Annotated in this window: 52 protein-coding genes (1 of these 52 cut by a window edge); 21 read left to right on the top strand and 31 right to left on the bottom strand. The window is 61.3% G+C overall.

All coding sequences use genetic code 11. From position 1 onward, the window contains the following. Positions 1–505, bottom strand: partial view of an HPP family protein gene (locus HFK74_RS27785; protein ID WP_180206297.1) — the 5' portion only. It extends 209 nt beyond the left edge of the window; only the first 505 of its 714 coding nucleotides appear in the window; the start codon lies at positions 503–505; its stop codon lies off the left edge, out of view. On the opposite strand from HFK74_RS27785, the gene HFK74_RS27780 reads away from it, so the two are divergent. After that, a complete protein-coding gene (locus HFK74_RS27780) occupies positions 504–647 on the top strand; it encodes a hypothetical protein (RefSeq protein ID WP_180206296.1) in 144 nt (47 codons plus the stop codon). The genes HFK74_RS27785 and HFK74_RS27780 overlap by 2 nt on opposite strands. 15 nt (positions 648–662) lie before the next feature. Here the strand turns inward: HFK74_RS27780 and HFK74_RS27775 are convergent, their stop codons facing one another. The 9 genes from HFK74_RS27775 to HFK74_RS27735 all read right to left on the bottom strand — a co-directional run bounded on the left by HFK74_RS27775 (position 663) and on the right by HFK74_RS27735 (position 9,553). Beyond that, entirely contained in the window at positions 663–1,841 is a 1,179-nt protein-coding gene (locus tag HFK74_RS27775) for an MFS transporter (RefSeq protein WP_180206295.1), read from the bottom strand. Positions 1,842–1,992: 151 nt separating this feature from the next. Further along, entirely contained in the window at positions 1,993–3,342 is a 1,350-nt protein-coding gene (locus HFK74_RS27770) for an MmgE/PrpD family protein (protein ID WP_180206294.1), read from the bottom strand. Then, positions 3,339–4,226 (bottom strand): polysaccharide deacetylase, encoded by an 888-nt coding sequence (locus HFK74_RS27765; RefSeq protein WP_180206293.1) that lies wholly within the window; start codon positions 4,224–4,226, stop codon positions 3,339–3,341. The genes HFK74_RS27770 and HFK74_RS27765 overlap by 4 nt, the downstream gene beginning before the upstream one ends. Then, on the bottom strand, positions 4,219–5,067 hold the full coding sequence (locus HFK74_RS27760) for a polysaccharide deacetylase (RefSeq protein ID WP_180206292.1): 849 nt from the start codon (positions 5,065–5,067) through the stop codon (positions 4,219–4,221). Before HFK74_RS27760 ends, HFK74_RS27765 begins: the two co-directional genes overlap by 8 nt. Positions 5,068–5,220: 153 nt before the next feature. After that, positions 5,221–6,045, bottom strand: coding sequence for an ABC transporter substrate-binding protein (locus HFK74_RS27755; protein WP_180206291.1), 825 nt, complete (start codon positions 6,043–6,045; stop codon positions 5,221–5,223). A gap of 38 nt (positions 6,046–6,083) precedes the next feature. Further along, positions 6,084–6,848: an amino acid ABC transporter ATP-binding protein gene (locus tag HFK74_RS27750; RefSeq protein WP_095194808.1), complete on the bottom strand. Its 765-nt coding sequence runs from the start codon at positions 6,846–6,848 to the stop codon at positions 6,084–6,086. A 10-nt stretch (positions 6,849–6,858) separates the two neighbouring features. Next, positions 6,859–7,737 carry an amino acid ABC transporter permease gene (locus tag HFK74_RS27745; RefSeq protein ID WP_180206290.1) on the bottom strand — a complete coding sequence of 293 codons (879 nt, stop codon included), beginning with the start codon at positions 7,735–7,737 and terminating at the stop codon, positions 6,859–6,861. Positions 7,738–7,890: 153 nt separating this feature from the next. After that, entirely contained in the window at positions 7,891–9,318 is a 1,428-nt protein-coding gene (gene argH / locus HFK74_RS27740) for an argininosuccinate lyase (RefSeq protein ID WP_180206289.1), read from the bottom strand. A gap of 79 nt (positions 9,319–9,397) precedes the next feature. Then, positions 9,398–9,553 (bottom strand): hypothetical protein, encoded by a 156-nt coding sequence (locus tag HFK74_RS27735; protein WP_180206288.1) that lies wholly within the window; start codon positions 9,551–9,553, stop codon positions 9,398–9,400. A 73-nt stretch (positions 9,554–9,626) separates the two neighbouring features. Between HFK74_RS27735 and HFK74_RS27730 the strand changes: the two genes are divergently transcribed. Next, positions 9,627–10,589: a LysR family transcriptional regulator gene (locus HFK74_RS27730; protein WP_180206287.1), complete on the top strand. Its 963-nt coding sequence runs from the start codon at positions 9,627–9,629 to the stop codon at positions 10,587–10,589. A gap of 16 nt (positions 10,590–10,605) precedes the next feature. On the opposite strand, the gene HFK74_RS27725 is transcribed toward HFK74_RS27730, so the two are convergent. Then, positions 10,606–11,985, bottom strand: a complete 1,380-nt coding sequence (locus tag HFK74_RS27725; RefSeq protein ID WP_180206286.1) for a UDP-glucose/GDP-mannose dehydrogenase family protein — start codon at positions 11,983–11,985, stop codon at positions 10,606–10,608. Between the two features lie 189 nt (positions 11,986–12,174). On the opposite strand from HFK74_RS27725, the gene xerC reads away from it, so the two are divergent. Continuing rightward, complete coding sequence (xerC, locus tag HFK74_RS27720) at positions 12,175–13,113, top strand: tyrosine recombinase XerC (RefSeq protein ID WP_306669925.1); 939 nt, start codon at positions 12,175–12,177, stop codon at positions 13,111–13,113. Between the two features lie 10 nt (positions 13,114–13,123). Here xerC and HFK74_RS27715 read toward each other — a convergent pair whose 3' ends face one another. The 11 genes from HFK74_RS27715 to HFK74_RS27665 all read right to left on the bottom strand — a co-directional run bounded on the left by HFK74_RS27715 (position 13,124) and on the right by HFK74_RS27665 (position 26,550). Beyond that, entirely contained in the window at positions 13,124–14,194 is a 1,071-nt protein-coding gene (locus HFK74_RS27715; RefSeq protein ID WP_180206285.1) for an ABC transporter ATP-binding protein, read from the bottom strand. Continuing rightward, on the bottom strand, positions 14,191–15,789 hold the full coding sequence (locus tag HFK74_RS27710; protein WP_180206284.1) for an iron ABC transporter permease: 1,599 nt from the start codon (positions 15,787–15,789) through the stop codon (positions 14,191–14,193). The genes HFK74_RS27715 and HFK74_RS27710 overlap by 4 nt, the downstream gene beginning before the upstream one ends. Before the next feature lie 3 nt (positions 15,790–15,792). Next, entirely contained in the window at positions 15,793–16,806 is a 1,014-nt protein-coding gene (locus HFK74_RS27705) for an iron ABC transporter substrate-binding protein (RefSeq protein WP_180206283.1), read from the bottom strand. A gap of 336 nt (positions 16,807–17,142) precedes the next feature. After that, a complete protein-coding gene (locus HFK74_RS27700) occupies positions 17,143–17,709 on the bottom strand; it encodes a membrane integrity-associated transporter subunit PqiC (RefSeq protein WP_180206282.1) in 567 nt (188 codons plus the stop codon). Between the two features lie 17 nt (positions 17,710–17,726). Beyond that, positions 17,727–19,403: an intermembrane transport protein PqiB gene (locus tag HFK74_RS27695; protein WP_180206281.1), complete on the bottom strand. Its 1,677-nt coding sequence runs from the start codon at positions 19,401–19,403 to the stop codon at positions 17,727–17,729. Then, positions 19,384–20,040, bottom strand: a complete 657-nt coding sequence (locus tag HFK74_RS27690) for a paraquat-inducible protein A (RefSeq protein WP_180206280.1) — start codon at positions 20,038–20,040, stop codon at positions 19,384–19,386. Before HFK74_RS27690 ends, HFK74_RS27695 begins: the two co-directional genes overlap by 20 nt. Continuing rightward, positions 20,037–20,633, bottom strand: coding sequence for a paraquat-inducible protein A (locus tag HFK74_RS27685; RefSeq protein WP_180206279.1), 597 nt, complete (start codon positions 20,631–20,633; stop codon positions 20,037–20,039). The genes HFK74_RS27690 and HFK74_RS27685 overlap by 4 nt, the downstream gene beginning before the upstream one ends. 760 nt (positions 20,634–21,393) lie before the next feature. Continuing rightward, positions 21,394–21,774: a RidA family protein gene (locus tag HFK74_RS27680; RefSeq protein WP_046816407.1), complete on the bottom strand. Its 381-nt coding sequence runs from the start codon at positions 21,772–21,774 to the stop codon at positions 21,394–21,396. Between the two features lie 98 nt (positions 21,775–21,872). After that, a complete protein-coding gene (locus HFK74_RS27675) occupies positions 21,873–24,683 on the bottom strand; it encodes an amino acid adenylation domain-containing protein (RefSeq protein WP_180206278.1) in 2,811 nt (936 codons plus the stop codon). An 87-nt stretch (positions 24,684–24,770) separates the two neighbouring features. Further along, positions 24,771–25,643 (bottom strand): mechanosensitive ion channel family protein, encoded by an 873-nt coding sequence (locus HFK74_RS27670; protein ID WP_180206277.1) that lies wholly within the window; start codon positions 25,641–25,643, stop codon positions 24,771–24,773. Between the two features lie 94 nt (positions 25,644–25,737). After that, entirely contained in the window at positions 25,738–26,550 is an 813-nt protein-coding gene (locus HFK74_RS27665) for an AraC family transcriptional regulator (protein ID WP_180206276.1), read from the bottom strand. A 132-nt stretch (positions 26,551–26,682) separates the two neighbouring features. On the opposite strand from HFK74_RS27665, the gene HFK74_RS27660 reads away from it, so the two are divergent. Next, positions 26,683–27,201, top strand: a complete 519-nt coding sequence (locus HFK74_RS27660) for a carboxymuconolactone decarboxylase family protein (protein WP_180206275.1) — start codon at positions 26,683–26,685, stop codon at positions 27,199–27,201. Between the two features lie 27 nt (positions 27,202–27,228). Then, positions 27,229–27,480 (top strand): glutaredoxin 3, encoded by a 252-nt coding sequence (gene grxC, locus HFK74_RS27655; RefSeq protein WP_180206274.1) that lies wholly within the window; start codon positions 27,229–27,231, stop codon positions 27,478–27,480. A 123-nt stretch (positions 27,481–27,603) separates the two neighbouring features. Here grxC and HFK74_RS27650 read toward each other — a convergent pair whose 3' ends face one another. Together HFK74_RS27650 and HFK74_RS27645 are read right to left on the bottom strand one after the other, a co-directional pair. Then, positions 27,604–28,692, bottom strand: coding sequence for a polyamine ABC transporter substrate-binding protein (locus HFK74_RS27650; RefSeq protein WP_180206273.1), 1,089 nt, complete (start codon positions 28,690–28,692; stop codon positions 27,604–27,606). A gap of 52 nt (positions 28,693–28,744) precedes the next feature. Then, positions 28,745–30,046, bottom strand: a complete 1,302-nt coding sequence (locus HFK74_RS27645; RefSeq protein ID WP_180206272.1) for an FAD-binding oxidoreductase — start codon at positions 30,044–30,046, stop codon at positions 28,745–28,747. Positions 30,047–30,203: 157 nt separating this feature from the next. Between HFK74_RS27645 and HFK74_RS27640 the strand changes: the two genes are divergently transcribed. Then, positions 30,204–31,073, top strand: a complete 870-nt coding sequence (locus HFK74_RS27640) for a LysR family transcriptional regulator (RefSeq protein ID WP_180206271.1) — start codon at positions 30,204–30,206, stop codon at positions 31,071–31,073. A gap of 1 nt (position 31,074) precedes the next feature. Here HFK74_RS27640 and HFK74_RS27635 read toward each other — a convergent pair whose 3' ends face one another. Genes HFK74_RS27635 through HFK74_RS27625 form a run of 3 tightly spaced genes read right to left on the bottom strand, consistent with a single transcriptional unit; the run spans position 31,075 to position 34,051 of the window. Beyond that, positions 31,075–32,583, bottom strand: coding sequence for a tripartite tricarboxylate transporter permease (locus HFK74_RS27635; RefSeq protein WP_180206270.1), 1,509 nt, complete (start codon positions 32,581–32,583; stop codon positions 31,075–31,077). 18 nt (positions 32,584–32,601) lie between these two features. Continuing rightward, the gene (locus tag HFK74_RS27630) at positions 32,602–33,084 is read right to left on the bottom strand and encodes a tripartite tricarboxylate transporter TctB family protein (RefSeq protein WP_180206269.1); all 483 of its coding nucleotides are present in this window, start codon (positions 33,082–33,084) and stop codon (positions 32,602–32,604) included. A 1-nt stretch (position 33,085) separates the two neighbouring features. Further along, positions 33,086–34,051 carry a tripartite tricarboxylate transporter substrate binding protein gene (locus HFK74_RS27625; RefSeq protein ID WP_180206268.1) on the bottom strand — a complete coding sequence of 322 codons (966 nt, stop codon included), beginning with the start codon at positions 34,049–34,051 and terminating at the stop codon, positions 33,086–33,088. 203 nt (positions 34,052–34,254) lie between these two features. Between HFK74_RS27625 and HFK74_RS27620 the strand changes: the two genes are divergently transcribed. From HFK74_RS27620 to HFK74_RS27590, 7 genes are all read left to right on the top strand, one after another. Continuing rightward, the gene (locus HFK74_RS27620) at positions 34,255–34,605 is read left to right on the top strand and encodes a DUF6152 family protein (RefSeq protein ID WP_180206267.1); all 351 of its coding nucleotides are present in this window, start codon (positions 34,255–34,257) and stop codon (positions 34,603–34,605) included. After that, positions 34,605–35,093: a DUF6644 family protein gene (locus HFK74_RS27615; RefSeq protein WP_180206266.1), complete on the top strand. Its 489-nt coding sequence runs from the start codon at positions 34,605–34,607 to the stop codon at positions 35,091–35,093. The genes HFK74_RS27620 and HFK74_RS27615 overlap by 1 nt, the downstream gene beginning before the upstream one ends. A gap of 130 nt (positions 35,094–35,223) precedes the next feature. Continuing rightward, a complete protein-coding gene (locus HFK74_RS27610) occupies positions 35,224–35,997 on the top strand; it encodes an alpha/beta hydrolase (protein WP_180206265.1) in 774 nt (257 codons plus the stop codon). Between the two features lie 126 nt (positions 35,998–36,123). After that, positions 36,124–36,381 (top strand): DUF2790 domain-containing protein, encoded by a 258-nt coding sequence (locus tag HFK74_RS27605; protein ID WP_180206264.1) that lies wholly within the window; start codon positions 36,124–36,126, stop codon positions 36,379–36,381. A 112-nt stretch (positions 36,382–36,493) separates the two neighbouring features. Further along, the gene (locus HFK74_RS27600) at positions 36,494–37,165 is read left to right on the top strand and encodes a heavy metal response regulator transcription factor (RefSeq protein WP_008060619.1); all 672 of its coding nucleotides are present in this window, start codon (positions 36,494–36,496) and stop codon (positions 37,163–37,165) included. Beyond that, positions 37,162–38,574, top strand: a complete 1,413-nt coding sequence (locus HFK74_RS27595) for a heavy metal sensor histidine kinase (protein ID WP_180206263.1) — start codon at positions 37,162–37,164, stop codon at positions 38,572–38,574. The genes HFK74_RS27600 and HFK74_RS27595 overlap by 4 nt, the downstream gene beginning before the upstream one ends. 144 nt (positions 38,575–38,718) lie before the next feature. Further along, positions 38,719–41,100, top strand: a complete 2,382-nt coding sequence (locus HFK74_RS27590; RefSeq protein ID WP_180206262.1) for a DUF3772 domain-containing protein — start codon at positions 38,719–38,721, stop codon at positions 41,098–41,100. A 434-nt stretch (positions 41,101–41,534) separates the two neighbouring features. Here HFK74_RS27590 and HFK74_RS27585 read toward each other — a convergent pair whose 3' ends face one another. Together HFK74_RS27585 and HFK74_RS27580 are read right to left on the bottom strand one after the other, a co-directional pair. Next, a complete protein-coding gene (locus HFK74_RS27585; protein ID WP_180206261.1) occupies positions 41,535–43,025 on the bottom strand; it encodes an aldehyde dehydrogenase family protein in 1,491 nt (496 codons plus the stop codon). Positions 43,026–43,076: 51 nt separating this feature from the next. Beyond that, positions 43,077–43,466 carry a cytochrome c family protein gene (locus HFK74_RS27580; RefSeq protein WP_180206260.1) on the bottom strand — a complete coding sequence of 130 codons (390 nt, stop codon included), beginning with the start codon at positions 43,464–43,466 and terminating at the stop codon, positions 43,077–43,079. A gap of 255 nt (positions 43,467–43,721) precedes the next feature. On the opposite strand from HFK74_RS27580, the gene HFK74_RS27575 reads away from it, so the two are divergent. From HFK74_RS27575 to HFK74_RS27565, 3 genes are all read left to right on the top strand, one after another. Continuing rightward, complete coding sequence (locus HFK74_RS27575) at positions 43,722–44,438, top strand: glycosyltransferase family 25 protein (protein WP_180206259.1); 717 nt, start codon at positions 43,722–43,724, stop codon at positions 44,436–44,438. Positions 44,439–44,643: 205 nt separating this feature from the next. Beyond that, a complete protein-coding gene (locus HFK74_RS27570; RefSeq protein ID WP_180206258.1) occupies positions 44,644–45,966 on the top strand; it encodes a hypothetical protein in 1,323 nt (440 codons plus the stop codon). 53 nt (positions 45,967–46,019) lie between these two features. After that, positions 46,020–48,146 carry a methyl-accepting chemotaxis protein gene (locus HFK74_RS27565; RefSeq protein WP_180206257.1) on the top strand — a complete coding sequence of 709 codons (2,127 nt, stop codon included), beginning with the start codon at positions 46,020–46,022 and terminating at the stop codon, positions 48,144–48,146. A gap of 191 nt (positions 48,147–48,337) precedes the next feature. Here HFK74_RS27565 and HFK74_RS27560 read toward each other — a convergent pair whose 3' ends face one another. Then, positions 48,338–49,486 (bottom strand): hypothetical protein, encoded by a 1,149-nt coding sequence (locus tag HFK74_RS27560; protein WP_180206256.1) that lies wholly within the window; start codon positions 49,484–49,486, stop codon positions 48,338–48,340. Between the two features lie 460 nt (positions 49,487–49,946). On the opposite strand from HFK74_RS27560, the gene HFK74_RS27555 reads away from it, so the two are divergent. The 4 genes from HFK74_RS27555 (at position 49,947) to HFK74_RS27540 (ending at position 54,972) form a co-directional block, all read left to right on the top strand. Continuing rightward, entirely contained in the window at positions 49,947–50,870 is a 924-nt protein-coding gene (locus HFK74_RS27555; RefSeq protein WP_180206255.1) for a hypothetical protein, read from the top strand. A gap of 495 nt (positions 50,871–51,365) precedes the next feature. Continuing rightward, on the top strand, positions 51,366–52,679 hold the full coding sequence (locus HFK74_RS27550; RefSeq protein WP_180206254.1) for an APC family permease: 1,314 nt from the start codon (positions 51,366–51,368) through the stop codon (positions 52,677–52,679). Further along, on the top strand, positions 52,672–53,949 hold the full coding sequence (locus HFK74_RS27545) for an aspartate aminotransferase family protein (RefSeq protein WP_180206253.1): 1,278 nt from the start codon (positions 52,672–52,674) through the stop codon (positions 53,947–53,949). The genes HFK74_RS27550 and HFK74_RS27545 overlap by 8 nt, the downstream gene beginning before the upstream one ends. A 9-nt stretch (positions 53,950–53,958) precedes the next feature. Then, positions 53,959–54,972 (top strand): phosphotransferase enzyme family protein, encoded by a 1,014-nt coding sequence (locus HFK74_RS27540; protein ID WP_180206252.1) that lies wholly within the window; start codon positions 53,959–53,961, stop codon positions 54,970–54,972. A 136-nt stretch (positions 54,973–55,108) separates the two neighbouring features. Here HFK74_RS27540 and hpaC read toward each other — a convergent pair whose 3' ends face one another. Next, positions 55,109–55,621, bottom strand: coding sequence for a 4-hydroxyphenylacetate 3-monooxygenase, reductase component (hpaC, locus tag HFK74_RS27535; RefSeq protein WP_180206251.1), 513 nt, complete (start codon positions 55,619–55,621; stop codon positions 55,109–55,111). A gap of 260 nt (positions 55,622–55,881) precedes the next feature. Between hpaC and HFK74_RS27530 the strand changes: the two genes are divergently transcribed. Next, entirely contained in the window at positions 55,882–56,511 is a 630-nt protein-coding gene (locus HFK74_RS27530) for a response regulator transcription factor (RefSeq protein ID WP_180206250.1), read from the top strand. The last annotated feature ends 16 nt before the right edge of the window (positions 56,512–56,527 follow it).

Here is a 56,527-nt window from a genome sequence, read left to right as displayed (position 1 = left end):
CGCGTTTCGGGTAACGAATGCGCGTCAGATTGTTGTAGGCCAGGGCACTGAACAGCATGGTCAGTGCTGCGAGCATCACCGGGCCCAGGGCTTTCCAGTCCATGGCAATGGTGGCGGGGTCGGCCAGGACCAACAGCAACGCCAGGGCCCCGGCCGGCGGGTGCAGGCAACGCAGCCAGCACATCAGGATCAGCGCCATGCCCGCCGCCAGGCAAGCGCTGCCCAGGGTCCGGCCGAGCACGTGGGCCACCAGCAGTGATACCACCGCGGCGCTCAGGTAGCCGCCAAGTATCGACCAGGGTTGCGCGAGCGCGCCCGAAGACACGGCAAACAGCAACACCGCCGAGGCACCCAGCGGACCGACCAGATGCTGCGCCACCTGCATGCCGAATACCTGAGCGCACAGCCAGACGCTGAACATCGTTCCCAAGGCCATGCCGATGGCGGCACGACTCCATTCCGAAGGGCGGGTGTTGATAGCGGCGGGCAACCAGCGAGCAAGCATGATGAACATCGTTCCATTAAAAACCGGGGAAAAAAAAGGGCTTGCCTGGGAAACCCGGAAAGCCCTTGAAGGTGTTCCAACTGTTGGGGGAGGAACGGTGACAGTGTGCCGCGCCTTTGTGATGCTGACAAATTCATATTAATGAAGCTTCAGTTCATTATTTCTGATGTATCGCCACACGCCGGCCACTCATGAAACACAGGAAACCGCCTATGGCCGTCAGTGCGCTCAAGGCATAGAACATGGTCGGCGCCGGGGTGTGCATCAACAGGAAGCCGCAGATCACCGGGCTCAGCGCGCCACCGAGGGCGGCCAGATTCTGCGCGCCGTAGTAGCTGCCGCGCAGTTCTTCCGGGGCCAGGGTGTCGACAAAGAGGAATTCGGCCGGGTAGATGATCATTTCGCCGAGGGTGAAGATGAACATCGCCACGCACCAGCCCACGAGGCTGTCGGCCAGGCTGAAACCGATCAGCCCGACAATGAACAGGCTGGTGCCGCCAGCGATCCAGTAACGCAGTTGCTCACGGTTGAGGAAGCGGCCGATCTGGTATTGCAGCAGGATCACGCTGATCGCATTGCAGGCGAGCAGGGCGGCCATGGTTTCCAGGGCGCGCTTGGAATCCTCGGTCACCAGCAGGTATTGCGACAGGTACAGGGTGAAGCGCCCGTGTACCACGGTGCTGAGCAGGCAGCCGCAGGTGAACATGATCAGCGTGCGATCGTTTTTCAGGGTGACCAGGGTCTTGAGGAAGCTCTGCGGTTGGCTGACTGTCGGTGTCTGCGCTGAGTCCCTGGGGATACCCAGCATCAGGAAAATGCTGAAGAACGCGATCCCCCCGGCGATCAGGAACGGGGCGATCGGGTAGACCCCGGCAATCACCACGCCAAGCATGGGGCCGGTGGCGTAGCCGATGTTGGTCAGGGTGTAGCGCAGGGAAAATGCCTTGGCGCGTTGGCCCATGGGCAGGTTTTCGCTGAGGATCGCCTTGGAGCCGATGAGGAACAAGGCCGAGGCAGTCTCGGTGATGACCAGCGTCAGGGTGGTCAGGTAGAGGTTTTCGGCAAAAGTCAGCAGCACGAAGCCGATGGCGCTTGAAAGCATCGCCAGGATCAGCAGTCGGCGTTTTTCCAGGCGGTCGATGATGTAGCCGCCGTACAGGGCGAGCAGGGTGGCGATGAACACCGCGATGCCCAGCAGCAAGCCGACGTCCTGTTGGTTGAGGCCCAGTTTGTTGCTCAGGAACAGGGTGAGCAGCGGGCTGGTGATGGCGCGGCTGACGACGATGGTCAGCGACACGATCATCAGCCGGCGAATAACGAGCGAGTAGGTGGCCACGGGGGTGCAAATGTCCTTATTCAGATTTCAGGGTGTTCGACGATGTACCGAGTCGCGGCCAATCGCCAGCAGGCTGGCTCCCACAATTGAAATGCGATCAACTGTGGGAGCCAGCCTGCTGGCGATGAGGCCGGTACTACCAACGACATAATCAAACCAGCCACCGCTCAATCGTGCGCACCGATTCCATCTCTTCCAGCCGCCACAACTGCCCCAGCAATTCCCCAGCCTGCTCGCGCGGCATCACCCGCGTCGCCAAACTGAAAAACTTCTCCTCCAGCGCCGCATCACTCAACGGATTACCCGGCGCCCCCAAGGGCGGGTCGACGCACAGGCTCGCCTGCCGACCGTCCACGGTCCGCACGCTCACCACGGGTTCGCCATCCTCGGACAGTTGCGAGTCCACTTCAAGACGAATGCGCGACATCCACGGGGCAATGCGCGGATCGCCGCGCAAGTCATCGTCGTACGCCTGCAGACGGCAATGACCGTGCACCAGTCGCGCCGCCAGCGCATAGGGCAGGCTCATTTGCGCCGCCGCAAGGCTCGCGATGTCATGGCCGCCGCACATGTCCTGGAGAAAACCGCACAACGAAACCTGTATGTCTTCAACCTGATCGACGCTCACTTCGAGCTGCTCAAGCAACAGGCCCAGGGCGTCGATGGCCGAATGGGTACCCCGGCAGGAGGCGTAGGGCTTGATCGAGCAACGGGCGAGTTTCCACACGACGCCCAGCCCGGCATCCAGTGCCTCGGGGTGGGAAGTGGCGGCGGCGAGGGTCTTGAGAAATCCACCCCACACATCCTCAAACAGCCGGGTCGGCCCGCTGATGCCTTGCCGGGCAAAGCGCGCAGCGAGCAAACCGCCTTCGGCGGCTCGGCCGCTGTGCAGTTTCTTGCTTTGCGAACCATCGTGGATGAAGGCCCACAAGCCGCCGCTGAAACTGCCTGCGATGCCCAGGGCCGACAAGGTCTGCCAAGCGTCCAGGCGCAGGATCCGCGCGCAGGCCGCCGCCGCGCCGAACACCCCGCAGGTGGCGGTGGAATGCCAGCCGGCGCCGTTATGGGCCGAGTAACCGCCGCAGGCTTCGAGCACCCGGCGACCGACTTCGTAGCCGATCACCACGGCGGTGATGAATTCGCGTCCCGTCACCGGTTGATCGGACAGCGACACCGCGGCCATCACCGCCGGTATCACCACTGCGCCGGAATGATCGCAGCCGCCGGTGTCGTCCAGTTCCAGGGCGTGGGCGGCGATGCCATTGAGCATTGCTGCCTGTGCCGCGCCGACCCGTTGCTGGGTGCCCCAGATCAAGCAACTGCCAGCTTCGCCTTCGAAAACTTCGCGCGCCGTCAGCGCCACATCGCTCCCTGCCCCGGCCAAGGTCGCGCCGAAGGTATCGAGGATGTGTCGCTTGGCTTGCTCGACCAGCGCCGGTTGCAGGTCTTCGAATCGCGCATCGGTGCAGAACCGCGCCAGTCGCTGCATGCGCCCGCTCATGACAGGTAATCCCGATAATGCCGTTCAAACACGCTCGCCGGATGATCCCCGGTCACCGGTGCGGCGGTTTGCGCCCACCACCGGGCAACTTCGGCACCGGTGGCGATCCACACGTCATCGTGCTGCAAAATCCCCTCGAGCAATTCGCGCAACACCCCGATACGCCCGGGCGTGGCAATGATTTCCGGGTGCAGGCGCAGCACGTAGCACAAGCCAAAACGGTGGAAACCGGCGAAGTCCATTTGCAGGTTGCCCAGGGTGTGACTGTAGGAGGCGATCCGCGATTGCGCTGGCGGCACGGCCGGGCTGAGGTTGAACGCGAAGTAGGGTTCGTCCTCCAGTTCGTAGTGCAACGGCAACTCGATCACCTGCGGCGCTGTCGGGTGCGCGAACGGTAGATCATCGCCGCGCCATGACGACGACCAGTCAATGCCCTGATCCTGTAGCGCCTCGATGAAGCCCGGTGCCGCGTTGCCGGCGGGAATGCGAAAGCCGCTGGGGCGCTGGCCGGTCAGCGCTTTCAATGCGGCGCAACCCTTGGCCACTTCGGCGCTTTGCGCGCTGAGGTCGAGCGTGTCGTAGTTCTGGTGGCGATACCCGGCGCAGGCGATTTCATGCCCGCCGGCCTGGATTGCGTGAATGTGGCCGGGGTTCTCTTCGGCGACGATGCCGGGGACGAACCAGCTGCTGCAGACACCGAGTTCCTTGAACAGACCGAGCAAGCGTTCCACCCCGCGCTGGGTGCCGTAACGCCAGACCGACAGGGTCTTGTCGCGTCCGGCCACTTCCGGGGCCTGGGTGAGAATGCCGTGGATGTCGTTGTAATCGACGGTCAGTACCACGGCGCAGCGATAGCCTTTGGGCCAGGCGGTGGACTCAGCCATGGTGATGCTCCTTGAGCCACCAGCGGGCGACATCACGGCAGGTGGCGAACCAGACGTCGTCGCGTTGGCGCATGTGTTCGAAGAGTTTTTCCAGCAACAGGATGCGCCCCGGTTTGCCGGTGATCTTGGGATGGAACAGGGTGGTCAGGCACAACCCTTCGTTCATCGCGCCGTCATACTCGCGGCACCAGTTGTCCAGGGTCAGCGCGTAGCTGGCGGTGCGGTCCAGCCCGGACGGGAAGTCCGGGGCCCGGGTGTAGGCGATAGAGGCGTAGTCGTCCATTTCCCAGCGCCCGGGGATTTCCACCAGCGGCGTGGCGTGGCCCGGCACATTGACCAGGTACGGCCGGTCATCGCCGCGCATGCTGCTGGAGTAGGTCACGCCGGCCTCCACCAGCATGGCCGGGGTTTCGGCGCGCCAGTCGCCGGAGGGCGTGCGGAAACCCTCGGCGCGGATGTTCAAATGCTTCCAGAACACCTCGCGGGACAGTTTCATGACGTCCTTTTGCTGTTCCAGCGTCAGAGCGTAGAAGGATTCGTGTTTGTAGCCGTGATAAGCCACCTCATGCCCGCGCTCGACAATCGCCTGGCACTGTTTCGGCCAGTTCTCCACGACCCAGGCCGGGACGAAGAACGTCGTCGGAATGCGGAACTCATCGAGCAAGTCGAGAATCCGCGGCAATGCCCGGTAGGGGCCGTAGCCACCGAAGCCGAAGTACTCGGGCTTGCGCCAGATCGAACCGTTGAGCATGGCATCGCCGGTCGGGCCATCGAGGTCGAAGGCCAGGGCCAGGCAGGCCTTGTGCTGGTCGGGCCAGGTGGGTTGGGGTGAGGAGGACATCGTTGGTACTCCAGCTATCTATAAATACACACCAAACCCTTGTAGGAGTGAGCCTGCTCGCGATGACGGTGGCACATTCAACATCTTCATCGACTGGCATGCCGCCATCGCGAGCAGGCTCGCTCCTACAGTGGAATGGGGTTGCCTGTGCGGTTATTTCCCGGCGTTGATGGTCACGGTCTTGATCGCACCCAGTTCCAGGTCCCACTTCTTCAGGATCGCCTGGTAGCTGCCATCGTCGATCATGCTTTGCAGCGCAACCTTCACCGCTTCGCTCAACTCAGGCTTTTTCTTGCTCACGCCAAGGCCGGTGAACTGCGAGGAGATCGGCAGGCCCACGGTCTTGTACATGTCCTTTTCCTGGGTCTTGAGGTACGGCAGGGTTTCGCTGCCCTGCATGGCCGCATCGATACGGCTCTGGCGCAGTTGCGCACGGGCGTCGGCCGAGCCTTCGGTGCCGATCACGTTGATCGCAGGCTTGCCCGCGGCTTCACAGTTGGCCTTGCTCCACTCGGCGATTTCCGCCGGGAAGGTGGTACGGCGGCTGGTGCCGACCTTCTTGCCGCACAGGTCGATGATTTCGTTGGTGGCCGCGTTTTTCTGCAGGGTGTAGAACTGCGGGCCGCTGGTGAAGTAGTCGACGAAGGTCACGCTGGCCTGGCGCTCCTTGGTATCGGTCATGCCCGACAACACCATGTCCACGCGGTCGGTGGTCAGGGCATTGATCATTTGCTCGAAGCCGGTTTCCTGCCATTTGATCTTCACCCCCAAGCGCTCGGCCAGGGCGTTGCCCAGGTCAACGTCGACGCCTGTGAGGGTGTTGGTGGCCGGGTCCTTGAAATCCATTGGCGGGTAGTTGGGCATGATCGCGACGACGATCTCGCCTTTTTCCTTGATGCTGGCCGGCAACTCGGCAGCAAAGGTGAAACCGGATGCCATAACGCCTGCGAGTACTGCTGGAATAACGAAGTTCTTCATGGTCGTTCTCTTATGAGTGTTTTGAGCGCTAAAGGGCACTAGGTTCGAACGGCAGAAATGAAGCTTTGGGTGCGTGGGTTTTGCGGACTTATTAGTATTTCTTCGGGGCTTCCTGCCTCCACGATCTGCCCGCCGTCCATGAACACCATGCGGTTGGAGACTTCGCGAGCGAAGCCCAGTTCATGGGTGACGACGATCATGGTCATGCCGGTTTGCGCCAGATCGCGCATCACCGACAGCACCTCACCGACCAGTTCCGGGTCGAGTGCCGAAGTGGGTTCATCGAACAGCATCAGCTTGGGGCGCATGGCCAGGGCGCGTGCAATCGCCACCCGCTGTTGCTGGCCACCCGAGAGTTCGATCGGGTAGCTGTTGCGCTTGTCGGCCAGGCCGACCCGGGCCAACAGCTCCACGGCTTCTTCGTGCGCCTCCTTGGGCGAACGCTTGAGCACCTGGCAGGGCCCTTCGATGATGTTTTGCAGCACGGTCATGTGCGGGAACAGGTTGAAGCGCTGGAACACCATGCCGGTGGACAGGCGCTGGCGGGCGATCTGCGTCTCGTTGAGTTCGTGCAGTTTGTTGCCGACGATGCGGTAACCCACCAACTCGCCATCGACCCAGAGGCCGCCCTTGTCAATCTTTTCCAGCTGGTTCACGCAGCGCAGCAAGGTGCTCTTGCCCGAGCCCGACGGGCCGATGATGCATAGCACTTCGCCTTGCTCGACTTCGATATTGATGTCCTTGAGGGCGTGGAAATGGTCGTAGTACTTGTTCAGGCTCACGGCCTTGACGATGCTTCTCATGTCGGATTCCTCAAGAACGCTTGCCGGCGCCGCGGGCGAAACGACGCTCCAGGCGGCTTTGACCAAAGGACAAAACGGTGACGGTGGCCAGGTACCAGATACCGGCGACGATCAGCAGCTCCATCACGCGGGCGTTGGCGTAGTAGATGTTCTGGGCGTTGTAGAGCAGTTCCGAGTACTGGATCACGCTCGCCAGGGAGGTCATTTTCACCATGCCGATGAACTCGTTGCCTACCGGCGGAATGATGATCCGCATGGCCTGGGGCAGGATGATCCGGCGCAAGGCCTGCAGGCGCGGCATGCCGATCGACTTGGCGGCTTCATACTGTCCGGTGTCCACCGAGAGCAGGCCGGCACGCACCACTTCGGCGGTGTAGGCGCCCTGGTTGATGCTCAAGCCGAGCAGGGCGGCGACGAAGGGCGTCATCAGGCTCACGGTGTCCAGTTCGAACAGGCCGGGGATGCCGATGGTGGGGAAGATCAGCGCCAGGTTGAACCACAACAGCAGTTGCAGGATCAGCGGCGTGCCGCGAAACAGCCAGGTGTAGGTCACCGCCACATAGCGCAGGATCGGGTTGGCGGACATACGCATGATCGCCGTGATCACCCCGAACACGATGCCCAGCGCCATCGCCAGCACCGCCATGACGATGGTGTTGAGCAAGCCCCACATGATCGCCTGGGAGGTAAGGAACTGGCCGATGTAGGACCATTCGATCTTGCCTTCGGCAAACGCCCGCACCAGGCCGATGATGGCGATGACGATCACCGTGGCGAAGAAGATCCGCCCGTAGTAACGCCGTGGCACATGATCGTACTGGGTAATGTCGAACTGGTTTTCCGCCAGTTTGCGCTCCGCCTGGAGTCGTTCTGCTTGTGTCTGGCTCATGGTTGTTTCTCCGTACACGGTATTTCATGTCAAACACCAATCCCTTGTAGGAGCTGGCTTGCCAGCGAAGACGGCGGCACAGTCAACATCGATGTTGATTGAAAATCCGCTTTCGCTGGCAAGCCAGCTCCTACACAGGTTTTGCGTCTTGGCTCAGAGGCGGAAGCCCTGATAGTCCTCGGTCCAGGCGTGCTGGGCGGCGAGGGCGGTTTTCAGGCGGGCGATCTGTTCGCGTACCTGTTGCGGCGCGGTGCCGCCCCAACCACTGCGTGCAGCGATGGCGGCCTCCAGGGTCAGGCTGTCGCGGACCTGCGGCGTCAGGCGCGGGTCGATCTCGGCCAGCAGCGCAGGCGACGCTTCCCACAGTTCGATGTCGTGTTTCTCGCAGGCCTGGACCAGCGCCCCGGTGATTTCGTGGGCCTCCTTGAACGGCACGCCGCGCACCGCCAGCCAGTCGGCGACTTCGGTGGCGAGGGTGAACCCCAGTGGCGCCTGGCGCCGCAACTCTTCGACGTTGACCTTCATGGTCGCCACCATCCCGGCCATGGCCGGCAGCACCAGCAGCAGGGTGTCGACGCTGTCGAGCACGCCATGCTTGTCTTCGCTCAAGTCGCGGTTGTAGGACAGCGGCAGGGATTTGAGGGTGGACAGCAGACCAGTCAGGTTGCCGATCAGGCGGCCGGCCTTGCCCCGGGCCAGCTCGGCGATATCCGGGTTTTTCTTCTGCGGCATGATCGAACTGCCGGTGGCGTAGGCGTCGTCCAGGGCGACCCAGCGGAACTGGCGCGAGGACCACAGGCAGAACTCCTCGGCGAGCCGGGAAATGTTGACCCCGAGCATGCTGGCGATGAACAGGAACTCGGCGACGTGATCGCGGCTGGCGACGGCGTCGATGGAGTTTTCACACACGCCGCGGTAACCCATTTCCTGCGCCGACTGCTGAGGCAGGCGCGCAATGGCCGACCCCGCCATCGCGGCTGCGCCCAGTGGCGACAGTGAGGTGCGCACATCCCAGTCCACCAGGCGCTGGACGTCGCGCAGCATCGATTGGGCGTGGGCCAACAGGTGATGGGCAAACACGATCGGCTGGGCTTGTTGCAGGTGGGTGAAGCCGGGGCAGATGCTTTCGATGTGTTGCTCGGCCTGGTCCACCAGCGCCTGCTGCAAGGCCAGCACTTCAACGGCCAGGGTGCGCACATGGTCACGCAGGAACAGCCGCAGATCGTTGGCGGTCTGGTCGTTGCGCGAACGGCCGGCGCGCAGCTTGCCGCCCAACGCGCCAAGGCGCTCGGTCAACAGGCGTTCGATGAAAGTGTGGACGTCTTCGTCGTCGAGGGTCGGGGCAATGCTGCCGGCGCGAAAATCAGCACCGATGCCCTCCAGGGCGTCGAGCATGGACCGGGTTTCCTGTTCGCTCAGCAGCCCTGCGCGCTGCAGTTCCCGGGCATGGGCCTTGGAGCCGGCGAGGTCATACGGGGTCAGGCGAAAGTAGCGTTCCGGGCAACGGGACAGGGCGGCCAGGGCTTCGGACGGACCGCTTTTGAAGCGAGCTCCCCAGAGACGGTCGGTGGTTTGGGACATTGTTGTTTTCCTCGTCGATAAGCGGATTGAAATCGCAGTGCCGGACTTGCCGTGAGTGCCGAAGAGCATTCGGGCGCAATCAGGCCAGATCAGGTTTCAAGGGCAGGGGAAAAATAAAGTTGCCGGGGAGGCGGAAGCTGATCGTAGTGTCAGCTTTTATTGTTTCGAGAACAGTCAGTTGGCACTGATGTTCGGCAATTTTTGGCGGTTGCCAAGCCTGGTTTTCTGTGTTCATTATTATTAGGCCAGCTATGTTTTTGTTGTTGGACACAGGTTGTTGAATAAGGCGCCAGAGGTAAATAAGCATTATGGAAACCCCACTTTCCAATTCCGGAAACCCGCCGCCGAAAACGCTGCAACGGGCACCGCTGGCCCTCAGTGGGCTGGATTTCAAGCTGCTCAAGGTGTTCAAGGCGGTGGTCGAGGCCGGCGGTTTCAGTGCGGCGCAAAACGAGTTGAATGTGGGGTTGGCGGCGATCAGCAAACAGATCTCCGACCTTGAGATCCGCATCGGTATGCGCCTGTGCACCCGAGGTCGCGAGGGCTTCCACCTGACCGAAGAAGGGCGCCTGGTGTATCAGGCATCGATTGATTTATTTGCCTCGGTCGACAACTTTCGTGATCGTCTTAGTTCAGCTCAGAACGAACTGGTTGGCGACCTTGGAGTGGGTGTAATTGATAGCACTATATCTGACGATAATTCGCCATTAGTTGCTGCGCTTAGAAGCATTAATGAGCACTCGCCGAAAGTTCGCTTGCAACTTCAAGCGGCGCAGTTGGATGAGGTGGAACGGGGTGTCGTAGAGGGCCGCTTAGTTGCCGGGATTGTTCCGGTTTATCAAAGGCGCGAAGAGTTTGATTACTTCGCGCTGTATGAGGAGCGTTCGCAGGTTTATTGCGCTGCAGGCCACCCGTTGTTCACCCAGGCAGACGCGCAAACAGGTGCCGATGTGCTCAAGGACTACGCGTGCATCAACCACCGTTACGCGATTCATCGCGACAAACTGAACTTCACCCACTACGACAGCTTTTCCGCCTCGGCGACCCAGGTCGAAGCCGTGGCGCTGCTGATCAAGACCGGCCGTTTCGTGGGTTTCCTGCCGCAGCATTACGCGGCGCCCATGGTCGATCGCGGAGAGTTTCGCGCGATACGTCCGGACCTGATCAGCATCGTCACGCCGTTCAATCTGATCCTGCGTCACAACACGGTGCGCAGCCCGTTGGTCAAGGCGTTTGCCCAGGCGTTGGGCGTGGACTTGAAGAGCAACTAACGGGCAACGCTTATTGTCATGCGACCACTTGGGCGGCAGGCCATTGCTGATAAGGAATCGGCAACTTGCGCGACTCGCCGCGGCCCATCGGGAAGTACAGGAAACCATTGCGCGCCAGGCGCTCGGCATCGTACAGGTTGCGGCCGTCGAAGATCACCGGTGCAGTAAGGCGCTGGCGGATCAGGTCGAAATCCGGCGCCTTGAACTGTTGCCATTCGGTGCAAATGATCAGCGCATCCGCACCGTTGAGTACCGATTCCGGTGTACCCATAAGCATCAGCCGGGTTTCATCGGGGTACAGTTTCTGGGTCTCTTGCATGGCTTCCGGGTCGAACGCACGCACGTTGGCACCCGCGGCCCACAACGCTTCGAGCAGCACCCGACTAGGCGCATCGCGCATGTCGTCGGTGTTGGGTTTGAACGCCAGGCCCCACAGGGCAAAGGTCTTGCCGCGTAAATCGCCCTGGTAGAAAGCCTTGATGCGTTCGAACAATTTGTGCTTCTGTCGCTGGTTGATGGCTTCCACCGCTTGCAGCAGGTCGCTGGTGCAGTTGGCCTCTGCGGCACTGTGGATCAGGGCGCGCATGTCCTTGGGGAAGCAGGAGCCGCCGTAACCGCAGCCGGGGTAGATGAAGTGGTAGCCGATGCGCGAATCGGCGCCGATGCCCAGGCGTACCGATTCGATGTCGGCACCCAGGTGTTCAGCCAGTTCGGCGATCTGGTTGATGAAGCTGATCTTGGTCGCCAGCATGCAGTTGGCGGCGTATTTGGTCAGCTCGGCGCTGCGCAGGTCCATGAACATGATGCGTTCATGATTGCGGTTGAACGGTGCGTACAGGTCACGCATCACCTCGCGCACGTCTTCGCGTTCACAGCCAATGACGATCCGGTCCGGACGCCGGCAATCGGCCACCGCCGAGCCTTCCTTGAGGAACTCGGGATTGGAGACGATATCGAACTGCAACAGACGCCCGACCTTGATCAGGCACTTGTCGATATGCGCGCGCAGGGCGTCGCCTGTCCCCACCGGCACCGTGGATTTTTCCACCAGGATCAACGGTTGTTCACGGTGCCGCGCCACCGCCTCGCCCACCGCCATCACCTGGCTCAGGTCTGCCGAGCCATCGTCGCGCGATGGTGTACCGACCGCGATGAACAGCACCTGGCCATGTTGCACCGCGAGTTTCTCATCGCTGGTGAACTGCAGCCGACGGGCATCCAGGCCTTCGCGCACCAGGCTGGCCAGCCCTGGTTCGAAAATGCTCACGTGGCCTTGTCGTAGCGACTCGACTTTTTTCTCGTCGACGTCCATGCAGACCACGTCGTGGCCGACTTCAGCCAGGACGGCCGCTTGTACGAGGCCAACGTAGCCGCTACCCAACACACTGATTCTCATGGCTTGCTCCTGCCCCGATCGAGTCCGATCAAGATTTAGCATTGCCATGTTTCAGTTCTTCGATCGCTTCGTCGGCTAAAGCGGCCGTTGCCGGCAGAGCATTTGACTTTCAAGGCCACGACCGGCAGCGTAGCGGCCATCGCTGTCCTACACCGTTTTCTGCTTCCTCTTTCTTCAAGGCCGTTTCGTTTGACTGACTTACCTGCTGCTGATCCACAAGCCGCCAAACCCAATCCCCTGACCCTGTATCTGGCACGGCTGGCGCCTTCCAGCCAGCTGACCATGCGTTATGTCCTGCAGGACGCCGCCGACCGCCTGGGCTTCGAAGAGGTGAATCTCGAGGAGATCGCCTGGCACGACCTGCAGCCCGAAGACGTCATTGCCCTGGTCGCCACGTTGCGCACCGACGGTTATGCGCCCAACACGTCGTCGTTGTACGTCAACGCGGTGCGCGGCGTGATGAACGAAGCCTGGCGCATGAGCCTGATCAGCCAGGAACACTTGTTGAAAATGCGCTCGGTCAAGGGTATCTCCGGCACGCGCCTGTCCCAAGGGCGCAACCTGCGGCGCTCATTGATCCAGGAATTGATGGAAGTCTGCGCCGCCGACCCTCGTCCACAAGGCCTGCGGGACGCCGCCATCATCGCGATCCTGTACGGTTCGGGCATGCGCAAATCGGAGTCGGTGAACCTCGACCTCAATCAGGTCGACTTCAATGAGCGCAGCCTGCGCGTCACGGCCAAGGGCAACAAACAGTTGATCAAGTACGCCCCGGCCTGGGCGTTCGCCAAGCTCGATGCCTGGCTGGAACTGCGTCGCTCGATGCTCAAGGAAGGCGAAGAGGACGACCCGTTCCTGTTCAACCGTATTCGTCGTGGCAGTCACATCACCCGCGAGCGCATCACCAAACACGCGATCTATTACATCGCCCGGCAGCGGGGCACGCAGGTGGGGGTGAAAATCATGCCCCATGATTTTCGCCGCTCGTTCATCACCCGGGTGATTGAAGAACACGACCTGTCCATCGCGCAAAAACTGGCGCATCACAGCAATATCCAAACCACGGCCAACTACGATGTGCGCGACGACAACGAGCGGCGTCGGGCGGTGGACCGCTTCGATCTTTGATGGCCTTGGTTCAGGATTCGCTCAGTACATGAGCATGGCCGATGGTCGAGACCTGTACGGCGCTGCCAGCAGGCGGCGCATACATGCCGGAGCTGCGTACCAGCAATGATCGGCCGATCGGCTGGTCGGGGGCGCGAGGCTGCAACTCCACGGTCAGGGTGCAGGTGTTGCCGCTGAAATCCCGGTCGACCACCCTGGCCCGGCAGCCAGCGGCACCTGTGTCGTCGGGTAGCACGCTGGCGAGTTGAAGCTGTTCTGGCCTTAGCATGATCTGTGCGCTGTGGTTGTTGCGATGATTGTTGACTGGTATCCGGCCCAGGTCGCAGTGCGCCCAGCCAGCCTCGATCCGGGCCGGCATGACCACGGCGTCGCCGAGAAACAGCGCGGTCTGTTCGTCTTCGGGGTAGCGATAAAGGTCCAGCGGATGGCCTGACTGCACCAGCCGGCCATGGCGCATCACCGCCAGTTGATCGGCGAAGGACAAGGCTTCGCTCTGATCATGGGTGACCAGGATGGTGGTGACCCCCGCATCTGCCAGCAGGCGGGCGACCATCTTGCGCATGACGGCGCGCAAGCCGGTGTCGAGTGCCGAAAACGGCTCGTCCAGCAGCATCAGCCGAGGCTGCTGCGCCAGCGCCCGAGCCAGCGCCACTCGCTGCTGCTGGCCGCCGGACAGCTCGTGGGGCCAGCGCCCGGCCATGTTCGAGTCGAGGGCCACGCTGTCCATCAACTCAGCGACTCGCTCATGCTTATCGTTGCCTTTGATCGACAAGCCGAAGCCGATGTTGGCGGCCACGGTCATGTGCGGGAACAAGGCGCCGTCCTGCGGCACATAGCCGATCAGGCGTTGGTGCGCCGGTACTTCATGGGTGCTGTCGACCAGGGTTTGACCGTTGAGCGACAAGCGCCCGGAGTCAGGGAACTCGAAGCCGGCAATCATGCGCAGCAAGGTGGTCTTGCCCGAGCCCGAGGGACCGACAATGACCGTGCGGCTACCGCTGGGCACCGAAAGGCTGACGTTATCCAGGGCTCTATGGGTGCCGTAGGATTTGTTCAGTGAATGCAGTTCAAGAGTGTTCATCGGCCAGCCGTTTTTTTCGATTGGTGATAAAGGAGCCCGGTCAGCGGCAGCGACAACAGGATCATCAGCAGGGCATAGGGCGCCGCCGCGACATAGTCGATTTCACTGGTCATGGCCCAGAACCCGGTCGCCAGGGTCCGCGTGCCATTGGGTGCGAGCAACAGGGTGGCGGTCAGTTCATTGGTGATCGCCAGGAACACCAGTGCAGCGCCAGCCGCAGCCCCCGGCGCGGCCAGGCGCAGGGTGATCAGCCAAAGCGCGCGGGCAGGGGAGCGGCCCAGGCTGCGGGCCATGTTTTCCAGCTCCACCGGGGCCTGGGCGATGCCGGCGCGCAAGCTCACCAGGGCCCGGGGCAGGAACATCAGCAGATACGCCAAGAGCACGGTGATGGTGGTCTGGTAGATCGGCCGGGCAAAATGAATGGTCACGGTCACCAAGGCCAACGCCACGACGATGCCCGGCAATGAACTGGTGATGTAGTTGCAGCTTTCCAGTACACGTTGCAGGCGACCCGGGTGGCGGATCGACAGCCAGGCAATAGGAATGGCGGCGCAGGTGGTCAGGGCCGCGCCCGCGACGCCCAGCAGCAGGGTCTGTTGCAGCGCCGGCAGCAGCTCGCCCAAGTCCCAGGCTTGCACGCCACCAGCGATCAACCACCGGCCCAGGGTGATCAAGGGCACACCCAGCGCCAGGACGCAGGTGACGCCCTGCAACGCCAGCGCGAGCACCCTGGCCGGGGTTTTCAAGCACACCACCCGTTGCTCACGGGCGCTACCGGAGCCTACGCGGGCGTAGCGCGCATGGCCCCGAGCGGCGGACTCCACGGTCAGCATCACCAGGCAACACAGGGCAAGCACACTGGCCAGCATGTGGGCGGCAGGCCCGTTGAAGGTGGATTTGAACTGATCGAAGATCGCGGTGGTGAAGGTGTCGAAGCGGATCATCGCGTACAGGCCATACTCGGCCAGCAGATGCAGGCCGACCAGCAACGCGCCACCGCAAATGGCCAGGCGCAACTGCGGCAGCACCACGCGAAAAAACACCGCCCACGGCTTGAGTCCAAGCGATTCGGCGACGTCCTCGATGGCCGGGTCGAGGCGACGCAGCGTCGCGGCGATCGGCAGGTACAGGAACGGGAAGTAGGCAATGACCGACACCAGCACCCCGGCAAACAACCCGTGGATCGGCGGCACCAGGCTGACCCAGGCATAGCTGTGGACAAAGGCCGGCACCGCCAGGGGCGCCGTCGCCAGTAACGACCACCAACGCCGCCCCGGCAAGTCCGTGCGCTCCGTGAGCCAGGCCAGTGTCACGCCCAGCGCCACGCAGAGGGGAATCGTCAGCACCACCAGCAACACGGTGTTGGTCAACAATTCGCCCACCCGTGGCCGGAACACCAGTGTCACCACCGTGGACCAGCCGGTCTGCAAGGACACGCCGATGACGTAGGCAATCGGCAGCAGCGCCAGCAACGACACCAGCACCGACAAACCGACCACCCACGCGCCACCGCGGCTCGCGAACACGCCGCGTGACCGTTTACGCAAATTGGCGGGTAACGCTTGGGCGGTATCCGCTGGCAGGATTTCAGGCATCAATTAAAGCAGTCCTGCCTGAGTCATCAGCTCCACGGCTTTTTTACTGTCGAGTTTCGAGGCGTCGACGATGGGTGCATCGAGCTGCTGCAAAGGCACCAGTTTAGGGTTGGATTCGGCGTTCTTGCCCACGGCGTATTCAAACGATTTGCCGTCCTTGAGGATGGCCTGGCCGTCCTTGCCGGTGATCCACTTGAGGAACGCCTGGGCTTGTTCCTTGTGTTTGCTGGAGGCCAGGACGCCACCCCCGGAAATGCTCACGAACGCCCCCGGGTCCTTGTGCTTGAAGTAGTGCAAAGCGGTGTTCTTGCTGTTCTCGCCGGTCTTGGCCTGATCGACGTAGCTGTAATAGTGGTAGATCACGCCGCTGTCGATCTGCCCGGCGTTCACCGCCTTGAGCACCGAACTGTTGCCGCGGTATGCAGTGAAGTTGGTTTTCATCGCCTTGAGCCAGTCCAGGGTGGCGGCTTCGCCTTTTTGTTCCAGCATGGCGGCAACGATCGCCTGGAAGTCGGCGCCACCGGGGGATGCGCCCCAGCGACCTTTCCAGCTTGGCGCAGCAAGGTCCATGATCGATTTCGGCAACTGCGCTTGGGGCAGCTTGCTTGGGTTGTAGACGAACACCGTGGAACGTGCAGCGATCCCCACCCATTTGCCGTGGGCCGGACGGTAGGCTGAGTCGACCTGCTCCAAAGTGGTTTTTTCCACGGGCGCAAACAGGCCTGCGTTGTCGACCAGGACCATCGCCGGGGAGTTTTCGGTGAGGAACACATCGGCTGGAGAGTCGGCGCCTTCCTGTACGATCTGGTTGCCCATTTCGGTATCATCGCCGTTGCGCAAGGTCACCGGAATACCGGTTTCCTGGGTAAAACCTTCGACCCAGGCTTTGGTCAGGCTTTCATGCTGTGCGTTGTAGACCACGATGCCGACGGCATCGGCGGCATACACGTGACTTGCGCCCAGCAGAGCGGTGGCCAGCAAGGCCTTTTTGAGGAACGAAGGGATAGGGGACTTCATGCGGCGCCAGCTCCTGTTATTTTTGGTCTTGCAGGCTGATTCGAGTGAATCGAACAAAGAAGGACGTCAATTATTCTAGATCAATACGAATCATTTGCAGATTTAAGGCGCGCTAATGTAGAGCCTTGAATGAGAAAAAATCGTTAAATTCTCTGCTAAAGAAACCTGTGGGAGCCCTTGTGGCGAGGGGATTTATCCCCGTTGGGTCGCGTAGCGGCCCCAAAACCTGCAAATCGGTGGATCAGATACACCGCGTGCACTAGCTTTGCGACTGCTTCGCAGTCGGACGGGGATAAATCCCCTCGCCACAAAGGCTCGTACTCATAAAGGATTGTGTCACGGCCCGGCATTCGCGGATGGGCAACCTTTCTGCGTGCCAGCCGCTGCCTGGCTGATCAGCGCGGCCAGGCGCCTGACGTTATTTTGCTGCGCGGCTACCAGTTCATCGATCGATGGCCCTGATGGCGTCTGCAGGGTGCTGCGGCAATTTCCTATGACGTCTTCGTGGCCATTGATGCTGCGAAGGCGCCACTTCACGTCGAGCAATCCATACTGGCCGGGAATCGAATCGAAGCGCTGTACCTCCACGCGCACCGACAATTTGCGCTGCGGATTGTTGTTGACAATCTGGTCGGCCAAGGCACTGCGCAATTCATCCACCAGGCTGGCCCCCCACCAGTCGGTTTCCAGGATCGCCATGCCGGTATTACCCTGGCGCACGACGATCTGCGGGCGATCGACCTGCGGCGGGACAGTGAGCAATTCAATCTGGATGTCCGCGGCACTGCGTGAACCTCCTGCCATTTGGGCCGGGGTCAACGTGTGAAACTGGATCGGATCGCTGCGGCAGGCAGCGAGCAACGACAACGCGGCAACCAACGTGATTTTCAACGGAAAAGCCATGAATGTTGCTCCTGTGGTCATTTGCTCGGCGGCCCTTGCAGATCCATCGGCGCGGCGTTGTTCGGACGCCCGCGAATCAACGACTCCGGATGCCGGCCCAGGTAGTCGGCCAGGTCACGCAAGGCGCGCGACGTACGTCCGAGTTCGTCCATGGTCTGGCCGAGTTTTTCCCGTTGCGGCGAATCTTCGGCAAGCGTCGAATTGGCCGATTGCAGGGTCGTACTGGCCGATTGCAGGGTTTTGCTGACGTCGCCCAGGGTGCTTTGCACGCTCGGCAGGGTCTTGGCATTGAATTGCGACAGACTCTTGCGCATTTCGACGAGGTTGCTGTCCAGGTTGCCGGCGATCCGTTCGATGGGCAGCTGATTGATCTTGGTCACCATGGCCTCGAGCTTTTCCTGCAACTGCTCGAGGCTGCCAGGCACGGTGGGCAGGACGACCGGTCGCAAGGTTGGATCGAAGGCGACTTTCTCCGCTTTGGGGTAGAAGTCCAGGGAAATGTACAGCTGGCCGGTCAGCAGGTTACCGGTGCGGGCCTGGGCGCGCAGGCCATTCTCGACGAAGGTGCCGATCACGCGCACGCCAGCGGCTTCGTCGTTCGGGTCATGATTGAGCACCTTGATCATTTTGGTGTGCGCCTGGCCCAGGCGCTGCGGATAGATCACGATCCCTACGTTGACCGGGAAGGTGCGTTTTTTCTCGTCGAAATCCAGGTTGACCGAGACCACCTTGCCGATTTCCATACCCAGGAACTCCACCGGCGCATCAACTTTCAGTCCGCGCAGGGCCTGGTCAAAGCGCAACACCATGAACTGCGGCTTGCCATTGGGCGGGGCGAGGGCGGTTTGCTGGTCCTCGAACAGTTCGTAGGCATAGTCTTCCGCGGCCGGCTTGTCGTTGGGACTGTATTCCGGAGCGCGAAAGGCGATGCCGCCGACCAACAGGGACGACAAGGACTCGGTCTTGACCGCAAAACCGTTGGCGCCAACGCTCACGTCGACACCGCTGGCGTTCCAGAAGCGGGTGTTCTCGGTGACATAGGCATCATTGGGTGCATGGATGAACAATTCGATGTTCACCCCTTTGCCGTCAGGGTTCAGGGCGTAGGCCACCACTTGGCCGACCGGTATCTTGCGGTAGTAGACCGGAGAACCGATATCCAGCGATCCCAGGTCCTGGGTGTGCAGGGTGAAACGCTTGCCCGGTTCGCCGTAGGTGATCGGCGGCGGGTTTTCCAGGCCCTTGAAGTTTTTCGCCCGCGCATCGTCCTGGCCGATATCGGCGCCGATGTAGTCCCCGGATAACAGCGTATCGATACCCGACACGCCGCCCGCGCCGATCCGCGGCCGTACCACCCAGTACTGCGAGTCTTTACGGGTAAAGCTTTCGGCCTGTTTAGACAGTTTGATGGTGGCGTTCACGCTCTTCTGGTCGCTGCTCAGCTCCACGTCCGAGACATGGCCGATGACCACGTTGCGGTATTTGACCTCGGTCTTGTTGGCGGTCAGGCCGTCACCGGTCTTGAACGTGACCGTGATGGTCGGCCCCTCCTGCAAGATGCTGTGTACCACCAGCGATAATCCCACCAGCACTGCCACGATCGGCACGATCCACACCAGCGAAAAGCTGAAGCGGCGGGTCTTGATCGGCGCCTGCCCGGGGGCCAGTGGCCCGTCAGTGGCTTGTGACTTCATCCGTGACCTCCTCATTTTGTGGTTTTTGCCGCTCTTTATCCCAAATCAGTCGCGGATCGAAACTCATCGCCGAGAGCATGGTGAACACCACCACCAGACCAAAGAACAGGATGCCCGCCCGCGGTTCGATATCGGCCAGGGCCTGGAATTTCACCAGGGAGGCCACCAGGGCCACCACGATGACGTCAAGCATCGACCAATAACCGATGAGCTCGACAAAACGGTACATTTGCGAGCGCTCGCGCAGTGCCCACTGGCTGTCGCGCTGAACAGTCACCAGCAGCAGCGTCAAGGCGACGAACTTGACGCCCGGCACGGCGATGCTGGCGATGAAAATGATCAGGGCAATATCCCAGGCACCGTGCTGCCAGAACTCGATCACACCGCTCATGATCGTGCTGTCGGCACCATCGCCGACCATCTTGGTGTTCATCACCGGCAACAGGTTGGCCGGGATGTAAAACACCAGGGCGGTGAACATGTAGGCCCAGGTCCGGGTCAGCGAGTTGGTTTTACGTCGATGCAGAGGGGCGCCACAGCGCTCGCATTCGTGGGGGTCGAGGGTCATGTCACAGGCCAGGCCGCAGGTGTGGCACAGGCACAGGTTGAGATCGCTGGCGACGGGAGGTGTTGTCATACGATGTCCCACAGTTCACGGATATCGCGGCCGGCAATGCGGATCATCATCAGGCTGAGGACCGCCAGGGCAAACAGGCCGATACCGGGCAGCACATCCAGCAACCCGGCGAGCTTGATCACCGCGACCATCGCCCCCAGCAGGCAGACTTCCAGCATGCTCCAGGGCCTGAGGGTTTCCAGCCAGCGCATGCAGAACCTGAAACCGGGTGAACGCCGATTGGCAAGGGCGAAACCCAGCACCCAGATCAACAGCACCAACTGGAAAATCGGCGCGATGATCATGGCGATCGCCGCCACCATGGCGATGAAGGTGATGGGGCCCAGGCTCAGTGCCAGCACCGAATCCCAGAGCGTTGCGCTGTTTTTCAGGCCTTTGAGGCTGATGCTCATGACCGGATAGAAGTTGGCAAAGATCCACAGCACCAATGCGGTGAAGGTCAACGCCAGGCGCTGTTCTACCGTCAGGCCGTTATAGCGCTGAAGCACACCGCCGCAGCGCGTACACAGGGTTTTCTGATGTTTGGCGAGCGTGACTTTTTCATACACGCAGTCGCAGTGCTCGCAGATGATCAGCTGATCAGTAGTTGCCATGGGCCAGGCTCAACAGGAGGCAGGAAGTTCAGAGCACCCCCTCAATATAGAAGTGACTCGCGATTGAGCAAATCGAAATAAGGGTTGTCGGGTTGCCGCATCGCAGCGAAGGCGGCCAGACAGCCGACCAATCTCTCGCGGATGCACCCGATTTGAAGGCGGCCTTAAAGCCGACCTGATCGGGAGCCGTACGCGTTCCCCCTGTTGTGATCGTTCCCACGCTCTGCGTGGGAATGCCGCCAGGGACGCTCCGCGTTCCGCTGTCGACGCATGACATGAGCCTTGCGCAACGGTGACGCGGAGCGTCACAGGATGCATTCCCACGCAGAGCGTGGGAACGATCAGGTTGGGGGTAACCGGAAAAGTCAGGTCGGCTTTAAGGCCGCCTCGCTTTTGTTTTTGATCTGGGTGCCCCGTTAACCACGCTGGCCGAACGCAGGCATTGCGCAGTGGGTAAACCGGCAGGACGCCGGTTTAGCCGCGCTGGGCCATGGATGGCCCATCGCGGCGCCCCACGGAGCAATGCCGGAGTGAGGGCATGCCGAGCCCTAGCGAGGCACCGAGTGGTGGGGTGAAGCCTTTTGCTTACTTTTTGCTGGGCCGGCACTCCGGCGTTTGAAAAAGTGAGTCGCCGTAAGGGCGAAACCATAGGTGGCCGTTACCGAAGGAATGGATATGTACGCCTGAAAGACAATCACCAGCTGTCAGGCCGCCTTCGCCGGCAAGCCTGGCTCCTACAGTGCGCGCGCAGGGTATCAGGTCAGGCCTTGGCAGCCATCGCAGTAACTTCCACCCGCATGCCCTCGACCGCCAGCGACGCCACGCCCACAGCCGCACGCACGGGCCACGGCTTGGCGAAGAAACGCTTATAGACCTCGTTGAAAGCGGCACGGTCGGCCATGTCGGTGAGGTAGATGGTCAAGTGCAGCACCCGGTCCATGGAACTGCCGGCGCGTTCCAGCGCCACTTTCAGCGCCTGCAGGGTGCACTCGCTTTGCAGGGTGATATCGCCCAGTTCAAGGCTGCCATCGGCACGGGTCGGGATCTGGGTGGAGACCAGCATGCCGCCGAAACCGGCGACGTCGGAAGAGATGGAGTCCGCATCGGGATCGGGAACGAAGGTCAGGTCTTGGTTTGCCATGGGGGTCTCTTGCTTGAGGTGGTAAGGCGGCGTCGCACGCATGTCGGCCGAGGCCGTCATGCCGCAACGCCTGTTGCACCCACCAGTTTACGGAACCGTCACGCCACCCGCTCGATTTTATCCGCGCTAGGCTTCTTGCCATCACTGTTTGCGCGCAGCAGTACCCAGCGCACGACCTTGTTCCAGGCATAAGCCACCACAACGCCACCGACCACGGCGAAAACCACCCCGAGCAGCGGATAATCGCCAATGCGCCGGGCCACCGAATGGAACTGGAAGTGCGTCAGGTAGATATACAGCGTCGAGGCGGCAATCAATGCCATGCCCCGCGCCAGCAAGCCGGGGACGGGAATCGACCGGACCCAGATCACCAGGAGCGTGGCCGGCACGGCGACATCGATGTGGCTCCAGATGTCGGTGGCGAGCGGCCCGAATCCCAGCATCGCCTGAAGGTCCTGCCAACCCACCACCAGGAGGGCAACGAGCGTGACGATCCACTTCTGCCTGGTTGAACTGGCACTGTGAATGGCCATGCCGAGCACCATGATCGCCAGGTAATGCTGTGGCACCCGATTGAACAGCGCGCTCGCATCGAACACATAGTGACTGATCAGCACATCAACCACCGCCAACACGCATGACGCAATGACAAAACAACGGAACGGGTCTGCACTGATGATGTTCCTGACCCGCTCGAACGACAGGACGAACCCGATGAACAGCAGCATCTGCACCAGGACTTCTATGTACCAGTAGACGAAGTTGCCGATCTGGTTCGGTGGATACCAATTGGAAATCAGCAACAATGATTGCCAATGCACCGTGTCGAACACCACCTGGACCAACACCGTGTACAGGATCGTGGGCACCGCGATAGTGGCTACGGACTTGACCAGCGTGCGCACGCTACCGGACTCATTGATGGCCTTGAATTGAAACCTTGCCAGGCTGATCCCGGAAACCAGGAACAGGGCCATTGTTTCACCGAACACCGGCCAATGTTCCACCACCTGAAAATGCCCCATCACAATCAACACGATGGAGACCACACGTAAAAACACCGGCACTTCCATTGCCCGGAGCGAAAACCTCGAGGCCTTGGTGTCGCTGGCCAGTTCACACAGCTCGAGTACCGGGATCATTTCCCATTGATCGGGCAGATGACCGATCAGCTCTTCCAGCACCATCGAAGCCTGGACGAACGAGAGTGAATCCCCGCCCAGCTCCACGAACGTCAAGTTCGGATCGATGCGCGGCACTTCCAGGATTTCGGCCCAGGCCTGCGTCAACTTGAGCGCCAGCGGCGACAGGTCCTGGCTGGCAGTGACCGGTGCCGCCTGCTTGTCGACAAGCGCCTGCAACGCCCGCTTGTCGATTTTGCCGTTCGGCGTCAATGGAATCGTCTCCACGAACACGAACAACGCCGGCACCATGTAGTCGGGCAACTGCTGCCCCACTTGCTCCCGCAGTTCACCCGGTGAAACAGGATTGGCGGAAACGCAACAGGCCACCAGTTTCACGTTCGATCGTTCGTTGTTGGCCAGCACCACGCACTGTTTGATCCGCGGATGCCTTGAGATCGAGGCTTCGATTTCAGCCAGCTCGATGCGATGGCCGCGAATCTTCACCTGGCTATCGCCGCGCCCACGGAACATGACACTGCCATCGGCAAGATAAGTGCCCAGGTCGCCGGTCCGATAGCAGATATCACCCTCGGCACGGGTGAAGGGATTGACCACGAATTTTTCCCGGGTCATTGCCGGGTCACCGTAGTACCCCAGGGACAGAAACGGGCTGCGGATCAGGATTTCCCCGACTTCGCCTTCGCCCACCAGCTGATTGGCCTCATTGACCAGCAACAGTTGCGCGCCCTCGATCCCCTTCCCCAGCGGGATTTTGGCGTTGTCGCGCGCGGGATCGACTTGATGGTAAGCCATTGCCTGCGGCGTTTCGGTGGTGCCGTAGAAGTTGACGCTGATGGCGTTGGGGGCGATGGCGCGTATTTGCTCGTAAAGGGTGCTGCTCAAGGCATCTCCACCCCAGAACAGGTAGCGCAGCTCATCGAACTGCAATCCACTGATTTTCGCCCCGGTTTCAATGAGTTTGCCCAGGGGCGGCGTGAGGTGAATGATCGAGATCCCGTGCTGGTGTATCCACCTCGCCAGGGCGGCTGGATCGATCACGGTCGACTGGGCCGGGATGATGACTTTGGCGCCAATGGAGAGCGGCGTGAACACGTCCCTGTAGACCGGGTCGTGGCCCAGCCCCGACAGCAGGGAAAAGCAACTGTCCCGGGTCAACGAGTGACGCTGGCTATGCCATTCGATGAAATGCACCAAGGGCGCGTGATGGGTGACAATCCCCTTCGGCTCGCCGGTACTGCCCGAGGTGAAAGTGATATAGGCCGGGTGCGCGGGGTTGACCTCGGGCAAGGCCCTTGGCTCGACGGCGAACGCTTTCAGCGCATCGCCGGGCAACTCCGGTACCTTGACCACGCGTACGGCGGACGAACGCTGCGAATCGGGCTCGAAGGCGGCCTCACCGCATACCAGGACAAAGGTCGGCTTGAGCACCTGGATGATCTGTTCGATGCGCGCACGGGGATAGGCCATGTCGGCCACGGTGAACGTCAGGCCGGCGCGCGAGGCACCGAGCATGGCGTAGACCAGGCCGGCACAGCGACTGGAGACGATCACGACCCGGTCGGAGGCGCTCGCGCCCTGCTCCAGCAGATAGCTGGCAAGTCGCTGGCTGATCGTTTCAAGTTCACCGTAGCTGCACGTGGCCTCTTGCGAAACCACGGCCACGGCATCGGGGGTACGTCCAGCGTGCTGCAGGAAGTCCGTGAATATCGGACGTTCGACACAATACGCCAGATCCAGCGTCGGGTTTGGGCGCGCATCCTGCATGTTATTGGTTGACTCCCCATTGCCTGTAAGAAACAACGGCAGGCCCATGGCGGCCTGTCTCAGAAGACCGCCACGGGCCCGACTACCTCATTGTTTTGTCAACGCCTCTGGCAACGCGGCGCCTTGTTGGAAGATCACTGTCTGCGCTGGCATCGGGGCCGGGAAGCCGGCTTCGCCGAGGGCGTCCTTGATGGTGCGGTTGGTATCGAAATACACCTGCCAGTAATGCTCATTGTGGCAATAAGGTCGCACCGCCAGCACCGGGCCGACCAGGTTGAACTCGAGAATCTCCACATCCACGGCAGGCTCGGCCAGCACATTGGGGATGGCCGCGATGCGCTCCTTGAGCAAGGCCGCCGCGGCTTTCCAGTCGGCCGCACCAGACAGCTGCGCCTTGAGCTCGACGCGGCGGAACGTATTGTGGGAGAAGTTCTGGATGTTATCGCTGAAGATCTTGTTGTTGCCGACCAGGGTCAGCACGTTGTCCGGGGTGTTGATCGCCGTCGCGAACAGGCCGATCTCGGTGACGGTACCGACCACCCCGCCCGCACTGATGAAGTCGCCGACCTTGAACGGACGCAAGACAATGATGAAGGCACCGGCCGCCAGGTTGGCCAGCAGCCCGGACCAGGCCATGCCGATCGCCAGGCCGACCGCGGCCAGCAGCGCCGCGAACGTGGTGGTCTGCATGCCGAGGTAGCCGAGGATGCCGATCACCAGGATGATATTCAGGGTCACGGTGATCGCCGAACCCACATAGCGCAGTACGGTCGGGTCGACCTTCTGCTTGCCCAAGGCCTTCTGCACCATGCCGACGGCAAAGCCGATCAGCCAGCGCCCGACGATCCAGAAGGCGATGGCGGTCAGCAGCTTGACCGCGAACGCAGCGCCATAGGCCTGGACCACGGCAATCAGGGCGTTGAACTTCTGGGTGGTGACGTTAACGATTGTCTCGTCCATGGCAGAGGCTCGCAAATGAGAGATTCACCCCAAGACGCTAGCACAGCTCTCGTAGCCCGCCAGTCCGCCGGCTAACAGGCGCAGTCGTGTGCCTTTATCCTCGCCATTGCCGCGGGCTGACCCCGGTCTTGCGACGAAAAGCCCGGGCCAGTGCCGAAGGGCTTTCATAACCGACCTCTTCGGCGATCAAGGCAATGGGCTTGCCTTCACGCAGGCGTTTTTGCGCCAGGCTGATCCGCCAGCTCACCAGATAATCCCCCGGGGCCTGCCCGACCACCCGCTTGAAGTGCTCGGCGAAACTGGCCCGGGACATGTTGGCCGCCACCGACAGTTCGGCCACGCTCCAGGCCTTGCCGGGCGCTTCGTGCATGAGGTTCAAGGGGCGCGCCAGGCGAGGATCGGCCAGGCCCGCCAGCATGCCCGGCGATTGATTGCGACTGCTCAGCATGTGCCGCAACAACAGGATCACCACCAGCTCGAACAGCCGGTCCATCACCGCCTCCCGACCACAGGTACCGTCGAAGGCTTCGTTGAACAACCATTGCAACGTGTTGGCCAGGGCCGGGATTTCATCCAGTTTCAGCACGAGGTAATCCGGCAGCGCCGTGGCGAGGGCGTTGCCCGCGCCGCCGTCGAAGTCCAGGGTCGCGCACACCAGTTGCGTATCGCTGTCCTGCGGGGCAAGCAGGCGGTGGCGATATGGCCGGGGAAAAAAGATCAGCGTTGGTTCGGTGATGTGCAACTCACGGTCGTCCGCAAGCCTGAGGGACAACTCGCCCGCCTGGAGCAGATGCAAATGACCGCAGGCCTGGCTGCCGTCGAACGCCGTCGTGCCGCAAAACATACCGCTGTGAAAGGTCCCGGCATTGACGCCGAAATGCGCAAGCAAGGTGGACAGGCGATCCATGAAGGGCCTCCGGCAGCAGTTTTGGACGATCTGTCGCATATCGTCGACGATTTGCATCCAATAGACCAGCCCGAATCAATAGCATCCTCTCCGTACCCAGCGCATGTCGCGCATCAACCACGGAGAATCACCATGCCACGCATCAACCCTGTCAGCCTCGAACACGCCGCCGAGACCACCCGCCCGTTGCTCGACGGCGTACAGAAGAAAATCGGCTTCCTGCCCAACGTGTTCCGGGTCCTGGCCCACGCCCCCGCGGTACTGGCCTCCTACCTGCAGAACTCGGCGGCCTTGGCCAAGACCTCCTTGAGCGCCAGGCAGAAGGAAGCGATTTCCCTCGCCACCTCCCAGGTCAACGGCTGCGACTACTGCCTGGCGGCGCACACGTTGTTTGCCGGCAAGGCGGGGCTTTCCAGCGAGGAAATCCTCAGCGCACGCCAGGGCCAACTCGATGCGTACGCCTTGCTCGCCCGGCAAATCACCGAAAGTCGTGGCCACCTGGGCAGCGAGCAAATTGCCGCGGCCCGCGCCGCTGGCATCGATGACGCGAAAATCATCGAAGTGATCGCCCATGTCGCGTCGCAAACGCTGACCAACTACCTGAACAACGCCGCACTGACCGAGATCGACTTTCCGGCAATCGGCGCCTGACCCACCCTGTTGCAGAGGATCGAATTCATGAAGACGGTAACCCTGTACACCACCGACACCTGTCCTTACTGCCGCAGCGCCAAGGCGCTGCTGGCCGGCAAAGGCGTGACGCCCCGGGAGATCAACGTTCAGCACACGCCCGGCAAGCTTGAAGAGATGCTCAGCCGCAGCGGCCGGCGCAGCGTGCCGCAGATTTTCATCGGCGACACGCACATCGGCGGCTTCGACGACCTGGCCAGACTGGATCGCCAGGGTGGCTTGATGTCGATGCTGGCCTGATCCCCTGTAGGAGCGAGCATGCTCGCGATGGTCGTCAACGAAGACGCGGGAAGTCTGGTACCCCGCGGCGCTCTCAGGTCCATCGCGAGCAGGCTCGCTCCTACAGATGCTCGCTCCTACCTCCTACGTATTGGTTTTCAACTTGGTCCACAGGCGCGTGGTCAAGCGGGCGATGGAAGCCGGCAAGTCCTCCACCGTGAACAGCTTGTCCATCACCGCTTTGGGCGGGTAGATCGCCAGGTCCTGCTTCACCGCCGGCACCACATCGGCATCCGCTGCGCTGTTGGGATTGGCGTAGTGGATGCTGTTGCTGATGTTGGCAATCACCTGCGGTTGCAGCAGGTAGTTCATGTAGGTGTAGCCATTTTTCGGGTGCGGTGCGCTCTTGGGCATGACCACCATGTCGAACCACAACGTGGAGCCCTCCTGCGGGATTGCATAGGCGATGTCGATGCCGTTTTTCGCTTCCCTGGCGCTGGCGGCCGCCTGCACGATGTCGCCGTTGAAGCCGATCACCGCGCAGACGTTGCCGTTGGCCAGGTCGCTGATGTACTTGGAGGCGTGGAAGTACTGCACGTAAGGCCGGATCTTCAGCAGCGCCTGTTCGGCTTTCTTGTAATCGGCCGGCTCATGGCTGTGGGGTGGCAACCCCAGGTAATTGAGGGTGATGGGCAGCACTTGCGTCGGGTTGTCGATGATCGCCACGCCACATTCGCTGAGCTTCTTGATATTGGCCTCATCGAAAAACAGGCTCCATGAACGGGTGACGTCGGTGTTGCCGAAGATCGCCTTGATCTTCTCGACGTTATAGCCAATGCCCGCGGTGCCCCACATGTAGGGATAACCGTACTGGTTGCCGGGGTCGTTGACCTCGAGTTTTTTCATCAGCACCGGGTCAAGGTTGCTCCAGCCCGGCAGCTGGCTCCTGTCGAGCTTCTGGATGGCCCCGGCCTTGATCAGGCGCGACAGGAAATGGTTCGACGGGCTGACCACGTCATACCCGGTATTGCCCGTCATCAACTTCGATTCCAGCACTTCGTTGCTGTCATGGATGTCGTAGGTGGCCTTGATCCCGGTTTCCCGGGTGAACGTGGCCAGGGTGTCATCGGCGATGTAGCCGTTCCAGTTGGAGATGTTCACGGTTTCATCGGCGTGGGCGGCGGCGCAAAACGTAGAGAGCAGGGCCACCAGGGAAACGGTATTGACGCGCATGTTCGATCACCTTCGTGTTGAAGTGTTTTTGTCGTGAGTGAAAGGCGGTGTTCTAGATTTCGCTTCTGGCCCGGGCCGTCTCTACGCGCATACGCAGCATGGCACCGATATCCAGCAAGGGCTTGGGCGGCAGCCAGCCGGGCTGGGCGCGCTCAATGACCGATTGCAATACCGGTGAATCGATACCCGAGGCCAGCTCCGCCAGCAGCCGCCCCCACAGCGTGCCGCGCGCCACACCGGAGCCGTTGCACCCGGCCACGGCGAACACGCCCTCCTCGACCTTGGCAAAATACGGTTGCCCGGAGCGCGAAGCGCTGAGGTGGCCGGTCCAGGTGTATTGAATGTCCTGCGCGCCCAACAGCGGGAAACGCCGCTGCAGGCCCAGTACATGGTGCTGGCGCCGGTTCGCCAGCTCGTCGGGTGACAAATCGTGGGCGCGGTATTCGGCGGTGTTGCGAATCATCACCCGGCGATCCGGGGTCAGGCGCACCGTGGCTCCAAGGGGCCGGGTCGACAACACGCCCCAGGGCTCGACGGCGCCAAGGGCGTGGAATTCTTCATCGCTCAGGGGCCGGGTGAGGCTGGCGCTGAGCTCCATGGCGAAGGTGCCGCTGTCACTGATCCCGGAACGGGGAATGAAGGCATTGAGGCACACCAGCACGTTGCTGGCCTCGATGCAGCCATGCACGCCGCCGGCGCGGATGCGCCCATTGGCCAGGCGCTGCAGGCCGCTGATTTCGGTGTTTTCGAACAGGGTGACCTGCGGCGGTAGTGCGTCTAGCAGCCCTTTGACGTACTTCGCCGGTTGCAGCAGCGCATTGCCATTGCCGCACCAGATCGCCGCCTGGTAGTGCCGGGTTCCCAACTTTCGACTCAACGCCTCGCCTTGCAGAAACTGCGCGGAGGCGCCCACCGCGCGCAATGTCTGCAACTTGGCCTCGACCTCGGTCAACTTGCGCGGATCGCTGACCGCAAAGAAATAGCCCGATTCACGGAAATCACAGTCGATGCCGTGCCGGGCAATGCGCTGGCGCACCTCGTCGCTGGCGGCACGGGAAATCGAGGTGTCGACCTGGAAGCCGGCGAAGCCCGGGCGGCCTTGCAACTCGGCATGGGTGGGGTTTTCGTGGGCGACCACGAACCCCGAATTGCGCGCCGATGCCCCTTGCGCGGCGCGCTGGCGGTCAACCACCACAATGCGTGCCCGGGGATGCAGTTGCGCCAGTGAGTGAGCAGCGCACAGCCCCGTGATGCCGGCGCCGATCACCAGCCAATCGGCCTGCTGCGTGCCCTTGAGCGGATCGCGCAACGGGCTGTCCCCGGCTTGTGCAATCCAGCCACATACGTTTTCCATGCGTCACCTCGTTGACTGTCGTGGTGCAGTCCCTCTCTCAACCGATCATGCAGTATTTGCATGGGTGCTTGGAGATGATGACCGCCATGACTAGAATCTAAAGGGACAGTGCAACGACAACCAACGTTATTAAATCATCCAGGTATTCTGAAAACGCATGGATAACATTCGCCACGTTCCCTCGCTCCAGGGCCTGCAGGCCCTGGTCGAGGTGGCTGATTCGGGCAGCTTCACCCAGGCGGCGCAAACGCTGTGCCTGACCCAGAGCGCCGTGAGCCGCAAAATCCAGCAATTGGAGAATCACTACGGCACAGCGCTGTTCCTCAGGACCAGCCGCAGCCTGCACCTGACAGCGGAGGGCGAACAGGTGCTCGCCAGTGCGCGGCACATCCTTGAACACCTCAAGGCCCTGGAGGACCGGATCGCCCCGCAAAAACGCCCGTTCCGCATCCGCATGCACGTGTCACTGGCCGTGCGCTGGCTGCTGCCCAGGCTGAGTGACTTCTACCGGCATCATCCGCAGGTATCCCTGGCGATCGAGACCGTCGCCACCGAAGTGGTGGAACCGGCCAGCGACAGTGACGCCTACATCCTCTACCTGCCCGAACCGTCCGGTGCCGCGGATTGCCTGACCTTGTTCGAAGAAGCGCTGGTGCCGGTATGCGCGCCCGGGCTGGCACTGGCATCGCTTGCGGAACTGCCGGGCTTCGCCCTGCTGCATCGCTCGGCCGACAGGAATGACTGGAAGCATTGGCTGGGCGCCAATGGCGGCAAGGCGCTGGAGGATTTTCGCCATATCCCCTTCAACCTCGACGAACTGGCCCTCGATGCCGCCGCGCGGGGGTTGGGCGTGGCCATGACCGACATGACCCTGGCGGGCGAGTCGATCGAGCGCGGCGTGCTGGTCATCCCGTTTGGCGAGCCGTTGAAAACCCGCGGGATTTACTCGCTGTGCCTGCAACCTTCGGCCGCCGCGCATCCGGCCTGTGCACCGCTCATGCAGTGGTTCGCCCAGCAGGCCGGCTGAATCAATCGTCTTCGTGCAACTTGATACCCCGGGCATGCAGCAGAGGCGGCACCACCAGCACCAACAGCGTCAGGGCCATGAACACTGCCGAGATCGGCTGGGTCAAAAACACCGTCCAGTCGCCCTCACTGATGGACAGGGCATTGCGCAGCTGTTTCTCGGCCATCGGGCCGAGCAGCATGCCGACGATTACCGGCGCCACCGGGAAGTCAAAGCGCCGCATCAGCACCCCCGCCCAGCCGATGCCCAGCATCAGCAGCAGGTCGAAGGATGAATGGCGCATGCCGTAGACCCCGATGGTGGCGAACACCAGGATCCCGGCGTTGAGGTACGGCCGGGGGATCTGCAGCAGCTTGACCCACAGGCCCACCAACGGCAGGTTCAACACCAGCAAGATGACGTTGCCGATATACAGCGAGGCCACCAGAGTCCAGACCAGGTCGGCGGAGGTTTCGAAGAGCATCGGCCCCGGTTGCAGGTTGTAGTTCTGGAACGCCGCCAACAGGATCGCCGCCGTGGCGGACGTCGGTATGCCCAGGGTCAGCAGCGGCACCAGAGAACCCGTGGCGCTGGCGTTGTTGGCCGCTTCCGGGCCGGCCACCCCTTCGATGGCACCCTGACCTTTGTTGGCAGAGAACTCTTTCGGGTACTTGCTCAGCTTGCGTTCGGTGGAATAGGACAGAAAGGTCGGGATCTCGGCGCCGCCAGCCGGAATCGAACCGAACGGGAAACCGATCAACGTGCCGCGCAACCAGGCCGGCACCGAGCGCTTCCAGTCGGCGCGAGTCATCCACAACGACGTCAGGCGATGCCGGCCCTCCGCTTGCTCGGTTTGATACAACAGGCTGTACAAGGCTTCGCCGACCGCGAACAAACCGACCGCCACCAGCACCACCTCGATGCCATCCACCATCTCCGGCACGCCCAGGGTGTAACGGGCAATGCCCGACGTCGAGTCGAGGCCGATCAGGCCGATGGTCAAGCCGATCCCCAGTGAAGCAAAGCCACGCAGCATCGAGGCGCCGAGTACCGCCGACACCGTGGTGAAGGACAGCACCAGGATCGCGAAATACTCCGCTGGCCCGAAATTCAGCGCCAGCCTGGCCACCACCGGCGCGAACAGCGTCAGCAGAATGGTCGCAATGGTGCCGGCGACGAAGGAGCCGATCGCCGCCGTGGCCAGCGCCGGCCCGGCCCGGCCATTGCGCGCCATGAGGTTGCCCTCCAGGGCCGTGACCATGGAGGACGACTCACCGGGGGTATTGAGCAGGATCGAGGTGGTGGAACCGCCAAACTGCGCGCCGTAGTAGATCCCGGCGAACATGATCAGGGCGCCCGTGGGATCGACCTTGGCGGTGATCGGCAGCAGCAAGGCCACCGTCAGCGCCGGCCCGATCCCCGGCAATACGCCAATGGCGGTGCCCAGCAGGCAGCCGATGAAGCCCCACAGCAGATTGATCGGCGTCAGCGCCGCGGAAAAACCCATCGCCAGGCTGGCGAGAATGTCCATGCAGTCGATCTCCTTGGATCAGATCCAGGCGTTGACCAGCGGCGGCAGGGAAACCCCCAGCCCGGCATTGAACAACCAGTAGATCGGCAGTGTCAGGGCCATGCCGATGGCCAGGTCGCGCAGCGGATGACGACTGCCAAAACCCCGCGCCGCACAGGCAAACAGCAACCCGGCCGCCAGCACGAAGCCGATGAGGTTGATGAGCACCGCCACGCCGATCAAACCTGCGGTAACCCAGGCCGCGCCGGCCTTGCCGCCCGCCACGGCGGCTGGTTGGTCCTCCAGCTCGCGAAAACCACCACTCACCGCCTGATAGCTCAACAACAGGCCCACCGCCCCCAGAAACCCCGCGACCAGGAAGGGGTAGACATAGGCCGGCAGAATGACGAAGCCCATCTCCGGCGGAAAGCGCCAGGCGCCCACCGCCAGCACGATGCTGAGGACAACCAGGCCAACGCCGATGGCCAATTGGGTCGGCACGACAGTGCGCGATCCGGTCATTTCAAAGCAACCCGACCTTGACCAGCATCGCGCGCAACCGCACGTGTTCTTCGTCGACAAACTTGCCGAATTCGTCACCGGTCAGCACGCTCTCCGTCCAGGCATTGATTTGCAGGTTGTCTTGCCAGACTTTGCTTTTGCTGGCGGCCAGCACGGCGTCGGTGACTTCCTTGCGCTGCTCGGGCGTGAGGCCCGCCGCGCCATAGACACCGCGCCAGTTGCCGATGATCACGTCGTAGCCGCTTTCCTTGAGGGTGGGCGCATCGATCCCGGGCACGCGCTCGGGCGCGCCGATGGCGAGCACGCGGATCTGGCCATTCTTGATGTATTGGCCCAGTTCGGCATATCCACCGGTCAGCACTTTGATCTGACCGCCCAGGGTCTGGGCGACGATTTCACCCCCACCGCCGGTGGCGATGTAATTGACCTTGTTGACCGGAACATCCAGCTTGCCGGCCAGTTCGGCGATGCCGATATGGTCGATCGAACCCTTGGAACCACCGCCCCAGGTAACGCTGGTGGGCTTGGCCTTGAAGTCCTTGATCAGGTCATCGAGGGTCTTGTACGGCGAATCCTTGCGCACCGCGAGCACGTTGTATTCGGTGAACAGCCGGGCGATCGGCGTCACGTCCTTCAAGCTGATCTGCGGTTTGTTCTGTTCGATGCCCGCGACCATGATCGCACCGACTACCAGCAGCGCGTTCGGGTCGCCCTTGGTGCTGTTGGCAAATTGCGCCAGGCCTAGCGTACCGCCCGCGCCGCCCTTGTTCTCAAAGGTGACGGCCTTGGCAGCGTTGGCCTCGATCAGGGCTTTGCCGAGCACCCGGGCTGTCTGGTCATAGCCGCCGCCCACGGAGCCGGGGGCCATGAACTTGACGGTTTCCAGCGCCAGCGCCGACGTCGTGAGTGTGGCGGCGACAAGGCCCAAAGCCAGGCGATGACTCAGGCTACGAAGCAAAGCGGACATGGTGTCTCTCCCTTTTACATTGTTTTTATGGGTGCCAACTGCGGGTAAGCGTAGAACATGGTTCCGTTGAAGGCCTGCCGAGCCTTGCGAGTCCTGCGTCACAGTCTGAAACATTCTTTTGGTCGGGGTGTTCCGGCCGCCGAAATGCGCCAACTATCCTGAAAAACATCGACCCGCAACCTCTGCAACAGGAGAACCCTGTCATGCACATCATGCTCAAGGGCTTTGGCGTGTCACTGCTGTTGGTGGCTACGGCGGCATTCGCCCATCACGGTTGGAGCGAGTACGACTCCAGCAAACCCTTGCAACTGAACGGCACCATCGAAGCGTCCGGTTACTCCCACCCCCACGGCTTCATAAACCTCAAGACGGCTGACAAGACCTGGAACGTGGTGCTCGCACCGCCCTCGCGCATGGAGAACCGTGGGCTGTCCAGGGACATGCTGGCGGTCGGCACCCAAGCCAGCGTAGTCGGCTATCAGAACCGCAACAAACCCGATGAGTTGCGTGCAGAACGCATCACGATCGGCGACAAAACCACCGAGCTGCGCTGATGGAACGCAACCTGGGCTGGATGGACTGGCTGAGTGACTCGTCGCTCGGGTCAGCCATGCGCGGTGATCTGTGGCTCTACCCGTTGGTTGAGGTGGTGCACATCCTCGGCTTCGCGATACTGGTAGGCTCGGTGCTGATGTTCGATCTGCGGGTACTGGGCGTATCGCGCAATATTCAGGTAACGGCCCTCGCCCGCCATCTTTTGCCTTGGTCTGTTGCGGCTTTGCTGTTGATCGTTCCGGCCGGGCTGATGATGTTTAGCGCCCACCCCCACGACTTCGCCTCCAATGACATATTCATCCTCAAGCTGTGCCTGATCGCCACCGCGGGGCTCAATGCCGTGCTGTTCCATGTCGGCGTGTACCGTTCCGTCATGGCGTGGGATACCGGCCGCCCGGCCCCGGGCGTGGCCAGGTTGCAGGCCTTGTTTTCAATCGCGCTTTGGGTCAGCGTGATCCTCTGCGGCCGATTGCTGGCCTATACCTGAACGATCCGTTGCATTACAGACTTGTCATTGAGTTGTCAGCGTAGCCAGCACCCTCGCTTCATACAGTGAAGTCGTCAGTCACCCGCACCGGGTGACACGCCTTCCACTGATGATGACCAGGGTCGATACCATGAATCCATTGAGCAAAGTCTGCCTGATCGCCGCCAGCCTGTTCGTGCTGGGCAGCGGCTGCGCCATGGCTGCCACCACGACCGCACCGGTCAAGGCCAACAACGTCGTGCTGGTGCACGGTTCTTGGGCCGATGGCTCCAGTTGGGCGGACGTGATCAGCCGCTTGCAGGCCGCCGGCCTGCACGTGACGGCCGTGCAAAACCCGCTGACGTCGGTGGCCGACGACGTCGCCGCGACCCAGCGCGTGCTCGATCAGCAAGACGGCCCGACCGTGTTGGTCGGCCATTCCTACGCCGGCACGGTGGTCAGCGAGGCCGGGATCAATCCGAAGGTCAGTTCGCTGGTGTACGTCGCCGCGCGTGCGCCGGATGCCGGGGAAGATTTTGTCGCTCTCTCGGCCAAATACCCGACCATGCCTGTACGTGCCGGAACCGAAGAACACGACGGCTTCGTCAGTCTCAAGCAAGACGCCTTCCTCAACTACTTCGCCAGCGACGTGCCCCGCGACAAAGCCATGCAGCTGTTCGCCGTGCAACAACCGATTGCCAAGACCCTGTTCAGCGAACGCACCACCGCGGCGGCCTGGCACACCAAACCGTCTTGGTACGCCGTATCCAGCCAGGACCAGACGATCAACCCGGACCTTGAGCGCTTCCTGGCCAGGCGCATGGGTGCCACCACCATCGAATTACCGTCGAGCCACTTGTCGCTGGTGTCCCACTCCAGGGAAATCGCCGACCTGATCCTGGCTGCCGCCGGTCGCCAGCCATAACCGGCGGCGATTCATTACAACTTTGTCATCGAGCTGTTGGTGGGCTGTTCGAATCGCCTGGTTAACCTGGACTCACTGCCAGGCCAACCCGCCGACAGCCCACTCAAACCTGAAAAGAGAACCGTCATGAAAATCCATATCCTCGCTTTCGCCGCCCTTCTCGCCAGCGCCTCGGTATTTGCCGACACCCAGGGCACCGCGCCAGTGATCCACGACAAGGACGCGGCCTTCGTTCACCTCGATGTCGCCAAAGTGCTGGGTGAAACGGACATTTCGCAACAATGCGGCATCATCCCTGCCCAACTGAACTACCTCGACCATCAGGGTCGCCAGCATGAGCTGGATTACCTGGTCCAAGGCAGCGGTTGCACCAATGATCATTGATCGTCATCCCTGCGTACCGGCGGTTGGCCGGGCTACACTGGCGGCACCGGCATGCCGCCGTAGCCCGCCTGCGCGGCGCGCAACCCTGCTGACCCCGAACCAGGCAGACCCCATGAACATTCTCGTCGTCGAAGATGAACCCAAGGCCGGCAATTACCTGCTCAACGGCTTGCAGGAACTCGGTTACACCGTGAGCCTGGCCCGCGACGGCGTCGATGGCCTGCACCTGGCCCTGGAACACGATTTCGATGTGATCGTGCTGGACGTGATGATGCCGAAAATGGATGGCTGGGAAGTCCTGCGCCGCCTGCGCAAGGAAGCCGATACCCCGGTGCTGTTCCTAACCGCCCGCGATGACATCGCCGACCGCATCAAGGGCCTGGAACTGGGCGCCGACGATTACCTGATCAAGCCGTTTTCCTTCGCCGAACTGGTTGCCCGCCTGCGTACCCTGACCCGCCGCGGCCCCACCCGCGAAGAAGAACAGTTGCACATCGAAGATTTGGCGATCGACGTGCTCAAGCGCCGCGTTACCCGCGCCGGCACGCGCATTACGCTGACCAACAAGGAGTTCGCCCTGCTGCACCTGTTCGCCACGCATCAGGGGGAAGTGCTGTCGCGCTCGATGATCGCCTCACGGGTCTGGGACATGAATTTCGACAGCGACACCAACGTGGTGGACGTCGCTGTGCGGCGATTGCGGCTGAAGATCGACGATCCATTCCAGCTGAAGTTGATCCACAGTGTGCGCGGTATCGGCTACCGCTTCGACACGCAGCCATGAACAGCCTGTCGCATCTGCGCCACTCCTTGACGCTGCGCCTGGCGCTGGTGTTCGCGTTCCTGGCGTTTGTCTCCCTGACGTCCCTGGGCGTGGCGTTGTACCGTGACCTGGAGCGCGAATTGGTCCGTCGTGATGACGCGGCCCTGATCACCCGCATCGATCAACTGCGCACGTTCCTCAACGACAGCAATACCCTGGAGCTGATCCGCACCAAACCCGCGCTGTTTCAGAACATGCTCGGTAACCGCGAAGCCTTGCTGAGTATCGGCGCCCCCGGGCAATCGCCGTTGCTGCTGGTCAATCCAGGCAATCTGGACATGCCCGCGTTGACCCCCATGGCCATTGACCATCCGCTGACCCTGCGCGACGTGCAGCACCTGCCCAACGTTAACGGCGTACCTTTTTCAGCACTGGCGGCGACGCTCCACTCCGGCGATCAGGGCACGCTGCAAGTGGTGACCGGGCGCCTGATGACCGAACGCACGGCGGTGCTCGCCAGTTACCGGATCAACGTCTACCTGTTCGCCAGCGTGGCGGCCATCTTGCTGGCACTTTCCGGCTACGTGCTGGTGCAACGCGGCCTGCTGCCGGTGCGGCGCGTGGCCCGGCATGCGCAGGGCATCGGCGTCGGCAACCTCGGCGAACGCCTTGACAGCCAGGGCGCGCCGCTGGAGTTGCTACCGATGATCGAGGCCTTCAATGCCATGCTCGACCGCCTCGGCAGAGGCTTCGTGCAACTGGGCCAGGTGTCCACCGACATGGCCCATGAGCTGCGCACACCGATCAATAACCTGCTCGGTGAAACCCAGGTCGCCTTGCAGCAACACCGCAGCATCGAAGCCTATCAACAGTTGCTTGCCTCCAATGTCGAGGAACTCGAGCGCCTGGCGCGCATGCTCGACAACATGCTGTTCCTGGCCCGCACCGACCCCGCCAGTGCCCTGCGCCAACGCCAGGAACTGGGCGCCCTTGATGAAATGGAACGCATGGCCGACTATTTCGAAGGGCTCGCGGCGGATGTCGGGATCAGCATCAACCCCCAGGGCAGCGGCGTGATCTGGGCCGAGCCGATGCTGCTGCGCCGCGCCCTGGCCAACCTGTGCGCCAATGCCATCAAATACGGCGCGCCGAACTCCGAGCTATCGCTCTGCGCCACGCCATCTGCCGATGGCATCCACCTGCAAGTGCGCAACCACGGCCAGACGATTCCCGCCGAACACCTTCCCAAACTGTTCGAACGCTTTTACCGCGTCGACGAATCCCGCGAACGCTCGGCGCAATCCAACGGCCTGGGGCTGTCGATCGTGGCGACGATCATGCAGTTGCACAATGGCAAGTACAGCGTCACGAGTGCTGACGGCGTGACCTGTTTCGAACTGTTTTTCCCGGCACGGCGAGAGGGCGAATAAACGAAGGATCAAAAGATCGTCCGAACACGGCCCGAACCTTCGACAGGTTCTGCACCGTTGCACATCCGTCCAAAAAAGCCTCGACAACCTGAGTCATGACCTAACCTCATAGGCTGAGTGGCACACAACCAGTCGAGCACTCCGATGCGCCATGCCTTGAGCTTCGTGATTCTCATCGCTTTTCTGTTCGGTCCGAACGTCGGGATGCTCTCGGCGGCGCCACCGCTCGCCCCCCCTTCCGCACCTGCTACGCCTGCATCCGCCAGCGTTTCCGAAAGTGACCTGGACGCCCTGATGGGCCAACTCGGCAACCTCAAACAGCAGGTGTCCCTGGCCACCAACTACAGTCAACTGGAAGGCCCGCAGGATCTGGTGCAGGCCCTTAGTCGCGAAGTTGACCGGCTCACGGCGCTGTTACTGCCCGAACAGGCTCAGTTGCAGGCACAGCTGGGGGTACTGGGACCGACGCCATTGGCCGATGCCGGGCCCGAAAAAACCGAAATTGCCAGCCAGAGGACCGCCCTCACCGAGCAAAAGAGCCGTGTCGACTCCAGGCTGACCACGCTGGCAACCCTCAAGGCCAGCGCCACCGAACTGCTGACCCAGATTGCCGCCATCCGCCGCACCTTGCTGGAAACCGAAGTGACCCAGCAGACCCGCAGCGTGCTCAATCCCTGGTTCTGGACACCGTTGTTGAACCCGCCAGTGGATGACCGGCTGAAATTCAACGCATTCATCGAACAGGTCCACACCACGCTTGCCGCCACCTGGCGGCCGGGTGAGCGCCTGTTGACCACCTTGTTACTCGCCATGGCCCTGGTTTTTTGGGTCTTCGGTCGTCGGGTGGCCGAACGCGGGCTGACCTGGTTGTGCATTCACCGAGTGCCGGAAGGACGCCTGCGACGCAGCGCGTTGGCGCTGGCCTCGGTGGTGGCCACGATCCTGTCTGCCTGGATCGCCCTGCAGTTGCTGTTTTTTACCATCACCCGAGAGCTGCCCCTGACACCGCAACTCATCGGGTTTTCCCAGGACTTCGAAAAGATCGTCTACACCTGCGTGCTGATCACCGGCCTGAGTCGCGCACTGCTGTCCACGCAGCACCCTTCATGGCGCCTGCCGGCCCTTGCCGATCCCCTCGCCCTGGCGATCAAGCCCTACCCCACACGCCTGGCCTGGGCATTGCTGGTGCTGGTGTCGCTGGCGCAGATCACCAATGTCACCGGCATGAGCCCGGGGCTGGTGATCTCCGTCCGCGGCCTGGTCGCCCTGATCGTCTCGGCAATGATTGCCATGCTGCTCTTGCGCGTAAACAAAAACCGCCGGGACATGGTCACGGCGGGCATCGCCCCCGAAGCCGGGCGCACGCTGGCCGGGGTGATTTATGCGTTCGCCAGCATCGCGGTGGTGTTTTCCCTCCTGGCCTTGCTCACCGGCTACATATCGCTGTCGCGCTTCATCACTTACGAACTGGTCTGGTTTTTCATCATATTTTCCGGCTTCTACTTGCTGACCCAGCTGTTCAAGGACGGCTGCGAACACCTGTTTTCCCCCCGCCACACCACCGGCAAGACCCTCAAACAGTTGCTGGGCATCGGCGATACACGACTGGAACAGATTTCGGTCATCCTGTCCGGTGCCGGCCGCGCCGCGTTGCTGCTGATCGCGCTGATCACCTTGATGGTCGGCGGGATCGGCTCGACGCTCGGACAACTGGCCACCAACATCCTCGCCATGCTCGGCGGCGACGGCCTGCGCAAACTGAACATCGTCCCGGCCAACCTGCTGCATGCCGTGCTCGCCGTGGTCATCGGCCTCTACCTGATCCGTTCGCTGCGGCGCTGGCTGGACAACGAGTTCCTGCCGAAAACCGAAATGGACCCCGGCATGTGCGCCTCGCTGAGCACGCTGTTCTCCAACATCGGCTATGCCTTGGTGCTCCTGTTGATGCTGTCATCGCTGGGGGTGCAGTGGACCAACCTGGCCTGGATCGTCAGCGCCCTGTCGGTGGGCATCGGCTTTGGCCTGCAGGAAATCGTCAAGAACTTCGTCTCCGGCATCATCCTGTTGACCGAACGCCCGGTGAAAGTCGGCGACCTGATCAGCATCAGCGGGGTCGAGGGCGACATCCGCCGGATCAACGTGCGAGCCACCGAAATACAGCTGGCCGACCGCTCGATCGTGATCGTGCCCAACTCGCAATTGATCTCGCAGAACCTGCGCAACGTCACCCTCGGCGGCAGCGCCCAGGGAGTGGCGACTCTTGAACTGATGTTCCCGCTGGACATCGACCCCGAACAAGTACGCAGCCTGCTCTACGACACTTTCAGCGAGCACGAGACCATTCTGGAAAAGCCGGCGCCGGTGGTGCGCTTCAGCCAACTCAAGCCCGAAGGCATTACCCTGACCGTGACCGGTTACGTCAACAGCCCGCGCACGGTCACCGCGATCAAGAGCGAGCTGCTGTTCGAGATTCTCAAGCGGCTGGGTGCTGCGGGGATAGAACTGGCGAAACCGCCTGTGGCGTGATCATTGTGGGAGCGAGTCTGCTAGCGAAAAACGTCCAGACAACGCGTTCATCCAGACAGGGTGCGTTATCGTCGACGTCCATCGCCAGCAGGCTGGCTCCCACAGGGGATGAGTTAACACCGTAAAAGTCAGGTCGGCTTTAAGGCCGCCTCGCTTTGGCTTTTGATCTGGGTGCCCCGTTAACCACGATGGCCGAACGCAGGCATTGCGCAGTGGGGAAACCGGCAGGACGCCGGTTTAGCCGCGCTGGGCCAGGGATGGCCCAGCGCGGCGACCCCTGTAGGAGCGAGCCTGCTCGCGATGGACGTCAACGATGACGCTGGGGACCTGAGACCCCTCGGCGCTCTCAGGTTCATCGCGAGCAGGCTCGCTCCTACAGTAAGGGCGAAACCATAAGCCGCCGTTACCGCAGCAACGGATATGTACCAGGTTCATCAATGGGCGATACACACCGACTTAAGCTCGGTGTAAGCCTCAATCACCGCACGACCAAACTCACGCCCCATACCCGACTGCTTGACCCCACCAAACGGCATCGCCGGGTCGAGCAGCACGTGGGCGTTGACCCAAACCGTACCCGCTTCGATGCGCGGCACCAGGTTCATGGCCTTGCCCAGATCGTTGGTCCACAGGCTGGCAGCCAACCCGTAACGGTTGTCGTTGGCCAACGCGATAACCGCGTCTTCATCGTCAAACGGCATCACACCCAGCACCGGACCGAACACCTCTTCGCGCGCAATGGCCATGCTGTGGTCGATGTCGGCGAGGATGGTCGGCTGGACAAAGAAGCCCTCGCCTTCCAGCAACTCGCCACCCGCCACCACCCGCGCACCTTCCTGGCGGGCCAGTTCGATGTGCTTGAGCACGCTCTGCTGTTGCTTGCGCGACACCAGCGGGTTGATCGCCGCCTCGCAGTTCATGCCCGCGCCGATCGGCATCGCCGAGACCGCCGCCGCCAAGGCCTCGACAAATTTGTCGTGGATCGAGCGATGCACGTAGAAGCGCGAAGCCGCCGCGCACACCTGGCCATTGTTCAGCAGGCCGCCGAGGATCGCGCCCTGCACGGCTTTTTCGATGTCGGCATCGGCGAGCACGATCATCGGGTTCTTGCCGCCCAGTTCCAGGGAGAAGCGTGTCATGTTTTCCATGCATGCCACGCCCACGCTCTTGCCCACGGCCGTGGAGCCGGTGAACGACACTTTGCTCACCAACGGGTGCGCGGTCAGCACGCCGCCGACCGAAGCACCGCCGCCGGTTACCACGTTGAACACACCGGCCGGAATGCCCGCTTCAAGGGCGAGTTCCGCCAGGCGCATGGCGGTCAATGGGGTTTCCATCGCCGGCTTGATGATCACCGTGCAACCGGTGGCCAGCGCCGGCATCAGTTTCCAGGCGGCGATCAGCAGCGGGAAGTTCCACGGCACGATGCCGACCACGACGCCCACCGGCTCACGCTTGGTGAACGCCGTGAACTTGGCGCCCGGCGGCAACGGGATCGACACATCGAAGGTCTGCCCTTCGATCTTGGTCGCCCAGCCGGACATGTAGCGCATGAACTCCACCGTGGCGTTCAGGTCCAGGGCGCGTGCCATGTTGATCGACTTGCCCTGGCTCAGGGTTTCCAGCTGTGCCAGCTCTTCGGCATGCTCTTCCACCAGGCGGGTGAAGTTCAGCAGGATGCGCTCACGGTCCGCTGGGCGCAGGCCCGACCACACGCCGGACTTGAAAGCCTGGTGCGACGATTGCACGGCGCGCTCGACGATTTCCAGGGGCGCGTCAAGGGTTTCGCACAGGGTTTGCCCGGTGGCCGGGTTGACCACGGCAATGTTCTGGCCTTCGGCAAACACCCACTGGCCATCGATAAAGCAGCCGTGTTGGCGATCGAGGAATGCAGCAACCTGCGGCAGGATTTCAACGTTGCTCATGAATCACCTTTCATTCAGATGGACGAGCCGGCGGGCCGGCGAAAGCGTCAATTAGTGTTGTTCTTTGAGGAAACACACCACTGCCTGGCGATCATCTGCCGAGGCCATGCCCATGTAGGGCATGTAGGTGCCAGGCACATAGGCCTGGGGTTGCGTGATCAGTTGCGTGATGTTCTCGGCTTGCCAGTCGATGTTCTTGTTGCGCATGGCTTGCGAGTAGTTGAAGCCTTCCAGCGAGCCGGACTTGCGCCCCACCACGCCTGCCAGGTTCGGCCCCATCATGCCGGCGGTGCCTTTGCTCACCGCATGGCAGACCCCGCACTCATTGGCGAACAGTTCGGCGCCACGCTGCTGCTGCGGTGCGCAATCGGCAGCGAAGGCGGCCTGCGCCAGAGTGACGGACAACACAGCAACGAGTGACAAACGCAGGGTGGAGAACATGGCAAACGACCTTGAAAATCCGCGGGTTCGCAATAACGGCGAACGCCAACACTGAAAGTGCCGAGGCATTGGTGCTTCGGCAGGTTGAGCGGGATTGTCGGTGGTCGCTGACACGCAGGTTTTGCCCTGCCTGCCAGTTGTGTTGGCGGTTCTGCCAAACTGCTGCACGGGCGCGATCAGCGATAGCCAGGCTTGATCCAAAGTTCTGCCTATACTGCAATCCAGCCGCCCTGATCACCGCTGAGGAACTGCTGGATGAATGTGACCGACTATTTCGATCGAGCCAGAATCATCAATATTGCGTCAAGAAAGGATCGCCGCGTCGAAACGGTACAAGAATTCGCGCGCAATGGTTTTCCCTTCGACCATGAAAAAGTCAGCTTTTTCCAGGCGGTAACGCCCAGTGAAGACAACGGTTTCCCAAGCATCGGGGCCAGGGGCTGCTTCATGAGTCACCTGGGGATTCTGGAAGAAGCGATCCGCCTGAATGTCAAAAACATCCTGATCCTGGAGGATGACATACAGTTTTCCAGGCGCATTTCCGAATATGGCAAACAGGCCATCGAGTCCCTGCAAGGCATGGAGTGGGACATCGCCTACTTTGGCCATCCGTTTGAAGGCGACTCAAGCTCGCCCACCTGGAAAGCGGTCGACCAGCCCATACACCTGTCGCACTTCTATGCGGTAAACGGCAAATGCATTACCCGGTTGCGCGATTTCCTGCTGCAGATCCTGGAGCGGCCGCCAGGGCATCCTGATGGCGGGCCGATGCACTATGACGCTGCCCTCAATACGCTGATTCATTCGAACAAAGATGTTCAGGCCTACTACTTCACCTGGAACCTGGGCTATCAGAGACCCTCGCGCACGGACTTGCATGCGCTGTCCCTGTTCGACAGGACGCCTGTCCTGCGCGATGTGATGGGCATGCTCAGGAAGTTGAAGGCCATGAACCTGAGAAGAATTCGATAGTGTTCTGACCCCGCTCTCTTTAACTGGATAAGTCCCACCTTCCCCTCTCAACCAGTGCACCCATGTGTGCACTGTCACCCCGCCCTGCAATCTGGCAAGCACAACCAACTCTTTGGCACCGAGGCAACAAGGCGCAAAAAATCCCGGCATTAGTATCTGGAGCGACCGCAACCCTGCGCTCAAGAACAAGAACGGATGCCACACCATGCTCAAGTCCCCCTTGCTTCGCCTCTCTACGCTGGCGTTGATGATCAGTGCCGGCCAGGCGAGCGCCTACGAACTCTACGCCAGTGACGACAGTCATCTGAACGCCACCCTGGAAGCGGTTTTCGGCGTGTTCCACAGCCAGGAAAACTACGCCCTGTCGGGTCGTCTCGACGAAGGTTCGTCGTCGTGGCGCGAGGGCTACATCAAGTACGGCCTGAGCTTCGACCAGGGCCTGGCGGGGGTCGGCACCGCCTACGGCGCGGCGAACATGCTCAGCTCCGGTACTTGGGGCGACGGTGACGCCGCCGGCTTCACCGACGGTTCGGAACGCACCACCAAGTTCGAAGACGCCTACCTCGGCTGGCGCTCGAGCGATCTGTTTCCGGTGCTGGGTGCCGACGGCATCGACCTGTCTTTCGGCCGCCAGAACATCGTGGTCGGCGACGGCTTCCTGATCAACGGCGATGCACTGAACCTGGGCAAAGGCCTGGCCGACGGCGAGTTCAACCGCGGTGGCGCCTACTGGCTGGCGGCGCGCAAGGCCTTCGACGAAACCGCGGTGTTGCGTATCGGCGGCAAGGAAGGCTGGCGCAGTGACCTGATGTGGTTGAAATCCAACAACCGCGCCCAGGCCAAGACCGAAATGTACGTCGGCACCCTGGAGCACGTGGCCGAGGCCGGGACCGTCGGCTTGACCTACATCGACACCAAGGACGTCGACGAGGAGTTCGCCTCCCCCGCGCAACTCGAACGCGATGGCATGAAGACCTACAGCCTGCGCGCGACCGGCAACGCCGGGGTCAAGGACCTGTTCCTCTCCGGCGAATACGCCAAGCAGGACAAACCCCACACGGCCACTGAAGACGCCTGGTACCTGGAAGCCGGCTGGACCTTTTCCGAGGCGCCATGGACGCCGTATGCCGGCTACCGCTACAGCCGTTTCTCGGAAGGCTACGACACGCTGTTCTACGGTTTCAGCCGCGGCTTCGGCACCTGGTTCCAAGGTGAAGTGGCGGGCAACTACGCAGGTCCCTTCAACACCAACTCGCGCATCCAGCAACTCAAGTTCACCGTCTCGCCACTGGAGAACCTGACGGTCGGCGCGATGTACTTTAACTTCGACACCATCGACCGCGACCTGGGCAACACCGATGGCCACGAAGTCGACCTGTACGCCGAATGGCACCTCAACGACCACATCACGGTGATGCCGCTGGTCGGTCTGTTCCAGCCGGACAAGAGCGCCGACCAGGGCGGTACGCAGTTGGGCAACAACGACAAGAACCTCTACAGCCAGCTGATTTTCGCCAGCTCTTTCTAAGTCATGCCGGGGCAGTGGCGCATCCGCTGCCCCCGTGGAAAAAGGCCTTTCCCATGCACAGAAGATTCCTCACGATCCAGAGCAAGATCACCCTGCTCGCCGGCCTCTGCCTGGTGTTGGTGGTGGGCTTGCTGATGGGCCTGTCGCTTTACCAGACGCACAAGAGCAGCCAGCAAGTGGCCCGGGCCAGCAGCGACATGCTCGCCGACGCGGCCAGGGAACACATGCAGGCCCTGGGTAAAGTGCAGGCCATGCAAGTGCAACGCACCTTCATGCAGACCCACGAATTCGGCCAGGGATTGTCGCGGTATTTGCTGTACCTCAGGCAACTCCAGCACCAGGGCAACCTGACCCGCCAACAACTGCGCCAGGAGCTGAGCACCCAGCTTCAACAGGCCCTGATCGACAAGCCCGACCTGCTCGGGCTTTACGTCGTTTTTGAGCCCGACGCACTGGACGGTGCCGATGCCGGCTTCGCCAACAAGCCTGAGCTGGGCAGCAACGAGACTGGACGCTTCTCCCTGTACTGGGTGCAAAGCAAACCCGGCGAACTGCAAGCGGTGATCGGCGATGAAGGCCTGCTGGCCAACACCGAGCCAGGCCCCAGCGGCGCACCCTACAACGCTTTCTACACCTGCGCCCGCGACACCCGCCAGGCCTGCGTGCTGGAGCCCTACTTCGACGAGGCATCGGGCAGTCGCAAACTGGTGACCAGCGTCGCCTTCCCGCTGCTGGAGAACGGCAAGGTCATCGCCGTGGTCGGTCTCGACATCAACCTCGCCGCCTTGCAAAAGAACAGCGAGACCAGTGCACTGCAGCTGTTCGACGGCCATGGCCAGATCAGCATCGTCAGCCCCCGCGGCGTGATTTCCGCCAACAGCCAGGACGTCGCCCGCCTCGGGCAACCGATGGACAATGCCCAGGTGATGGACGCCTTGCGCCAGGGTCAGCCGAAGGTGTTTGTCGACCCGCAGCAAATCAAGGTCCTCGAACCGCTGCCACCGATTACCGGTGCCGCGCCTTGGGGGGTGCTGGTCGGCGTGCCGCAGGAAGTCTTGCTGGCACCGGTCGCCACCCTGCAAAAGCAACTCGATGCCCAGGGCGTGCAAAGCACTGCGCTGGAACTGCTGCTCGGTGGCGGCTCGGCCCTGCTTGGCCTGCTGCTGATCGGGTACACGGCACGGCGTATCACCCGGCCACTGCAAACGCTGACCCGGGTCATGGAGGATATCTCCCTTGGCGAAGGCGACCTGACCCGACGCCTGCAAGTGCAGTCACGGGATGAAATCGGCCAGTTGGCCACGGCGTTCAACCGTTTTGTCGAGCGCATCCACCACTCGATCCGCGAAGTGTCGTCAGCGGCCCTTGGCGTCAACGAAGGCGCGCGCCGGGTGCTGGACGCCTCCAATTCATCGCTGGGCAATTTCGACGATCAAGCCACCCGCACCACCAGCGTGGCCGCCGCGATCAACCAGTTGGGCGCTGCCGCCCAGGAAATCGCCAACAACGCCTCCGATGCCTCGCATCAGGCCTCCACTGCCCGTCAACAGGCCGAGGACGGTCGCCAGGTGGTGCAGCGCACCATAGATGTGATGCACGAACTGTCGGCAAAAATCAGTGCGTCGTGCGCCAACATCGAAGTGCTCAACGACAAGACCGTGAACATCGGGCAGATCCTCGAAGTGATCAAGGGCATCTCCCAGCAGACCAACCTGCTGGCGCTCAATGCGGCCATCGAGGCGGCGCGCGCCGGTGAAGCCGGTCGTGGCTTTGCCGTGGTGGCCGACGAGGTACGCAGCCTGGCCGGCCGCACCCAGTCCTCGGCGCAGGAGATCCAGCAGATGATCGAGGAACTGCAAGTGGGTGCCCGCGACTCGGTCACCACCATGACCGAAAGCCAGCAGCACAGCGAAGAAAGCGTCACCATCGCCAACCTCGCCGGCAGCCGCTTGAGCAGCGTGACCCAACGCATCGGCGAGATCGACAACGTCAACCAGTCCGTCGCCGCCGCCACCGAAGAACAGACTGCCGTGGTCGAGGCCTTGAACGTCGATATCACGCAGATCAATGCGCTGAACCAGCAGGGCGTGGAGAATTTGCAGGCGACGTTGCGGGCTTGTACCGAGCTTGAGCAGCAAGCGGCACGGCTTAACCAACTGGTGGGAAGTTTCAGGATCTAAGCCTTTTGAGGGCTGATACACCGCCTTCGCGAGTAAGCCCGCTCCCACATTGGATTTCTGCGGTACGCAAATTTGTGTTCACCAGAGATTCCCTGTGGGAGCGAGCCTGCTCGCGATGAGACCAAAACATCCAGCATCACTGGCGTCTGACACTCGGTTTTCCAAGGCAAGTTATAGGGGCCTGGAGTATTCTAGACTGCGGGAAAATCCATTCTGTAACCCGCCCCCGGTGCACCTTCATGCAACGCCGACTGAATTCGGGAATACAAGGCATTCGCCTCCGCAGTTGTGATTGACCGTGAACAGTCACGCAGTACAACGCGCAGAAGCACATTCTCCTGATCTGGCAATAATCCGAGCCGTTCAATGGCCTGGTCGGGCAAATCCGAGGACTGCCAACGCCCCTTGACCTGCATTTCTTCGATCCAGTCAGAACAGTCGCCAGCAGCCTGCAACATCCTTTCGGTCAACACCTCCTCGCTCAATCCCGGTGTTACAGCGAGCGAAATATCACGAGCAATCGAAGGCAAACGCGATACGGCGCTCCACGGTTTCAGATCGTGCATCTGCGCCTTTACTCGTTCGTTCTGGTCGCGCAGCAATCGAATGTCCGGTATGCCTTTGCGCAGCATAGTCAGTCGATCCAACCCCATCCCCAGCGCCAGTCCTCCATGTTGCAAAGGATCTATCTTGAGTCGCTCCAACAATGACGTCGCAATACGACCGCACTCCAGCACCTCGACCGGTGAGCCGTCATTCAACACATTCACCTCGATTCCCCCCTCCGTGTAGTGGTGCGGGCTATCGCTGAAGATCCAAGGCTTGTCAGGTACGGCCGATTTGAGGATATCGCCGACCAGACGCAACAAGTGTTCATGCTTCGCCAGTTCCGGATCACCGAGCACCCAGATATCCATCTGATGCGGTTCCGCACAATGCCAACGGTCCCGGCTATCGCGGCGGAAAGTGATGCCGGGGGCGGCCAGCAATATCGTCTCCCCCGTTTGCCGGACCTGAGCGGCACGCTGAAGCGCCGCCGGAATTTGACTGGTGGTTTGGGTGCGCAACAAAGAACATTCGTCGACCCAACGGGTGTGGGCACTTCCGAGGGTGATTTCTGTTGGGTCATAACCGAGCAAACCGTAGTTTTCCTCGGCGGACACAATCCGCGGCCCAGTCAGTATTTGAGCTTGGGGCCAGTCTCTTTCAGTCAGCCCCTGAAGGATCTCCTTAAGTAATATCCGAACCGCGTGATCGGGTGAGGCGGCTTCTGTTAGATCGACCTGCAACAGGGCTTGATGTACAGATGCGTCCGTAAGATATTTCTTTGATTCCTGCACTAAATAACCCCTTTTCCAAAATTTAATACCAGCCCCCAAAAAAGAGAACCCACAAGGCAAGCTAACTACTTCAGATCATCAAGCACAATCTAAAATCGACGACAATTGACATTTTCAGAACAGGACTACAGACACTACTTACACAAATATCCCAAAGGGCTTTACGACGACCATAAAATAATAATTCAGTCTAAAAACCCCCACACAAACCATTTAACACATCAAAAAATTCTGTATTAATAACCCCGCCCCATGAAAGCAGGGGCGGACAAACCAAAAGCTTAAAAAGGACGACCAAATGAACAAAAAAATCTCCACCAAAGAAAAACTCAATCGTGTTACTACAGGCCCGGAGAACTTCGGCTGGGCGCCTTTGGCCTGGGCCCACACTGAAAACTAATTGATGCAAACGGGCGTCAGGAGCATTCTTGCCGCCCACTGACAACACAAGGAGGTACTCATGTCACACTCAACAATGATAAAGACTCTTTTTGGCCAAGAAGAACCGTCAATAGTTTCCGACTCAAAAACTTTTCTTCAAGAATGTACGAAACTAGGATTCAAGACCGCCAACCTCTCGGAAATTGATAGACTTCCAAAGTGCAGTATCATATTTTCTTTCACAAACACAGCGGCAAAACTGACGTTTGAAATAGCGAAGAACACACAAAGCAAGAAAAGCATATTTTGTGCTACACAAGTATTTGAGCCTTCTTTAGAAAGTGCACTCTATAGTTTGCAGCTCTTGTTGAAGAGCGATTTTGAGCAGGCGTTGAGCAAGCAAAGGAGTGTCCTGAACATGCTTAATTCGCACGAATCATTTTTATTGACTGGGAACGATTCTGACGCGTCAGTGACAATTTTCCCACATGCTCAAGCCTATGCATTAATCGCAGAGGACATAGAAAGTGATTTTGTCCAATCTGTGGCGGAATTTTTTGAAGTCCATTACGCCCACATGAACCCACAAGACCCTTGCCCATTTTCTTTCAGCGGGACTTTGAAAATCTCCGGAATACTAACAGTGCTTAGAAAACCCATTCCAACACTGCCAGAAGGCTTAAAGACATCGCTCGCACGGCTAAGCAATCGAATACATGAAGAGGGTGCAATATTATCCGTCACAGGCAACACCATAACCTCACTAAAAATCAGTGATGAAGAACATGTAAAATTATTGGATCTTGCGGCAGGTTCTCGCGGAGTTAAGCTGACGGAATTTGCTATAGGAGTAAACGAGGCTATCTCAACGAGCATTGATTACAAAATCAACTCTCAATTGAATGAAGGGATCAGCGGCGTTCATGTAGCTATCGGCGACGGCTCATCTGGCTATCACATTGACTTTCTTAGTCCAGACGTGAATATCAGCCCAACACACTAAAAAATCCAATGACTTCCATGATAGTAATCGAGTCATCGCGACATCATTCACAATACCTGAGCTACAGTCGTCTCCATAGCGCTCACCACAAGCGAACCTTCAGCGAATTGTCAATTACACCATCTACGCTAACAAAACCGCCTTCACACTAGATCTCCACCGTACACCTCCTCTGTATTCGCTGGAGGCCTAGTGTGGGAGCGAGCCAGAGCGCGATGAGGCCATAAAATCCAACATTTATAGTGCCTGACACTCCGCCTTCGCGGGCAAGTCGAATCGTCGCACCGCTGCTGCTGCCGGGATCTCCCGTGGACACACAAACCTCACCCAATCTGGCACCCACAACCAACCACATGGCATGCACACAAACATGTCGCGCCGGACGCCGAGCGTAGTATCGAAACAGCCCTCAGCTAGTGGGCGCAAAGCAACGCTGAACCCCCTCCATTTCTCACTAAAAACAATAAATCGACCTTCGGGTCGCGGGAGATTTCTGTGCTCAAGAAAAGTGCGTTGGGCTGGCCAAAGATCGCCGGCCTTGGAATTGCGTTGGTGGTGGCCGGGCAATTTTCCGGCTGGAACTTTGGCCTGGCGGCCGGTGGCTGGCTGAACATGTTGATCGCCACCTTGTTGATGGCGCTGCTGTGCGGTGGGCTGGCGTTATGCGTGGCGGAACTGTCCACGGCGTTGCCCAGCGCGGGCGGAGTGTTCGTGTATGCACAAAGTGCGTTCGGGCCGTTCGTGGGTTACCTCGTCGGGGTGGCTTGTGCGTTGGCCCTGACCATCGGCACCGGGGCGGCGGCGACGTTCATTTGTGCCTACACCGAGTCGATTTTCGGTCTTGGCGGGTGGCCGGTGAAGATCGCCCTGTTCGCGGTGATCATTGGCATTCACCTGCGCGGCGTGGGTGAGGCCATGGGCCTGACGTTCATTGCCGGCGTGATTGCCGTCGTCGCCCTGCTAACGTTCGGCGTGGCCATGGCACCGCATGTCGAACTGGCTAACCTGCTGGCGTTGCCGGCGAATGTCGCCACCCCCGTCAGCCTCGGCGGCATCTTCGCCTGCGTGCCGTTCGCCATCTGGCTGTTCATCACGGTCGAACAAACCGGTTCGGCGGCGGAAGAAGCTGAAAACCCTGGCCGCACTATGCCCCGCGGCATCCTCGCGGCCATTGGCACACTGTTGGTCACCGCGCTGGTGGTGCTGGTATGCGCACCGGGTGCCGGCGGTGTTGAACTGGTGGGTTCGGCGGGCGACCCGTTGTACGCCGCGATGTCCAGCAACAGCGCGTTCGGTGAAGGCTCGTGGCTGGCCAAGGTGATCGGCTGCGGTGGCGTATTCGGCTTGATCGCGACCTTCTTCTCCCTGGTGTATGCGGCCTCCCGGCAACTGTTCGCGATGGCTCGCGACGGCCTGTTCCCGCAGTGGCTGGGCAAGACCGGCAAACGCGGCACGCCGTATCCGGCATTGCTGCTGATCGGCGCGATCGGCTTGCCCTTGTCCGAAGTCGATCCGGCCACGGTGATGCTCGCGGTCGTGCTGCTGCTCAACGTTTGCTACCTGTGCATTTTCGGCGCGTACCTGCGCATCAAGAGCAGCCAGCCCGACCTGCCACGTCCCTTCCGCCTGATCGGCGGCAAGCTGGTTGCCTGGCTGGGCCTGGCCCTGACGCTGGTGGTGGTCGCCGCCTGCTTCCAGCTTGACCTGAGCATGCTGATCGCCCTCGGCGTGACCTTCGCCCTGTGTATTTTCAACTTCCTGCTGCGCACTCGCCGCACCGCCCCAATCGAGGTTCCAGACCATGCCTGATACTCTCCTGCAACGCCGTCACCGCGTACTCGGCAGCGCCTCGCCGCTGTTCTACGACAAGCCCCTGCACCTGGTACGCGGCGAAGGCGTGTGGTTGTTCGACGTTGACGGTCGCCGTTACCTGGACGTGTACAACAACGTGCCCTGCGTCGGTCACTGCAACCCCCACGTGACCGAGGCCATGCACCGCCAGGCCACTACGCTGAACATCCACACCCGCTACCTCGATGAGCAGGTGGTGCGCTATGCCGAACGCTTGACCGCGACCTTCGGCCAGCCGCTGGACACCGCGATGTTCACCTGCACCGGCACCGAGGCCAACGAACTGGCGCTGCGCCTGGCACGCTACTCCAGCGGCGGCACCGGCATCATCGTCAGCGATTACAACTACCACGGTAACTCCGCGTCGCTGGCGCAGGTCACCACTGCCCTGCCCTCACCGGAACCCTTCGCCGCCCATGCCCGCGCCGTGCCGATTCCGTGCCTGTTCCGGGCACCGGCGGGCACCAGCGAGGCGCAACTGGCCGAGCGATACGCAGCCAATATCGCGGCCGCCATCGCCTCGATGCAGGCCCAGGGCATTCGCCCTGCCGCGCTGCTGATCGACACCCTGTTCGCCAACGAAGGCTTGCCCCGGGTGCCGGCCAGTTTCGTCGCCAAGGCTGCCGAGTTGATCCGTGCCGCCGGAGGCCTGTTCATCGCCGATGAAGTGCAATCGGGTTTCGGCCGTACCGGCGACCACCTCTGGGGGCATCAGGCCCACGGCGTCGTGCCGGACATCGTCACCCTCGGCAAACCCATGGGTAACGGCTACCCGCTGGCCGGGCTGATCACCCACAAGGCGCTGGTCGAGTCATTCGGGCGCAACGCCATGTACTTCAACACCTTCGGCGGCTCGCCCGTAGCGGCGGCGGTCGGCATGGCGGTGCTGGACGAGATTGAACAAAAGCAGCTACTGCAAAACGCGCAAAGCGTCGGCGCTTATGTGCAGCAGCGTTTGCAGGTACTGGCAGGCAAGCACTCGATCATCGGCGACGTGCGCGGCAAGGGCCTGTTCTTCGCCATGGAGCTGGTGCGTGACCGCGCCAGCAAGGAACCGGCCGGGCTGGAAGCGCGCAAGGTGGTCAACGACATGCGCGAGAACGGCGTGCTGATCAGCAAGATCGGCGCCGGCGACAACATTCTCAAGCTGCGCCCGCCGCTGGTGTTCAACCGCGATCACGCCGACCTGTTCGTCGACACCCTGGACCATGCCCTGAGCGCGATTTGAGGATCTGCCATGACTGAATTCCACACCCTGAGCCACGATCAGCAAGTCGCCCGGTTGCACGACCTGGCGCGCCACGCCCTGCAACACTGGGACGGCGACTTCGGCGACATCGAACTGGTGAAATTCCGCGAGAACGCCGTGTTCTCTGCCCGCCGCCACGACGGCCAGCGGGTGGCCCTGCGCATTCATCGCAATGGCTACCACTGCGAAGCGGCGCTGCGTTCCGAACTGCAATGGATGGAAGCCCTGGAAAGCGCCGGGATTACCGTGCCACAGATCATTCGCGCCCGGGACCTGCGCCACCTGATCGAAGTGCGCCATGCCGATATCGGCGAACGTCATGTCGACATGCTCGCCTGGTTACCGGGCACCACGGCCGGCACCTCGGAGACCGGGGTGCAGGCCGATACCGAAATCGATTTCCTGTTTGCCGAGGCCGGCGCGATCGCCGCGCGCATTCATGTGCATTCGACGGATTGGCCGCAGCCGGACGAGTTTGTCCGGCATGCCTGGGACGAGGAAGGCTTGATCGGGGCCAATCCGTTCTGGGGGCGTTTCTGGGAGCTCGAACAGCTCAGCGATGAGCAACGGGACCTGCTGCAACAGGCCCGGCGTGTGGCGCGCAAGGACCTGCGCCAATATGGCCGGCACCTGGGCAATTTCGGCATGATCCATGCCGACCTCGTCCCGGAAAACCTGCTGATCGAAGGCCCGCGCCTGCGCCTGATCGACTTCGACGACGCCGGGTTTGGCTGGCACATGTTCGAGCTGGCGACCGCGCTGTATTTTTGCCTGGATGACCCGCGTTATGAGCAGATCAAGACGGCGCTGCTGGAGGGTTATCACAGGGTCAAGCCGTTGACCGAGGCGGATCGCAGGACGCTGGCGTTGTTCCTGATGCTGCGCGGCACCACCTACCTGGGCTGGATTCACACCCGCCAGGGCACGCCGACAGCGATTGAGATGGCGCCGATGTTGATTGAGCGGGCGTGTCGGTTGGCGCGCGAATATCTCCAACAGTAACAGCCCACCCGCTGATCGTTCCCACGCTCTGCGTGGGAATGCCTCCACGGACGCTCTGCGTTCGGCTCTGGAAGGGACGCGGAGCGTCCCGGGCTGCATTCCCACGCAGAGCGTGGGAACGATCAATTCACCCCAATCAGCAATGCGCTCTTGCGTGATCCAGGCGATGGAACAACCGGTTGAAATACACCAGGCTATCGCGCGGTTCGCGCACACCAACCTTGTCCAGCTCCACGAACATCACCGAGTGCGAGCCCACTTCCTTGCACTCGCTGATGCGCCCCTCCAGTTGCACCAGGGCATCGCGCAGCACCGGTACATCGGCGGCGCCGTCGTCCCACAGGTCCCAGGCAAAACGCTCGGCCATCGGCACCTGGGTCATGCCGGCGAAGTGCCGGGCCAGTTCTTCCTGCTCGCCACACAGCACGTTGACGCACAGGCGGCCGTTGCTGCGGAACACGTCGTGGGTGGCGCTGTTGCGGTTGACGCACACCAGTACCGTGGGCGGCGAGTCGGTCACCGAGCACACGGCGCTGGCGGTGATGCCACAGCGCCCGCCCGGGCCGTTGGTGGTGATGATGTTCACCGCAGCAGGCAGCTGCGCCATGGCGTTGCGAAAGTCGATTTGCTGCTGGCTCAGGTTGGCCATGTCGATGCCCCTTCCTTCAGGAGGACCGCTTTGAAGCGGCCCGTAGGTGATGGAACAAGACTAAGGCTGCGGGCACGGCGCAACCATTCTGACGATCCCCATGGCGAGGTTAGGTTTCCGCTAGTCGACTAGGTGGTTTCTTTATCGCAAGGGCCGGCGACAGTGGGTATCCTGCTTACAGGCTGGAAAAAAACCCAGCCGATGCGTGCCGCGCGTTCGCGTGCGAAAACAATAATTAGAAATTTTCGTGGCAGCCCCTGATGGAAACCCGCAAACCGATTGTTTACATCGTTGACGACGACAAAGACCTGCGCACCTCGCTGGCCTGGCTGCTGGAGTCGGTCAGCGTGCAGGCGCAGTGCTTCGCTGGCGCCGAAGAGTTCCTCAGCCAGTACGACCCCAGGCAGCCCGCCTGCCTGGTGCTGGATGTGCGCATGCCGGAAACCAGCGGTTTCCAGTTGCAGGAGATCCTCAACCAGCGCGGCAGCACCTTGCCGACCATTTTCGTCTCGGCCCATGGCGACATCCCGATGTCGGTCACGGCGATGAAGAACGGCGCGCTGGACTTCGTCGAGAAGCCCTACAACCCGCAGCAGATGATCGATCGCATCCAGGCGGCACTCAAGACCGCCGTGCACGCCCAGGCCGACCAGCAGCAGCGCCAGAACCTGCAGGGCAAGCTGGCGCTGCTGACCAGCCGCGAGCGTGAAGTGTTGATGCTGGTGATCGATGGCAAGGCCAGCAAGGTGATCGCCCGGGAGCTGAACATCAGCGTGAAGACCGTTGACGTGCACCGCACCAAGATCAAGGAAAAGATGGGCGTGAGCAGCATTGCCCTGCTGGTGCGCGAGGTGCTGCATCTGCCGGTGGATGAGCCGGCGCGGCACTGATCAGCACCCCGGCACC

This window comes from Pseudomonas sp. SbOxS1, assembly GCF_013416725.1.
Lineage (GTDB): Bacteria > Pseudomonadota > Gammaproteobacteria > Pseudomonadales > Pseudomonadaceae > Aquipseudomonas.
The sequence above is the reverse complement of the archived record's forward strand: the minus strand, read 5'-3'. Positions and strand labels throughout refer to the sequence as shown.

What these genes read in the sequence shown, in the direction of transcription:
- HFK74_RS27590 (WP_180206262.1), top strand. Translation starts at nt 38,719, where the DNA reads ATGCGCCATGCCTTGAGCTTCGTGATTCTCATCGCTTTTCTGTTCGGT.
- HFK74_RS27695 (WP_180206281.1), bottom strand. Translation starts at nt 19,403, where the DNA reads ATGAAGTCACAAGCCACTGACGGGCCACTGGCCCCCGGGCAGGCGCCG.
- HFK74_RS27730 (WP_180206287.1), top strand. Translation starts at nt 9,627, where the DNA reads ATGGAAACCCCACTTTCCAATTCCGGAAACCCGCCGCCGAAAACGCTG.
- HFK74_RS27635 (WP_180206270.1), bottom strand. Translation starts at nt 32,583, where the DNA reads ATGGACATTCTCGCCAGCCTGGCGATGGGTTTTTCCGCGGCGCTGACG.
- HFK74_RS27735 (WP_180206288.1), bottom strand. Translation starts at nt 9,553, where the DNA reads ATGAACACAGAAAACCAGGCTTGGCAACCGCCAAAAATTGCCGAACAT.
- HFK74_RS27565 (WP_180206257.1), top strand. Translation starts at nt 46,020, where the DNA reads ATGCACAGAAGATTCCTCACGATCCAGAGCAAGATCACCCTGCTCGCC.
- HFK74_RS27715 (WP_180206285.1), bottom strand. Translation starts at nt 14,194, where the DNA reads ATGAACACTCTTGAACTGCATTCACTGAACAAATCCTACGGCACCCAT.
- HFK74_RS27575 (WP_180206259.1), top strand. Translation starts at nt 43,722, where the DNA reads ATGAATGTGACCGACTATTTCGATCGAGCCAGAATCATCAATATTGCG.
- HFK74_RS27760 (WP_180206292.1), bottom strand. Translation starts at nt 5,067, where the DNA reads ATGTCCTCCTCACCCCAACCCACCTGGCCCGACCAGCACAAGGCCTGC.
- HFK74_RS27780 (WP_180206296.1), top strand. Translation starts at nt 504, where the DNA reads ATGATGAACATCGTTCCATTAAAAACCGGGGAAAAAAAAGGGCTTGCC.
- HFK74_RS27650 (WP_180206273.1), bottom strand. Translation starts at nt 28,692, where the DNA reads ATGCGCGTCAATACCGTTTCCCTGGTGGCCCTGCTCTCTACGTTTTGC.
- HFK74_RS27770 (WP_180206294.1), bottom strand. Translation starts at nt 3,342, where the DNA reads ATGAGCGGGCGCATGCAGCGACTGGCGCGGTTCTGCACCGATGCGCGA.
- HFK74_RS27660 (WP_180206275.1), top strand. Translation starts at nt 26,683, where the DNA reads ATGCCACGCATCAACCCTGTCAGCCTCGAACACGCCGCCGAGACCACC.
- HFK74_RS27680 (WP_046816407.1), bottom strand. Translation starts at nt 21,774, where the DNA reads ATGGCAAACCAAGACCTGACCTTCGTTCCCGATCCCGATGCGGACTCC.
- HFK74_RS27700 (WP_180206282.1), bottom strand. Translation starts at nt 17,709, where the DNA reads ATGGCTTTTCCGTTGAAAATCACGTTGGTTGCCGCGTTGTCGTTGCTC.
- HFK74_RS27545 (WP_180206253.1), top strand. Translation starts at nt 52,672, where the DNA reads ATGCCTGATACTCTCCTGCAACGCCGTCACCGCGTACTCGGCAGCGCC.
- HFK74_RS27630 (WP_180206269.1), bottom strand. Translation starts at nt 33,084, where the DNA reads ATGACCGGATCGCGCACTGTCGTGCCGACCCAATTGGCCATCGGCGTT.
- HFK74_RS27685 (WP_180206279.1), bottom strand. Translation starts at nt 20,633, where the DNA reads ATGGCAACTACTGATCAGCTGATCATCTGCGAGCACTGCGACTGCGTG.
- HFK74_RS27615 (WP_180206266.1), top strand. Translation starts at nt 34,605, where the DNA reads ATGGAACGCAACCTGGGCTGGATGGACTGGCTGAGTGACTCGTCGCTC.
- HFK74_RS27585 (WP_180206261.1), bottom strand. Translation starts at nt 43,025, where the DNA reads ATGAGCAACGTTGAAATCCTGCCGCAGGTTGCTGCATTCCTCGATCGC.
- argH (WP_180206289.1), bottom strand. Translation starts at nt 9,318, where the DNA reads ATGTCCCAAACCACCGACCGTCTCTGGGGAGCTCGCTTCAAAAGCGGT.
- HFK74_RS27745 (WP_180206290.1), bottom strand. Translation starts at nt 7,737, where the DNA reads ATGAGCCAGACACAAGCAGAACGACTCCAGGCGGAGCGCAAACTGGCG.
- HFK74_RS27610 (WP_180206265.1), top strand. Translation starts at nt 35,224, where the DNA reads ATGAATCCATTGAGCAAAGTCTGCCTGATCGCCGCCAGCCTGTTCGTG.
- HFK74_RS27675 (WP_180206278.1), bottom strand. Translation starts at nt 24,683, where the DNA reads ATGCAGGATGCGCGCCCAAACCCGACGCTGGATCTGGCGTATTGTGTC.
- HFK74_RS27600 (WP_008060619.1), top strand. Translation starts at nt 36,494, where the DNA reads ATGAACATTCTCGTCGTCGAAGATGAACCCAAGGCCGGCAATTACCTG.
- HFK74_RS27750 (WP_095194808.1), bottom strand. Translation starts at nt 6,848, where the DNA reads ATGAGAAGCATCGTCAAGGCCGTGAGCCTGAACAAGTACTACGACCAT.
- HFK74_RS27540 (WP_180206252.1), top strand. Translation starts at nt 53,959, where the DNA reads ATGACTGAATTCCACACCCTGAGCCACGATCAGCAAGTCGCCCGGTTG.
- hpaC (WP_180206251.1), bottom strand. Translation starts at nt 55,621, where the DNA reads ATGGCCAACCTGAGCCAGCAGCAAATCGACTTTCGCAACGCCATGGCG.
- HFK74_RS27645 (WP_180206272.1), bottom strand. Translation starts at nt 30,046, where the DNA reads ATGGAAAACGTATGTGGCTGGATTGCACAAGCCGGGGACAGCCCGTTG.
- HFK74_RS27555 (WP_180206255.1), top strand. Translation starts at nt 49,947, where the DNA reads ATGTCACACTCAACAATGATAAAGACTCTTTTTGGCCAAGAAGAACCG.
- HFK74_RS27670 (WP_180206277.1), bottom strand. Translation starts at nt 25,643, where the DNA reads ATGGACGAGACAATCGTTAACGTCACCACCCAGAAGTTCAACGCCCTG.
- HFK74_RS27690 (WP_180206280.1), bottom strand. Translation starts at nt 20,040, where the DNA reads ATGACAACACCTCCCGTCGCCAGCGATCTCAACCTGTGCCTGTGCCAC.
- grxC (WP_180206274.1), top strand. Translation starts at nt 27,229, where the DNA reads ATGAAGACGGTAACCCTGTACACCACCGACACCTGTCCTTACTGCCGC.
- HFK74_RS27530 (WP_180206250.1), top strand. Translation starts at nt 55,882, where the DNA reads ATGGAAACCCGCAAACCGATTGTTTACATCGTTGACGACGACAAAGAC.
- HFK74_RS27625 (WP_180206268.1), bottom strand. Translation starts at nt 34,051, where the DNA reads ATGTCCGCTTTGCTTCGTAGCCTGAGTCATCGCCTGGCTTTGGGCCTT.
- HFK74_RS27665 (WP_180206276.1), bottom strand. Translation starts at nt 26,550, where the DNA reads ATGGATCGCCTGTCCACCTTGCTTGCGCATTTCGGCGTCAATGCCGGG.
- HFK74_RS27640 (WP_180206271.1), top strand. Translation starts at nt 30,204, where the DNA reads ATGGATAACATTCGCCACGTTCCCTCGCTCCAGGGCCTGCAGGCCCTG.
- HFK74_RS27755 (WP_180206291.1), bottom strand. Translation starts at nt 6,045, where the DNA reads ATGAAGAACTTCGTTATTCCAGCAGTACTCGCAGGCGTTATGGCATCC.
- HFK74_RS27580 (WP_180206260.1), bottom strand. Translation starts at nt 43,466, where the DNA reads ATGTTCTCCACCCTGCGTTTGTCACTCGTTGCTGTGTTGTCCGTCACT.
- HFK74_RS27570 (WP_180206258.1), top strand. Translation starts at nt 44,644, where the DNA reads ATGCTCAAGTCCCCCTTGCTTCGCCTCTCTACGCTGGCGTTGATGATC.
- HFK74_RS27710 (WP_180206284.1), bottom strand. Translation starts at nt 15,789, where the DNA reads ATGCCTGAAATCCTGCCAGCGGATACCGCCCAAGCGTTACCCGCCAAT.
- HFK74_RS27620 (WP_180206267.1), top strand. Translation starts at nt 34,255, where the DNA reads ATGCACATCATGCTCAAGGGCTTTGGCGTGTCACTGCTGTTGGTGGCT.
- HFK74_RS27605 (WP_180206264.1), top strand. Translation starts at nt 36,124, where the DNA reads ATGAAAATCCATATCCTCGCTTTCGCCGCCCTTCTCGCCAGCGCCTCG.
- HFK74_RS27595 (WP_180206263.1), top strand. Translation starts at nt 37,162, where the DNA reads ATGAACAGCCTGTCGCATCTGCGCCACTCCTTGACGCTGCGCCTGGCG.
- HFK74_RS27765 (WP_180206293.1), bottom strand. Translation starts at nt 4,226, where the DNA reads ATGGCTGAGTCCACCGCCTGGCCCAAAGGCTATCGCTGCGCCGTGGTA.
- HFK74_RS27725 (WP_180206286.1), bottom strand. Translation starts at nt 11,985, where the DNA reads ATGAGAATCAGTGTGTTGGGTAGCGGCTACGTTGGCCTCGTACAAGCG.
- HFK74_RS27705 (WP_180206283.1), bottom strand. Translation starts at nt 16,806, where the DNA reads ATGAAGTCCCCTATCCCTTCGTTCCTCAAAAAGGCCTTGCTGGCCACC.